Raw genomic sequence first — 57,333 nt, forward strand, 5'->3', positions numbered from 1 at the left:
TAAGAAGTTTTCAAAGTTTCCTGATCAACTTCAACCACTTGCGCTTCGTTCGACTTGGCATCTCACGTCAGCGGGAGGCGAATTCTACAGCGTTACAATCTGCTGTCAACTGCCTTTTTCACCGCTGTTGATTCAAGCATCTGAACCGAAGCATTCCTCGCTACTTACTTCGTCCAACTCCTTGATTATCAAGGAGTTTTCCGTTTCGTCTGCGCCGGAAGTGGGGCGAATTATAGACAGATCCAGGGGGGCGTCAACCCCTAATTTAATGAAACTGTCATATCGATCAAAAATAGCTGACGGGGTGGCCAAGTTTGGGGACTTGCCCACCCAAAGCTTTAAAGACTAGGGAATGCGAACTGCGATGCCTCGTGACTGGCGCGCTGCGGCCACCGCTGTGTGATGGCTTTGCGGCGGGTATAGAAACGAACGCCATCCGGGCCATAGGCATGCAAGTCACCAAACAGTGAACGTTTCCATCCACCAAAGCTGTGATAAGCGACAGGCACAGGCAGCGGAACGTTCACCCCAACCATACCCACCTCGATCTCATCGCAGAACAAGCGGGCCGCCTCACCATCGCGAGTGAAAATGCAGGTGCCATTGCCGTATTCATGGTCGTTAATCAACTGCATCGCATGTTCAAGACTGTTCACACGCACAATGCACAGCACCGGCCCGAATATCTCTTCTTTATAGATACGCATCTCGGCCGTGACATGGTCGAACAGGCAGCCACCCAGAAAGAATCCATCTTCATGTCCGGGGACCGTGAGCCCACGACCATCTACCACAAGCTTCGCACCTGCACCCACGCCGTCTTCTATATAGCTGCTGACCTTGTCACGATGCTGCCCCGTGACCAGGGGGCCCATATCAAGGCCGTTGGAAGTCCCGGCGCCGATCTTCAATCCATTGATTTGCGGCACTAGCTTGGCAACCAATGCGTCGGCTACCTGGTCACCCACGCACACTGCAACCGAAATCGCCATGCAGCGCTCTCCGCACGAGCCATAGGCCGCGCCCATCAAAGCGCTCACGGCGTTATCCAGGTCTGCGTCGGGCATCAGCACGGCGTGGTTCTTCGCGCCGCCCAGTGCTTGAACCCGCTTGCCGCGTGCGGTGGCTTCTTTATAGATGTACTCGGCAATCGGTGTAGACCCCACAAAGCTCAGCGCTTTGACTTCAGGGGCTTCGATCAGCGCATCAACCGCCACCTTGTCGCCGTGCACGACATTGAGTACACCCTTCGGCAATCCGGCCTCATGCAGCAACTCAGCGATCAGCAACGTTGAGCTCGGATCGCGCTCGGACGGTTTGAGGATGAAACAGTTGCCGCAGGCGATCGCCAACGGGTACATCCAAAGCGGAACCATCGCGGGGAAGTTGAACGGAGTGATGCCCGCCACTACGCCAAGCGGCTGAAAGTCAGACCATGCATCAATGTTCGGGCCGACGTTGCGGCTGTACTCGCCCTTGAGGATCTCAGGCGCCGCACTCGCGTATTCGACATTCTCGATACCGCGTTTGAGTTCTCCCGCCGCGTCTTCGAGGGTCTTGCCGTGCTCTTCGCTGATAAGTCGGGCAATACGTTCCTCGTTCTGTTCCAACAGCTGCTTGAAGCGGAACATCACCTGCGCGCGTTTGGCAGGAGGGGTGTTGCGCCATGCAGGGAAGGCCGCTTTGGCCGAGTCGATCGCCTGTTGCACGGTTTCGCGACTGGCGAGTGGCACCGTGCGAATGGCCTGGCCAGTCGACGGGTTGAACACATCGGCGCTGCGGCCGTTTTCGCTGATCAGCTCGCCATGTATCAGGTGTTGAATGGTGCTCATGCATAACTCCGGAAAATATCAGCCCGCAGGCGCTACCGAAGTGGCGCCTGTGAGCCTGCAAAGGGGATCAGTCGATTTGATTCAGGGCCTGACCAACTGCGTCAAACATGCGGTCGAGGTCGTCCGGCTTGCTGTTGAAAGTCGGGCCAAATTGCAGGGTGTCACCGCCGAAGCGCACGTAGAAACCGGCCTTCCACAGCTTCATCGCGGTCTCGAAGGGACGCACAATGGCATCGCCGTCGCGCGGTGCAATCTGAATAGCGCCTGCAAGCCCATAGTTACGGATGTCGACGACGTTTTTGCTGCCCTTGAGGCCGTGCAACGAGTTTTCGAAATGGGGTGCGGTTTCGGCTACTTGCTGCACCAGGCTCTCGCGCTGAATGATCTCCAGGGCGGCAAGCCCGGCAGCGCAGGCAACCGGATGAGCTGAATAGGTATAGCCATGGGGAAACTCTACGGCGTACTCGGGCGTCGGCTGGTTCATGAATGTCTGGTAGATCTCGGTGCTCGCAATGACTGCTCCCATGGGGATCGCACCGTTGGTGATCTGCTTGGCGATACACATCAAGTCCGGCGTCACGCCGAAGCTGTCGGCGCCGAACATCGAACCGGTGCGCCCGAAGCCAGTAATCACCTCGTCGAAAATCAGCAGAATATTGTGCTGATCACAGATTTCACGCAGACGCTTGAGATACCCCTGCGGCGGAACAATCACGCCCGCAGAGCCCGTCATGGGCTCAACGATCACCGCTGCAATGTTCGAAGCGTCGTGCAGCTCGATCAGCTTGAGCATCTCATCCGCCAGCGCAACGCCGCCCTGCTCCGGCATGCCACGTGAATAGGCGTTGCTGGCAAGCAGTGTATGAGGCAGATGATCGACGTCCATCAATTGCCCGAACATCTTGCGGTTGCCGTTGACGCCACCCAGGCTGGTGCCCGCGATGTTCACGCCGTGATAGCCACGGGCACGGCCGATCATCTTGGTTTTGGTCGCCTGGCCTTTCAAGCGCCAGTAAGCGCGCACCATCTTGACGGCAGTGTCAGCGCACTCCGATCCGGAGTCGGTATAGAAGACGTGATTCAGCTTGCCGGGTGTCAGATCGGTGATCTTTTCAGCCAGCTGGAAGGACAGCGGGTGTCCGAATTGGAATCCCGGCGAGTAGTCCAGCGTACCTAGCTGCCGGGAAACCGCTTCCTGAATCTCCTTGCGGGTGTGCCCTGCCCCACAGGTCCACAGCCCCGACAGACCGTCATAAATTTTGCGGCCTTTGTCGTCCGTGAGATAGCTCCCCTCGGCGGCGACGATCAGACGTGGATCGCGATGGAAGTTTCGGTTCGCCGTGTAGGGCATCCAGTGGGCGTCAAGTTTGAGTTGGCTCGCCAGAGACATGTCGGACGATTCGGGCATATTCATCGGAATTAACCTCACTGGTCGTGGGGGCCTGACTTCCCCATTGAAGTGCGGGCAGGTGCAAGCCGGTTGCAGCTAAAGTGTCACGGGCATAAAGTCTGGAAAACCCTGCTTTTGCGATCCTCAGTTCACCGGCCACTAAACTATGAGCACCCGCCGCAACGACCCGCTGGCGCAAGTCAGCGATTTTGACATCCGTCTGCTGCGCATCTTTCGCAGCGTAGTAGAGTCCGGCGGCTTCTCGGCAGCGGAAAGCGCGCTGGGTATTGGTCGATCTGCCATCAGTCAGCAGATGAGTGATCTCGAACAGCGCCTGGGATTACGCCTTTGCCAACGAGGCCGTGCCGGGTTTTCCCTGACGGAGGAAGGCCGAGAGGTTTATCAGTCATCACTGCAGCTATTGAGCGCACTTGAGAGTTTTCGTACGGAGGTGAACGGTCTTCACCGACATCTGCGCGGCGAATTGAACATCGGGCTAACGGACAATCTGGTCACACTCCCCCACATGCGCATTACCCACGCGCTTTCTCAGCTGAAAGAACGTGGCCCGGACGTGCACATCAATATCCGCATGATCGCGCCCAACGAAGTCGAGCAAGGGGTGCTCGACGGCAGCTTGCATGTTGGCGTCGTACCCCAGGCCAGCGCCTTGTCAGGCCTGGAATATCAGCCGCTGTATAGCGAACGTTCGCTGCTGTATTGCGCGGTCGGGCATCCCTTGTTTTACGTAGACGATGCGCTGCTTGACGACGATCGACTGTCCGCACAGGAAACCATTGCGCCGACGTTTCGTCTGCCGAGTGAAATCCAGGCCCACTATCAGGCGCTGAAGTGCACCGCGAGCGCGTCGGATCGGGAAGGCATGGCGTTTCTGATTCTGACCGGGCGTTACATCGGTTATCTACCCGACCACTACGCCAGCCTTTGGGTGCAACAAGGTCGGCTGCGTGCGCTGAAGCCCAAAGCGCGGTTTTACGACCTCAGCCTTGTGACCGTCACACGCAAAGGCCGCCGCCCCCATTTGGTGCTGGAAAGTTTTCTGGAGAGTCTGGCTGCCACACGATGAAGCCGGCTCAGTACGTCGGCGCCTCAATAACACGCCGTCAACCGGCTGCCATATTCGTCCAGCCCTTGAGACACGGGCATGTACAGCGAATCGGTGAACAGGTAATTGATCAATTGGACAGGTTTTTGCAGTAACGCTGGATGTCGAAGCCCCACACAAACATCGAGAGCCAGCATGCAGCCTGAAGCGCCAGACAATAACGACCTCATCTATGGCCTCAACGACCGGCCGCACCCCGGACCCGCGGTCCTGGCTGCAATCCAGCATGTCCTCGCCGCATTCGTGGGCATTATCACGCCACCACTGATTATCGGATCGGCACTCGGGCTTGGTGCTTACATGCCGTATCTGATCAGCATGGCGCTGATGGTCTCGGGGGTGGGCACGTTCATTCAGGCGCGCCGACCGTTCGGTATCGGCGCCGGCATGATTTGCCTGCAAGGCACCAGCTTCGCATTTCTCGGTGCGGTGCTGTCGGCAGGTTTCATGGTCAAGCAGCGCGGTGGCAGCCCGGAAGACATCATGGCCATGGTGTTCGGGGTATGTTTCTTCGGCGCCGTCGTGCAGATTGTGCTGAGCCGTTTCATCGGCCAATTGCGTCGGGTGATCACACCGCTGGTCACCGGTATCGTCATCACGCTGATCGGCGTCAGTCTGATCAAGGTCGGCGTGACTGATCTGGGAGGCGGCTTCAACGCTCCGGACTTCGGCGAGCCGGTGAATCTGGCCCTTGGCGTTTTTGTGCTGGCAGTGATCGTCGTGCTCAACCGTTCAAGCGCGCCCTGGTTGCGGCTGTCCGCCATTATTATCGGGCTCGCGGTCGGCAGCATTGCAGCGCGGTTCAGCGGCAAGCTCTTACCTCACTCCATCGCCGATGTTGCGCTGGTCAGCATTCCCGTGCCCTTTCGGTTCGGATTCAGCTTCGACTGGGCCGCGTTCCTACCGGTGGCGCTTATTTATCTGATCAGCAGTATCGAAACCGTCGGCGACCTCACCGCCAACTGCATGCTCTCCCGCGAACCCATCAAGGGCCAAAGCTACATTGCCCGACTGAAGGGCGGTGTATTGGGCGACGGTGTCAGTTGCATGATCGCGGCGACTTTCAGCGCATTCCCGAATACCACCTTTGCGCAGAATAACGGGGTGATTCAGCTCACCGGCGTGGCCAGCCGCTATGTCGGCCTCTATATAGGAGCGATCCTTTTTCTGCTTGGACTGTTTCCGGTGATCGGTGCGATTCTTCAGCAGATTCCGAAACCGGTGCTTGGCGGCGCAACATTGGTGATGTTCGGCAGCGTCGCGGCGGCGGGCGTCCGGATCCTTGCTCAAGCGCCGCTGGATCGCCGCAGCATGTTGATCATCGCCACCTCGTTCGGTGTAGGGCTGGGTATCGCGGCGCAGCCGACGCTGCTGCATCATTTGCCGCAATGGGTGCAGAGCCTGTTTGACTCGGCAATCACCAGCGGCGGTCTGACGGCCATCGTGATGTGCCTGTTACTTCCGGAGGCCAAGACCTCGAGCGAAGCCAACAACCAGGCAACGGAATCCTTTGAGCACTGATTTACAAGGTCACGCTTGTCGGATGATCGCGGGTGCGCTATGTGTTCACCGCGTCGCACCCAAATGATCCGTCTGGAACCGCACATGACCCTCGAAGTCCCCGCTCACAGCCCCAGCGCCACCAAACCGGCCAGCCGCATTCGGCAGAAGAACGAAGAAGCGATCCTCAAGGCTGCCGAGGACGAGTTCGCTCGGCATGGCTTCAAGGGCACCAGCATGAACACCATCGCGCAGAATGCCGGTTTGCCCAAAGCCAACTTGCACTATTACTTCACCAACAAGCTGGGTCTGTATATCGCGGTGCTGAGCAACATCATCGAGTTGTGGGACAGTACCTTTAACAACTTGAGCGCAGACGACGATCCGGCACAGGCGCTGACGCACTACATACGCGCCAAGATGGAGTTCTCACGACGCCAGCCACAAGCTTCGCGCATATTCGCGATGGAGATCATCAGTGGCGGCGAGTGCCTGAGCCAGTATTTCAGCCAAGACTACCGCGAATGGTTCCAGGGGCGTGCCGCCGTTTTCCAGGCCTGGATCGACGACGGGAAGATGGATCCGGTCGATCCGGTGCATCTGATTTTCCTGCTGTGGGGCAGCACTCAGCATTACGCTGACTTCGCCACGCAGATTTGCCAGGTCACCGGCCGTTCGAAGCTGACCAAGCAAGACATGGAGGCCGCTGGGGATAACTTGATCCGCATTATCCTCAAAGGCTGCGGACTCACGCCTGCTTTATAACCCTGAAAACCCAAGCGCAGTCTGGAACTACAATGCCTTTTACGCTCACCGGCCCCTGCGAGTTTCGCGAAGAGATTCGCAAGAGCCGATTCATTACCCTCGCCGCCCCCATCGACACGGCTGCCGATGCTCAAGCGTTCATCGAGGAGCACAGTGATCTCGACGCCACGCACAATTGCTGGGCCTGGAAGCTGGGCGCGCAGTACCGCAGCAACGACGATGGAGAACCGGGCGGCACGGCTGGGCGGCCGATACTCGCGGCCATTGATGCTCAGGATTTCGATCAGGTCGTAGTGCTGGTCATCCGCTGGTACGGCGGGATTCAACTGGGCACCGGCGGGCTCGCGAGGGCCTACGGTGGAGGCGCCAATAAATGCCTGCAGCAGGCTGATCGGGTGCCGTTGATCAACCGAGTGTCGTTGCAATTCGATTGCAGCTTCAGTGAACTGGTGCTGATAAAGCTGCGAGTGGCTGAACTCAACGGGCTTGTGGAGGATGAGCGCTTCAACGCAAACGGCGTCACGCTCTCAATCGCCCTGGGGCCCGAGCAGATCGAAACCCTTCAACGCCAGTTGTCCGACATCAGTCGCGGGCGGATTGTCTTGCAGCCGCCGCAGTAATCGATCCGCAGACATATCGACGCCCTCCCGGCTAAAGCCGTCCTACAAGGAAACGCGACGGCTGTAATCGCCAGTGGCATTTGCCCACATCTACTGTGCATCCGGCTGTGGACAAGCTGAGCACATATCGCCGTAGGCCACGACCCATAAGGCTTTGCGCAGCTTGATCACTTTTTAGCCAAAACAGTGCCCTGTGAGTAAAACCTGTCGTAAAACAGGATGTTAACGCCAGTTATGCCGATGCAACCCCCGATTCGAGCGGACTGTATCGCTACTCCACAGTTGCTCACATTACCTGTGGAGCAAACTGTGGATAACCCGTGCAAGCCTTCGCCGACGGCCGGGTACAGCACGCATTGGCGGAATTGGATATTTTTTATACAGACATACCGCCAGCAGGCACGAGCGTGCGCCATCCTGCCCCTGAGCTTCCCGTGGGAAACGTCCACTCACATGTGTCGCAAGCCTCTGTCATCCTCTGGCGCTAACGTGGGCGCCTCGCGGCAACACGGCGCTTCAAGAAACAAAATTCCCGTCGCGCCGTGCTGTCCATGGATTGAGCTAAATTTTTTGTTTGCCTGTAAAGGAGTCATTTCAATGTCCACCCCTAAAACAGCCCTGATCATCGGAGCGTCACGCGGCCTCGGCCTCGGACTGGTGAAACGTCTGACGGAACTGGGCTGGGAAGTCACTGCCACCGTCCGCGACGCTCAAAAGGCCGACGAGATCAAGGCACTGCCGAATGTTCAGTTGCAGACACTGGACATCGACGAGCCGTCTTCCCTCGAAGTGCTGACTCATAACCTCAAGGGCCAGACGTATGACCTGCTGTTCGTCAACGCCGGCGTGATGGGTCCGATGCATCCCAACCCCACCGACGCCACTGCCGGCGAACTGGGTCAGCTGTTTCTCACCAACGCCGTCGCGCCCATCCGCCTCGCCAAACGCTTCGTCGACCAGATCCGTCCCGAGACCGGCGTGATTGCGTTCATGAGCTCGGTGCTCGGCAGCGTCATCATGCCGGACGCGCCAGAGATGGCGCTGTACAAAGCAAGCAAAGCCGCGCTGAACTCAATGACCCACACGTTCGTGACGCAATTGGCCGATAACAAGCCCACCGTGGTATCGATGCACCCGGGCTGGGTCCGTACGGCGATGGGTGGCGAAGGCGCGGATATCGACGTCGAGACCAGCGTGCGTGGGATTGTCGAGCAGCTTGAGCGGTTTGCAGGGAAAGGCGGTCATCACTTCGTGAACTATAAGGGTGAGACGATTCCCTGGTGATTGCGATGCAAGTCGCGGCAGCATGAGCTGACGTGACTTGCCCGCGCCCGCCACACCATTCTAGAATCCGCCCTCGCCTCGCAGCACGTTCGATGCTGCGGCGACCCTGGATCAGCAGACAGGGCAACACTGAGCTGGCGACCTGAACCCACTTTCAGAGGAGCCGGCCAATGCCCGCGATCCGTACCTGGTTGAAAAACCCCCTCGCCGTTTTCACGGCCAATGAACTCGATGCTCGCGGCGGCCTGGTGGTCGAAGGCGGGGTTATCGCTGAGATGCTCCCGCTCGGGCAACAGCCTGCACAGCCTTGCGATCACGTATTCGATGCACGGGAGCATGTGCTGCTGCCCGGCCTGATCAACACTCACCACCACTTTTATCAAACGCTGACTCGCGCCTGGGGCCCGGTGGTCAATCAGCCGTTATTCCCCTGGCTGAAAACCCTGTACCCGGTGTGGGCGCGATTAACGCCGGAAAAGCTCGCACTGGCCAGCAAGGTCGCCCTGACCGAGTTGCTGCTGTCGGGCTGCACCACCGCCGCCGACCACCATTATTTGTTTCCGCAGGGTCTGGAAGACGCCATCGATGTCCAGGTAGAAAGCGTCCGCGAACTGGGGATGCGCGCGATGCTGACGCGGGGTTCGATGACCCTGGGCGAGGCAGACGGAGGCCTGCCACCCCAACAAACCGTCCAGCAGGGCCAGGTGATTCTCGATGACAGCGTGCGGTTGATCGAGACCTACCACGAGCGGGGTGACGGCGCGCAAGTCCAGATTGCGTTAGCACCGTGTTCGCCGTTTTCCGTCACAACCGAGATCATGGTTGAAAGCGCGGCGCTGGCGGAGAAGCACGACGTGCGCCTGCACACGCATCTGGCCGAAACCCTGGATGAAGAGGATTTCTGCCTGCAGCGCTTCGGCCTGCGCACAGTGGACTACCTGGACAGCGTCGGGTGGCTTGGCCCTCGTACCTGGCTGGCGCACGGGATTCACTTCAACAGTGAAGAGATCACGCGCCTCGGCCAGGCGGGCACCGGGGTCTGTCATTGCCCGAGTTCGAACATGCGCCTTGCATCAGGCATCTGCCCCACGCTGGACCTGCTTGCGGCGGGCGCGACAATCGGTCTGGGCGTCGATGGATCTGCGTCAAACGACGCCTCGAACATGATGCTGGAAGCCAAGCAGGCGCTTTACCTGCAGCGGTTGCGTTACGGGGCAGAAAAGATCACGCCGGAACTGGCATTGGGCTGGGCGACCAAGGGCTCGGCGCAATTGTTGGGCCGGCAGGACATTGGCGAGTTGGCCGTGGGCAAACAGGCTGATCTGGCGCTGTTCAAGCTGGACGAGTTGCGCTTCTCTGGCAGCCACGATCCGCTCTCGGCGCTGTTGCTGTGCGGGGCTGATCGCGCAGATCGGGTGATGATCGGCGGCAAATGGCGAGTGATTGACGGTGAGGTAGAAGGGCTGGATCTGAAGGGATTGGTCGCAGACCATCGGCAGGCCGCTGCGGAATTGATCAGAGGGTGATGCGTTGCCGCAGCGGTGGGGAAGTGAAACTGCTGACTCCCCACTGCTGCCCTCAAGCCGAAACCGGTCTACAGCCCCATCAAAGACAGCATGATGAAGGTGGCAAACAGCACAAAATGCGTCATGCCTTCGATGGCGTTGGTTTCGCCGTCGTTGAGGTTGATGGCGCAGACCAGCAAGGTGACGAAGATCATCACTGTCTGCACCGGCGTCATCGCCATCTGGAACGCCTGACCGCTGTAGAGCGCCATGCCTTCCATGACCGGAACGGTCAGGATCACCGTCGACAGCGAGGCCCCCAGCGCAATGTTGACCACTGACTGCATGCGGTTGGCCAGCGCGGCTCGCAAGGCGGTCAGGATTTCCGGCGCTGCCGAGATCGCCGCCACCAGAATCGCCGTCATGACAGGCGGCGCGCCGCTGCCTTCCAGACCCAGATCGACGGTTTTCGACATGACCTCGGCCAACGCGCCAATCACCACCACGCCGAAAACCAGCGTGGCGATCGAACGCGTCAGGTTGACTGGCTCGTGCGCTTCTTCGGCCTCACCTTTGCGGCGCTTCTTGTCCGGGTAGTTGTAGCTGAAGAAGTAACTGTGCGGCCCAACCTGCATACGCAGGAACAGCGCATAAAGCAGAATCATTGCGCCGATGGTGAAGGCCGAGTAAAGCTTCCACTTCCCTTCGGGAATGAATTCCGGCACCACCATCGACACCGCCATGGCCGTCAGAATCATCACGCTGTAAGACCGCGCGGAGTCATCGTTGTAAGACTGTTCGCCGTGCTTGAGCCCGCCCATCAACGCGGCCAGACCCAGAATCCCGTTGATGTCGAGCATTACGGCCGAGTAGATGGTGTCCCGCACCAGCGTGGGTGAAGGTTCGTTACTCATCATGATCGCCAGAATCACGACCTCAACCAGCACCGCCGACAAGGTCAGGATCATCGTGCCGTAGGGATCACCCACCTTTTCCGCCAGCAACTCGGCATGGTGAGCCACGCGCAGCGAGGCGCATATGATGAATCCCACCAGGGCGATGCCCGCGATCAGCGCGATGGTGTGCCCATTGCTGAGCAACTGATGTTCGTAGAAGTACGCGAAAAAGGTCGCAATGACCGCCAGTAGAAGAAACTTTTCCTGCTTTAGAATCGTGCCCATCGCTGCCTTTTAGCCCCTTGCGACCCTGGCCGCACATCCATGAAGTGAAGTTTACTGAAGCGCTTGAGAGTGTGGATGTAAACAAAGGTTTCAAGACAGGTTAGCAGCGGGTCGCGACACATCGTCGCGCCGCCCCATCAAATTGCCTTCAATCTGACGGTGTTCAGGACCGGCAGTCGCCGAGAAACGCCGGCAAATGCGACGTATCATTGCCTGAACCGTTGGCGATGCAAGCCAAAGTACCGTGTGAACCGTCCGGTCAGGTTTTATTCAGCCCACGCGCCTGACTCTGTAGAATGCCCGCCATTGCACCTTAAGAGACAACGCCCATGTACGACTGGTTGAACGCCCTGCCCAAGGCAGAACTGCACCTGCATCTGGAGGGCTCGCTGGAGCCGGAACTGTTGTTCGCTCTGGCTGAGCGCAACAAGATCGCCCTGCCCTGGGCAGACGTCGAAACCCTGCGCAAGGCCTATGCCTTCAATAATCTGCAGGAGTTTCTCGACCTGTATTACCGCGGCGCCGACGTGCTGCGCACCGAGCAGGATTTCTACGACCTGACCTGGGCCTACCTGGAGCGCTGCAAGGCGCAGAACGTCATTCACACCGAACCGTTCTTCGATCCTCAGACCCACACCGATCGCGGCATTCCCTTTGAAGTCGTGCTTAACGGCATTGCCGGCGCCTTGAAAGACGGCAAGGAAAAACTCGGCATCGGCAGTGGCCTGATCCTCAGCTTCCTGCGCCATTTGAGCGAAGACGAAGCGCAGAAAACCCTCGATATGGCCCTGCCCTATCGCGATACCTTCGTCGCCGTCGGCCTGGACAGCTCGGAAATGGGCCATCCGCCGAGCAAGTTCAAGCGCGTCTTTGATCGCGCTCGCGGTGAAGGCTTCCTGACTGTTGCCCACGCCGGTGAAGAAGGTCCGCCGGAGTACATCTGGGAAGCACTGGATTTGCTGAAGATCCAGCGTATCGATCACGGCGTGCGCGCCATCGAAGACGAGCGCCTGATGCAGCGCATCATCGATGAGCAAATCCCCCTGACGGTCTGCCCGTTGTCCAACACCAAGCTCTGCGTTTTCGATCACATGGGTCAGCACAACATTCTGGACATGCTCGAGCGCGGCGTGAAAGTGACCGTCAACTCCGATGATCCGGCGTACTTCGGGGGCTACGTGACCGAGAACTTCCACGCGCTGCACACCCATCTGGGCATGACCCAGGATCAGGCCAAGCGCCTGGCGCAAAACAGCCTCGACGCCCGCCTGATCAAGCCCTGATCAGTCACCTCCTTTGATGAGCAAAAGCGTGTGGACGTTCTGCGCCACACGCCGCGCTTCCTCCGAGGGCGTCACGCCGCCGAAGCGATCTTGCTGATTTCTCGCTGCCCATTGGAAGAGACCTGCAACGTAGAGGCCTCTTCCGTCGTCCGCAGCCAACCCAGCTGCATGAACAACTGCAACAGCCCTGCCCCCAAGGCGCCGCCCAGGTGCGGCCTGCTTTCATGGCAGTCAACACAGGCACACACGGCTTCGCGTCGTCTGTGGGCCAGCGCGGGAATAAAAATCCCCCGTTCGGCAAAGCGGGAAATACCGACACTGGTGACTTCGAGACGGTGCTCGGATTGTTCGATCCAGCCCGCTCCCAGCATCCTCAAATACAGCTCGGCCCCCATTTCGCCACCCAGGTGATCCGCGCAGACACTGGCGCGACAAAGCGGCAGTGGTGGCAACGGTTGCGCCATGCTGCGGCTGATCAGATCCGCGCTGACCATTGATGCACTGACCAGCGCCTGGACGGCGGTGCGGACTTCCGGGGCAGCGAGCCTGAAGTAGCGCTTGCGGGCACGCACTTCGTGGCGCAGCAATCCCCCGGCGGCAAGGCGCGCCAGATGCGCACCGGCGGAGGAAGTGGAAAGACCCACCAGCGAAGCTACTTCATTGGCCGCCCGCGATGTTCCGTCCATTAATGCCCACACGATCGCACTGCGTTTGGGGTCGGCGAGCAACGCAGCGATCTGGCTGATGCAAGGTACATATTCCATGTCTTCACTCCCTGTTGAACATTATCTAAGCGGACCGGCGCCGGTGCGCAGGTCGAGGCGTGCATTGGCGCGGGATCACGGGCGTAATCAGTCGAAAGCGCCGGGCCGCTGCTGTGGTGGACCATCATCGGTGTTTAAGGCGAAAACGAACCTTGATTTAAATCACCTCATACGAACTCTGATCGCTTGAACTTGCAGGCCATACAGACAGCTGCGCCATCGCAATACAGTTAGAAAAATGAGAATTAAATCGGATCCATGACGGCGCTTAGTATAAGACCTGCAGCCGATCGGCGGATCAACTTGTCCATGGGCTTGCCCTTTGTTTGTGGGCCGTTTTGGCGAATGTTCAGCATAATCCGGCATATCATTTTATGGACAGACTCAGCTGGATAGCCGCCCTCCCCCCTTAAAGGTCGGGCATTTGCGGGAATGACGGCAGTTCGCGAATTTAGCGCCAGGGCGATTGCCTACAACGGAAACTCCTGAGCCCTTCAAGAAAATAATCTGCTGACGGGGGATATCAGAAGTGAACTTCTCTGGATAAATCACGCGACTCCGTTAAGAGTTTTGATTCCCTGTAAGAAGTTTCCAATTCGAAAGTAGTAAACAACCTCATGTAACCCACTCTTTTTCAACAGGCTGAACATGCTTGTACAGGCACACATTAAACCCGGTGAAAATCGGCAACGCGTTAACGTTGCCGACGTCGGTTAAATACGCACATCCGTGTGGGGAGTCTGCGCGTCTCGCTTCTGCTGCGACCGGCGAGTGATCATGGCAAGCGTCACAGCCAGCACACCACACAAGGTAATGACGGTCGCCATCGGCACGGCTGTTCCGTCATGCAGTACGCCAACCAGTGCCGCAGCGCCCGCTGCGACACTGAATTGCAAACACCCCAACAAGGCCGACGCGCTGCCCGCGCGTTTGCCCTGCCCGCTCATCGCGCACGCTGAAGCGTTAGGGATGATGCAGCCCAGGCTGGCGATATAGATGAACAGCGGGATCAGCAGCGGCCACAGCTTTTCGGTGTGCAGGGAGGCGATGGTCAGCAGCACGAGAGCGGCAGCGAGATAGATCCAGACAGTCCGCGACAGCAACCACGCCGGACCATAGCGGCCAACGAGTCGGGCGTTCACCTGGGCGATGAGGATGAAGCCGGCAGCGTTGATGCCGAACAACCAGCCGTAGTGTTCCGCCGGGACGCCGTAGAGCTTGATGAAAACGAAAGGCGAGCCAGCAATGTAGGAGAACATCCCGGCCATCGCGATGCCGCCGGTGAGCGCGTGGCCCAGAAAGATCCGGTCGCCCAGCAGGTTCCAGTAAGAACCCAGCGCGCCCGAGAGCGGCAGTCGCGGGTGGCCGGCCGGCATGCTTTCCGGCAAGCCCCTGAATACCGCCACTGCGGTGAGTGCGCTGAATCCCGTCAAGGTCAGGAAGATGGCCTGCCAACCCACGACGTTGACCAACAACCCGCCCAGCATGGGGGCCAGAATCGGCGCCAGGCCCATGACCAGCATCAATTGCGAGAACACCTTGGCCGAGTCGACGGGTGAGCATTTGTCGCTGACGATCGCCCGCGACAGCACCATGCCGGCACATCCGCCCAACGCTTGTACGAAGCGGGCAGCAATCAGCCACTCCAGTGAAGGCGCCAGGGCGCACGCCAGGGATGCGAGGGTGAACAAGCCGACGCCAAACAACAGCGGGATCCGACGGCCGAAACGATCGGCGATCGGGCCATAGGCAAGCTGGCCGATGCTCAGGCCGAGGAAATAAGAGGCCAGGGTCAGCTGAACGTGTTTCTCGTCGGTGCCGAACGCCAACGCGATGGCGGGGAAACCTGGCAGGTAAAAGTCGATGGCCAACGGGCCAAAAGCGCTGAGTGCGCCGAGGATCAGAATCGTTCTGAGGTTCATCAATCTTCCTAAACGGTTTTGCGCAGCGCGACAGTTTAACAACCTTGAATCTGCACGGCCCGCTCAGAGGAAAATTACCGGACGTTTTTCAAGCTATCGTCGCCAAGCAAAGAAGGCGGAACTTAATGCGCGTGACCGGGCATCGGTTAATGGATTTCCTACAGCGTTTTTACCAATAACTCACAGAAGCGCTTCTAAACTTCTCTCAAGCAGTGAGGAAATCAAAATGAATGCGCGATGGGCTGTGCTGTGGTGCGTTGTAGTCATCGCCGGATGTCAGTCTACCCACGACCAGTTAGTGGCCGAAGGTTACCCACCGGCATTCGCTGACGGTTTTCAGGATGGCTGCGGGAGCGGGCGGCAATCCATCGATCTCATGAAAGGGCAATTCAAAAAGGACGTGCCGCGCTATTTGCGTGACACGCTGTATGCGCAAGGCTGGTCGGACGGATTCCGCCAGTGCCAGGCGCAACTTGCCAACAGCAATGTCCAGGATCAGGGCCGCGACAGCATCTGGAATGACCGGGACCGCGATTGGGACCGTCAGCGAACTCAGGACGCCGCCAAAGCCTACCGCTCTCATTGAAAGCCTGCCGCGGCGGACAGCGCGTGAAACTATCGGGGACTCACTATGGCCCAATGTGATCAAGCCATGAACAGGAGCCCGCCATGAGTCGCGCCTTCGTCAACGAAGACAACGCCGCCGCGCAAATCGACCCGCCGGTTGAACGGCAGATCAGCGCCCAGATCAACTACGTCACCCAGCGCGGCTTTGATCAATTGCACGTTCAGGTTGAGCAGCTGCAAGCGCAATACAGCGAACAGAACGCCCAAGGTGATGACGCCGACAAACAGCGCATGGCCGAAATCGAACGCGACCTGCGTTATTTCAACCAGCGCCTGCAGAGCGCCCAAGTGGTCAGCAGCGCGTCAGAGGACAAGGTTCAGATTGGCAGTTGGGTGACCTTTGCCGACGAGGACAGTGTCGAGCAGCGCGTGCAACTGGTCGGAGAGGATCAGGCCGATGCTGGCAGTCAGTTGATCAATTGGGCGTCGCCGCTGGGCAAGGCGTTGCTCGGCGCCAGTGTCGGTGACGAAGTCACTTGGCAGCGGCCGGTTGGCGATGCAGTCATCGAGGTCATGCGGATTGAGGCCGGCGACTGACTCAATTGACCGGCAATAGGCCAGACAAAAAAACGGAGCCCGAAGGCTCCGTTTTTTTATGACACCAACCCGAATCAGGCCAGTTTTTTGTGACGCACGCGGTGCGGCTGAGCGGCTGCGTCGCCGAGGCGTTTCTTGCGATCGGCTTCGTACTCGGTGTAGTTGCCTTCGAAGAACACAGCTTGCGAGTCATCTTCGTACGCGAGGATGTGAGTTGCAACGCGGTCAAGGAACCACCGATCGTGAGAGATCACAATGGCAGCACCCGGGAAGTCCAGCAGGGCTTCTTCGAGGGAACGCAGGGTTTCAACGTCGAGGTCGTTTGACGGTTCGTCGAGGAGCAGGACGTTGCCGCCCTCCTTCAACGTCAGCGCCAGGTGCAGACGACCGCGCTCACCGCCAGACAGGTCCTTCACGAACTTCTGCTGATCACCGCCTTTGAAGTTGAAACGGCCGACATAGGTGCGCGACGGGATTTCGTAGTTGCCGATCTTGATCTGATCGGAGCCGTCGGAAATCTGCGCGAACACGGTTTTGCTGCCGTCCAGGTCGTCGCGGCTTTGATCGACGCATGCCAGCTGCACGGTTTCGCCGACTTCGATGGAGCCGGAATCCGGTTGCTCCTTGCCCATCAGCATGCGGAACAGCGTTGACTTACCGGCACCGTTACCGCCGATCACGCCGACGATGGCGCCTTTAGGCATGGAGAACGACAGGTTGTCGATCAGCACGCGATCGCCATAGCCCTTGGTGACGTTCTTGAACTCGATGACCTTGTCGCCCAGGCGCGGACCAGCCGGGATGTAGATCTCGTTGGTTTCGCTGCGCTTCTGGAATTCCTGGGACTGGAGCTCTTCGAAGCGCTGCAGGCGGGCCTTGGATTTCGACTGGCGCGCCTTGGCGCCTTTACGGACCCACTCGAGTTCTTCTTTCATGGCCTTTTCATGGGCCGACTGCTGCTTCGATTCGGCCGCCAGACGATCGGACTTGGCTTCAAGCCAGCCGGAGTAGTTGCCTTCGTACGGAATGCCCGCACCGCGGTCGAGTTCCAGAATCCAGCCGGCGACGTTGTCGAGGAAGTACCGGTCGTGGGTGATCGCCACGACGGTGCCCGGGAAATCGTGCAGGAAATGCTCGAGCCAGGCGACAGAGTCGGCGTCCAGGTGGTTGGTCGGTTCGTCGAGCAGCAGCATGTCCGGGGCGGACAGCAACAGGCGGCACAGCGCGACGCGACGTTTCTCACCACCAGAGAGGTGTTCGACCTTGGCATCCCAGGCCGGCAGACGCAGCGCATCGGCGGCGACTTCCAGCTGGCGCTCCAGGTTGTGGCCGTCGCTGGCTTGCAGGATGGACTCCAGCTTGGCCTGCTCGGCCGCCAGCTTGTCGAAATCAGCGTCCGGCTCCGCGTAGGCGGCATAGACTTCGTCCAGGCGCGCTTGAGCGTCCTTGATCACGCTGACCGCTTCCTCGACCACTTCCCGTACGGTCTTGGTCGGGTCGAGCTGCGGCTCTTGGGGCAGATAGCCGATGTTCAGCTCGGGCATCGGGCGCGCTTCACCATCAAACTCGGTGTCGACACCGGCCATGATTTTCAGCAGCGTGGATTTACCCGAACCGTTGAGGCCGAGGACGCCGATCTTGGCGCCGGGGAAAAACGAGAGGGAGATGTTTTTCAGGATTTCCCGCTTCGGCGGAACAACTTTGCTCAGCCGATGCATGGTAAAGACGTATTGAGCCATGGAATGAAAACCTGGAATGAGACGGTGAATAAAGGAGCGAGCTTGGTGCTGCGTCGCAAAAAATGCGTTTATCTTCGCGCCGCAGCTTGCCGTAGCGCGATTCCGGGCCTTGAATTGATCAGGCCGAAGCGGCGCGGCGGGGACAAACTTCCGAGCACCGGTATTGAAGCTGGAGCAATGCTTGCAGTCTTTTGAAGCATGCAAGCACGCCGTGCAGAAACCGGCGCGTCGCGCGTGGCGCAAAGCTACCCGAATGCACGCAGCAGGGCAAACCGTCCGGCCCAATAGCGCTGGCACTTTGCCACAGCTCGGTGGCATGCTAGCCGCCTTTTGCGCACCGGGCTTATAGTGCGTATCGCACATGCTGATTCAGTCCAGTAGTCAGGATCACAGTTTGTTCAAACCGACACCCATCTCACCCCTGCGCCCATCCGATAGCGCAACGAATGTGCCTTTCAGAGGCGTACTCAGAGGTGCGCTCGCGGTCCTGGTCCTGATGATGTTGATGCTGTTGTTATGGCAGATGATCGAGCAGTTCCAGCAGTCTCAGGAGCGTCAGCACAAGCGCAGCATCGATTACAGCGTGCAGCTCGCCGACCGGTTGGGGCTGAACATGGCCCTCAACGCGCAGGTGGCACTGAACGTGCTCGACGAGGCGCACGACGCTTCGCAATCTGCAGACGAATCAGTGTCAGTGCTGGCCAGTCTGCGTCAGTCCATGCCGGCGCTGAAAAGCCTGGTCTGGCTCGACAGCGACGGGAATGTCACGGTTGACAGCGACGGCGATACCCGTGACGTCGGCTTTTTGACCCAGATGCATTCGGTCGTCCAGGGTCACCCATACTTTTATGCCAACGACTCGAGCGCCTCGACGCTCTACCTGTTCATCCGGCAGCCGGGCACCGGCACCGGCAATGAGCGCTACTGGGCGCTACGGCTCAAGCCCGACATGCTGAAATCCCTGTCCCACCAGAGCGACTTGGATTTCCAGCCCGCTTGGCGGCTGGAAGATATCAGCAGTCACCGCCCCCTTTACAAAAGCCTGCCTGACGCCGATGAGTCCGCTGACAGTGAGCTGCAGACCGTCCTTTTGCAGCCGCTGTCCCACAGCGACTGGCAACTGCGTGGCCTGTTCGACCCGCAGAAAGCTCGCCAGACCCTTCTGCTCCCGCTGATCGGCAAATGCCTGCTCGCCCTGCTCTGTTCAATCATCCCGTTGTTCGCGTTGCGCAGCCTGCGCCGCCGCCAACTCCAGTTGCATCAAAGCCGTCGCCGCTACAAAGACATTTTTGAAGGCTCTGGCGTCGCGCTCTGTGTGCTGGACCTCTCAGGTCTGCCGGCCTGTCTGAAGCATCTGCACGTGAACAGTGGCGAAGACCTGAACGCGCGCCTGACCCGCCAGCCTGAGCAAATCAGCGATCTGCTTCAGCAGTTGCGCATCACCGAAGTCAATCAGGTCGCCGCTCAACTGTTGCACGCAGAGTCGGCCCAGCATGTCTGGCAACAGCTCATCGAAGGTTGCCCCCGCCTCAAAAACGGCATCGGTCTGCAGATCCTTCAGGCCGTCCTCGACGGGCAACGTCAACTGGAGCTGGAAATCCTGCTACCCGGCGCTCAGGGCAGTGACCAGCATCTCTGGCTGGTCATGCGTTTGCCCGAGCAGCCCGAAGACTTCAACGCCGTCATCCTCAGCATCAGTGATTTTACTAACCGCAAGCAGGCCGAGTTGTCGCTGCAGGAGCGGGAGCGGTTCTGGTCGGATGTGGTGCGAACCGTTCCCGACCATTTGTACGTACAGGATGTGGTCACGCGCAGAATGATCTACAGCAACCACCACTTGGGCCAGACGCTGGGTTACAGCCGGCCCGAGCTGGAGGAGATGGGCGAATACTTCTGGGAGCTCTTGCTGCACCCGGATGATCTCAGCGCCTACGAGCAGTTACGCAGGACCCATGGCGAGCCTTGCAGCGGCGAGACGATTCATCGTCAGCTGCGCTTTCGTGACCGGCATGACGGCTGGCGCTTGCTCGACATCCGCGAACAGGCGCTGGCGGCGGATGACGACGGTCAGGTGCGGCGCATTGTGGGCGTCGCCAAAGACATCACCGAGCAAGTGGAGGCCAGTCAGTCCCTGCGCGAGAGCGAACAGCGTTACCGCATGCTGGCGGAGAGCATCAGCGACGTCATCTTCTCCACCGACCCATTATTGCGGGCCAACTACATCAGCCCTTCTGTCCACACCGTGCTGGGTTACACCGCCGAGTGGATCCTGCAGAACGGCTGGAAAGCGATCATCGCCAACCCTCAGCAGCTCAGCGGCTTCAATGGGCTGCTGCAGCGGATCAGTAAGGCGTTGAAAAAGCCCGAGACCCTGGCAGACCTGCGCAGCGAGGTCACCACTCAATTGTTCCTGTTCGATTGCATGCGCGCTGATGGTCGCAAGATTCCCGTGGAACTGCGTCTGGTTCTGGTGTGGGATGAATCCGGGACCTTCGAAGGCGTTCTCGGTGTGGGACGTGATGTCAGTCAGCAGCGGCGCGCTGAAAAAGACCTGCGGATGGCAGCCACGGTATTCGAGCACTCGACCTCGGCGATTCTGATCACCGACCCTGCGGGCTACATCGTGCAGGCCAACGACGCCTTCACCCGGGTCAGTGGCTACGCCGTGTCGCAAGTGCTGGATCAGATGCCGATGATGCTGACCGTCGAGAACCAGCACGCAGCGCACTTGGGCTACATCCTCAAACAGCTGAGCCAGCGCGGTAGCTGGGAGGGTGAGCTGTGGCTCAAACGGCGCGACGGCGAGCACTACCCGGCGTGGGTCGGAATTACTGCGGTGCTCGACGATGAAGGCGATCTGGCCAGCTACGTGTGCTTCTTCAGCGACATCAGCGAGCGCAAGGCCAGCGAGCAGCGTATTCATCGGCTGGCTTATTACGACGCACTGACCCATCTGCCCAACCGCACGCTGTTTCAGGATCGCCTGCACAGCGCGTTGCTGCACGCCGAACGTCAGCAAACGTGGGTGGTGTTGATGTTCCTCGACCTCGATCGCTTCAAGCCGATCAACGATTCGTTGGGCCATGCTGCCGGCGACCGGATGCTCAAGGAAATGGCTTTGCGCCTGCTCGGATGCGTCGACGAGGACGACACCGTAGCACGCATGGGCGGCGATGAGTTCACGCTGCTGCTGCAACCTCGCCCCACTCAACAGGCGGCGCTGAACCGTGCGATTCATGTGGCCGAACAGATTCTTGCCAGTCTGGTGAAACCCTTCGTGCTGGAAGGGCGCGAGTTTTTCGTCACGGCCAGTATCGGCGTCGCGCTCAGCCCTCAGGACGGTAACGAACTGAGTCAGCTGATGAAGAACGCCGACACGGCGATGTACCACGCCAAGGAACGCGGCAAGAACAACTTTCAGTTTTACCAAGCCGACATGAACGCCAGTGCCCTTGAGCGTCTGGAGCTGGAGAGCGACCTGCGCCATGCCCTGGAGCAGGGCGAGTTCACGCTGTATTACCAGCCGCAGTTCAGTGGCGACGGCAAGCGTCTGACCGGCGCCGAAGCGCTGCTGCGCTGGCGTCACCCGCGCCGCGGTTTGGTACCGCCAGTGGAATTCATCCCGGTGCTCGAAGAGCTCGGGCTGGTGGTCGAAGTCGGCGAGTGGGTGCTCAAGGAGGCCTGCCGCCAGTTGCGCGAGTGGCACCTGGCGCGGGTTCGCGTGCCCAAGGTGTCGGTGAACATTTCCGCACGGCAGTTTTCGGACGGTCAGCTGGGCACGCGCATTGCCGGCATCCTTCAGGAAATCGGTCTGCCGCCCGCCTGCCTCGAGCTGGAACTGACCGAAAGCATCCTGATGCGTGAGGTGAGCGAAGCCATGCAAATTCTGGCCGGGCTCAAGCGACTGGGCCTGAGCATTGCGGTCGATGACTTCGGCACCGGCTACTCGTCGCTGAATTACCTCAAGCAGTTCCCCATCGACGTGCTGAAGATCGACCGCACCTTCGTTGATGGCCTGCCGTCCGGCGAACAGGACGCGCAAATCGCCCGGGCGATCATCGCCATGGCTCACAGCCTCAATCTGTCAGTGATCGCCGAAGGCGTGGAAACCCACGAGCAGCTGGAGTTTTTGCGCGAACACGGCTGCGACGAAGTGCAGGGCTATCTGTTCGGGCGTCCCATGCCGGCGACGCGGTTCGAGGCGCAGTTCAGCAACGATGCGCTGTTCATGCTGGATTGAAGGAGCACCGGTCCTGTAGGAGCGTGGCTTGTCCCGCGATCGGCGGGGCACCCGTCGTCACCCCGGCAAATTCGGTGTCTCAGCTCCAACGAGGGTCACGGATCCAGTGCCGGTTCCCGGCACATCGCGGGACAAGCCACGCTCCTACAGACGCTGCGTCAGCCTGGATGAAAACCACTTGTCCCGCACATGACCCGCTTTCATATGCCAGATAAAACCCGATGGGTTAGAATGCCCCCCTTTTCTACTGCCCGATCCTCGAGGACCGCCATGTTCAGCCGCAATTTGACCATCGCCAAGTACGACTCCGACCTGTACGCCGCCATGGAACAGGAAGCCAAGCGTCAGGAAGATCACATCGAGCTGATCGCCTCGGAGAACTACACCAGCCCGGCCGTCATGGAAGCCCAGGGCTCGGTCCTCACCAACAAGTACGCTGAAGGCTACCCCGGCAAGCGTTACTACGGCGGCTGCGAATACGTCGACATCGTCGAGCAACTGGCCATCGACCGCGCCAAGCAACTGTTCGGCGCCGATTACGCCAACGTCCAGCCACACGCGGGTTCCCAGGCCAACAGCGCGGTGTACCTGGCGCTGCTCAATGCTGGCGACACCATCCTGGGCATGAGCCTGGCACACGGCGGTCACCTTACCCACGGCGCCAGCGTTTCTTCCTCGGGCAAGCTGTACAACGCCGTTCAGTACGGCATCGACGGCAACGGCCTGATCGACTACGACGAAGTCGAGCGTCTGGCTGTTGAGCACAAACCAAAGATGATCGTTGCCGGTTTCTCGGCCTACTCGCAGATCCTCGACTTCCCGCGTTTCCGCGCCATCGCAGACAAGGTCGGCGCTTACCTGTTCGTCGACATGGCGCACGTAGCCGGTCTTGTCGCTGCAGGCGTTTACCCGAACCCTGTTCCCTTCGCTGACGTCGTCACCACCACCACCCACAAAACCCTGCGCGGCCCTCGTGGCGGCCTGATCCTGGCGCGCGCCAATGCCGAGATCGAGAAGAAGCTGAACTCTGCTGTCTTCCCGGGCGGTCAGGGCGGTCCTCTGGAGCACGTCATCGCGGCCAAGGCGATCTGCTTCAAGGAAGCGCTGCAGCCTGAGTTCAAAACCTACCAGGAACAGGTCGTGAAGAACGCCAAGGCCATGGCCGGCGTGTTCATCGAGCGTGGTTTCGACGTGGTGTCCGGCGGTACTGAAAACCACCTGTTCCTGCTGTCGCTGATCAAGCAGGACATCTCCGGTAAAGACGCCGACGCCGCACTGGGCAAAGCGTTCATCACCGTGAACAAGAACTCGGTGCCAAACGATCCACGCTCCCCGTTCGTCACCTCCGGCCTGCGCTTCGGCACCCCGGCCGTGACCACTCGCGGCTTCAAGGAAGCAGAGTGCAAAGAGCTGGCCGGCTGGATCTGCGACATCCTGGCCGACCTGAACAACGAAGCGGTGATCAACGCCGTTCGCGAGAAGGTCCAGGCCATCTGCGCCAAGCTGCCGGTTTACGGCGCTTGATAGCGGTTGTTTGATGTGAAAAAGCCCGGTTTGTTAGCCGGGCTTTTTTGTGGCAGCGTCCCCGTCTTCGTTGAACATGCGTACAATACGCTGCATATGCGACGCTTCTGAACTCGCGCATAGCATGCTGCCCCGGGCTTCAAAGAACAAAATCTGCTATCAATTTCATTTTTACTTCAAAGTACGCCTTAAACTGTCAAAACTGACAGCAGACACACCCACCTTCCCGTGTAATAGTTATCACTCCTAACAAAGCAACTTCATGGAGAAACACTATGAGTACGGATATTGAAAAATCTTTCGTGGCTACATTGACATACAATGATGGTTCTACTAATAAATACGGCGCGGCAAATGTTGTAGATTTTGACTTTTCATATAACGCGATGGAAGCAGTGAGCTCGTCGAATCTAAACGACAATTTGGTTGCAAAAAATAAGGATACTGCATATTTGTGCGCAAACACCAACGCAAGCAGCGCAGCTCAGCTTTACTTCCGATGGGAGACTGTTGGCAGCGGAGGTCGCTATAGAATATGGGTGAGGAGTGGCCCCAACACCGGAAAACTCCTGTCCATGTCTAACAATGGCTATCTGTACGCAAATGAACACTCTGGTCGCCCCCATCTATTCTGGCTAGCGACGCAGTCCGCTAAAGATCAACCTTGGAAGCATGTAACAGGGGATAGTCTAAGCGGGGGCCGGCTGCTAATTCAACAAGCGGACTCCGAAACTAACCTTAAGGTCCATTCAAAAAATTTTCCCGATTCAAGTGATAAAACAATGTGGTGGTCATACATCACTGCCGAAGTAGGCTCAGAGGAACGATACATCAGCCTAAATATTAAAGACACCAATGTTGATTATGCACCCTCTGACGTTTGGGGCAAGGGTAAAGCGTGAGTTGTTTGGCCATCATATTATTTGATGGCCAAACTTAGCCTATTCTGAGACCATTTCAAACCCCGCCCGGATTTTTTCTTCTGGCAGTTCGTCGGCAATGAACACGATCACGCTTTCGCGCTTTTCGCCTTCTGCCCACTCTACGTCGAAATCAAATCCGTAGAGCTTCAGCACCCCCTGAAACACCAGTTTGCGATCCTCACCGGCGATGTTCAGCACGCCTTTGTAGCGCAGCAGTTGTTTGCCGTGCTCTTCCAGCAACTCGTTCATGAAGGTGCTGAGCCTGTCGATATCCAGCGGCTGGTCACTGCGCAGGACCAGGCTGCTGATCCGGTCGATGGAGCGGCCTGCAGGGGCTGCCGGTCGCAAGGTCATCCCGCCGATGTCAGCGTTGAGGTTGAAGCCGCGCACGTCCAGCAGTTCGGCCAGATCGATCTTGCCGTGCTCGACCACACGGATCGGCGCACGTCGGTTGATGCGGGTCAAGCGCTCGCTCAATGCATTGAAAGCTGCTTCGTCCACCAGATCGGTCTTGCTCACCAGCAGACGATCCGCGAAGCCGATCTGCGCCTGGGCAATGGTCTGCTCCAGGTGCGTGTCGGCATGGGCGGCGTCGACCAGCGTAATGATGCCGTCGAGGATGTAGCGCTCACGCAGCTCCTCGTCGATGAAGAAGGTTTGCGCCACCGGTGCGGGGTCTGCCAGACCGGTGCACTCAATGACCAGCCGATCGAAAGCTATTTCGCCGCTGTCGAGCCGCTCCAGCAAAAGGAATAGCGCTTTGGTCAGGTCGGTGTGAATGGTGCAGCAGACGCAACCGTTGGACAGGGTCATGACCTGCACGGGCTCATCGCCCAGTAATTGGGTATCAACGCCGGCGTCACTGAATTCGTTCTCGATCACGGCGATCTTCAGGCCGTGCTCCTCCTTGAGCAGATGGCGCAGCAAGGTGGTTTTGCCGGCGCCGAGAAAGCCGCTGAGGATCGTGACGGGGATAGGTGTGAACAAAAAAAAGACCTCGATTCGCTGAAAAAAAACAGGAGTGAGATTGCTGGCGATTCGAAATGTCAGTCAGTACAGCGGCGACTGAATTAACGCATCGCGAGCAAGCTCACTCCTGCATGACCAGGGGTCACTTCATTAGCAACACTTGGGCCCGCCCTTCCCGCCGTAACGGGCGTCCTGGCGTTCCCGGAAGAACGCTTCGTAGGACATCACCGGCTTGTCCGGGTGAGTCTTCTGCATATGCTCAACGTAGTTGTCGTAATCCGGCATGCCCACCATGAGGCGGGCGGCCTGACCGAGATACTTACCCAGGCGACTCAGATCGTTGAACATAGGCAGCTCCTCGCGTTACAGCGCACTCAATGGGTTTCCGGGAACGCCTGGAATGGCGATTCCTTGTCGGTACGCTCCTTCTTGATCCACGCCGCACGCCCCACTTTCAGTGCATAGAACAGAATGCTCAGGACCACGAACAGGAACAGCGTGGTCAGGGTGGCGTTGGTGTAGGCGTTGAAGATCACATGCTGCATCTGGTCCATGGTCTTGGCAGGGGCCAGCACCTGACCGGCATCTGCCGCTGCGCTGTATTTCTTCGCCAGCGCCAGGAAGCCCACCGCAGGGCTCGGGTCGAAGAGCTTGATGAAGCCTGCGGTCACGGTGCAGATCAGTAGCCACGAAGCCGGCAGAATAGTGACCCACACGTACTGTTGGCGCTTCATTTTGATCAGCACGACCGTCGCCAGCATCAGCGCAATACCCGCCAGCATCTGGTTGGAGATACCGAACAATGGCCACAACGTGTTGATCCCGCCCAGCGGATCGATCACGCCCTGATACAGCAGATACCCCCACAGCGCGACACAACCACCGGTGCCGATGGCGTTGGCGGTCCAGGACTCGGTGCGTTTCAGTGCTGGGACAAAACTGCCCAGCAAATCCTGCAGCATGAAGCGGCCGGCACGGGTACCGGCATCGACTGCGGTCAGGATGAACAGCGCTTCAAACAGAATCGCGAAGTGGTACCAGAACGCCATGGTGTTCTGACCCGGGAACGCCTGGTGCAGGATCTGAGCGATCCCCACGGCCAGGGTCGGTGCACCACCGGCACGTGCCAGCACAGTGTTTTCGCCGATGTCCTTCGCCACCGCGGTCAATTGATCCGGCGTGATGAGGAAGCCCCAACTGCTGACCATCTGCGCGACCGAATTGACGTCGGAGCCGACGATAGCCGCCGGGCTGTTCATCGCGAAGTACACGCCTGGCTCGATGACCGAAGCCGCGACCATCGCCATGATCGCCACGAACGACTCCATCAGCATGCCGCCGTAACCGATGTAACGGGCGTTGACTTCGTTATCCAGCAGCTTAGGCGTGGTGCCCGAAGAAATCAGCGCGTGGAAACCGGATACCGCGCCACAGGCGATGGTGATGAACAGGAACGGAAACAGGGTGCCTTTCCAGACCGGACCGGTGCCGTCGGTGAACTGCGTCAGCGCAGGCATTTTAAGCTCAGGCGCGAGAATCAGGATGCCGATCGCCAGGGCGATGATGGTGCCGATTTTCAGGAACGTGGACAGGTAGTCGCGAGGCGCCAGTACCAGCCAGACCGGGAGCATGGCGGCGACAAAGCCGTAGCCGACCAGCATCCAGGTGATCTGAACGCCAGTGAACGTGAACATCGGCGCCCACTCAGGACTCGCTGCCACCAGACCACCAACCCAGATCGACAGCAGCAACAGCACGACGCCCACCACCGAGATCTCGCCGATACGGCCCGGACGTATGAAGCGCATGTAGATGCCCATAAACATCGCGATCGGAATCGTTGCCATGACCGTGAACATGCCCCATGGGCTCTCGGCCAGTGCCTTGACGACGATCAGCGCCAGCACCGCAAGGATGATGATCATGATCAGGAAGCAGCCGAACAACGCAATGGTGCCGGGAATGCGGCCCATTTCTTCGCGGACCATGTCGCCCAGAGAGCGCCCGTTACGGCGCGTGGAAAGGAACAGGATCATGAAGTCCTGAACCGCACCGGCCAGCACGACACCGGCAATCAGCCACAGCGTACCGGGCAGATACCCCATCTGCGCGGCGAGCACCGGACCGACAAGAGGGCCGGCGCCGGCAATGGCAGCGAAGTGGTGACCGAAGAGGATGTGTTTATTGGTGGGAACGTAGTCGAGCCCGTCATTTTTCAGCACTGCGGGGGTGGCCCGGGTCGGGTCGAGTTGCATGACCTTAGTTGCGATGAACAGGCTGTAGTAACGATAAGCGACCAGATAAATGGCCACTGCGGCGACCACAATCCAGAGTGCGTTGATCGCCTCCCCGCGACGCAACGCAACCACTCCCAGCGCCCAGGCCCCAAGGATGGCAACCATCAGCCAGGGCACGTGGCGCAGCAGACCATTATTGTTTTTCATTTTTTTTGATTCCAACTGAGTGGACTTATTTTTATTCAGCAAGCGGAGTTTAGCGCCGCCGGAGCGAAAGGCTACCCCCACGATGGTCTAGCGCGATATTTGTCCTATAGTCAACGCAGTGGGCGCTTGAGGCGCAGAAGGAGTAGTAGCGTAATGACCGAGAATCACAATGAACGTCGTCGCTTCAAACGCGTTGCATTCGACGCGAAAACCAAACTCAGCCAGGGCGAGCAGACCTGGACGGTTCAGCTGATCGACCTGTCGCTCAAGGGGCTGCTGATCGAAAAACCCTCGCCTTGGGAGGGTGATGCCAACCAGCGCTTCATGGTCGACATCGAGTTGCAGGACGGTATAGACGTCGTGATGGAGGTGCAGCTGACCCACGATGATCACAATCACCTGGGATTTGTCTGCAAGCACATCGAGCTCGATTCAGTGACGCACCTGCGCCGACTGATCGAACTCAACATTGCCGATCACGATGAACTGGAGCGCGAGCTGGGTGCGCTGATACATCTATAGGGCGCGCCGCCTTATTCGAACAACGCGTCCAGCGCTTGATCAAGGCGAGTCACGCCGATCACCGTCAGGCCGGGCGGCGACTCTTTCGGGGCGTTGCCCTTGGGCACGATGGCGCGCTTGAAGCCGTGCTTGGCCGCCTCTTTGAGTCGCTCCTGCCCACTGGGCACGGGGCGCACTTCTCCCGACAAGCCCACTTCACCGAACACCAGCAAGTCGCCCGGCAGCGCCCGGTTACGCAGGCTGGACATCACGGCGGCCATCAAGGCCAGGTCGGAAGCGGTTTCCAGCACTTTCACCCCGCCCACGACGTTGAGAAACACATCCTGGTCATGGGTGGGAATGCCGCCGTGGCGGTGCAGTACGGCCAGCAACATGGCGAGCCGGTTTTGATCCAGCCCCAACGTCACACGACGCGGGTTGGACAGGTGGCTGTCATCGACCAGCGCCTGCACTTCGACCAGCATCGGCCGGGTGCCTTCCCACGTGGCCATGACCACGCTGCCCGCGACTTCTTCCTGCGCGCGGGTGAGAAAGATCGCCGAGGGATTCGAGACTTCTTTCAAACCTTTGTCGGTCATGCCGAAAACGCCCAGTTCGTTGACGGCACCAAAGCGGTTCTTCACGGCGCGCAGCAAGCGCAGGCGGCCATCGGACTCACCTTCGAAATACAACACGGTGTCGACCATGTGCTCCAGGACGCGAGGCCCGGCCAGCGCGCCTTCTTTGGTCACGTGGCCGACCAGGAAGATCGCGGTACCGCTCTGCTTGGCGTATCGCACCAGCAACGCGGCGCTCTCGCGCACCTGGGATACGCCGCCGGGCGCAGATTGCAGCTGTTCGGTGAAGATGGTCTGGATCGAATCGATCACCATGACCTTCGGCTGCTCGATGCGCGCCGTGGCAATGATGGTTTCGATGCAGGTCTCGGTCATGACCCGCAGCTTGTCCTGGGGCAGGCCAAGCCTGCGGGCACGCATCGCGACCTGCTGCTGCGACTCTTCGCCGGTGACGTACAGCGCCGGCATGCGCTCGGCAATGGCGCAGAGGGTCTGCAACAGAATGGTCGACTTGCCAATGCCGGGGTCACCGCCGATCAGCACGACCGAGCCATCTACCAGGCCGCCGCCAAGGACGCGATCCAGTTCAGTGGAGTTGGTGGAAAAACGCGGGATTTCTTCGACACTGACTTCGGCCAGGGTTTTGATCTGTGCCTGTTGGCCGGTCCAGCCGGAACGACCGCTGGGCGCAGCCGCTGTGCTGTTGTCGATTACGGTTTCAACAAGGGTGTTCCATGCGCCGCATTCGCTGCACTGGCCGGCCCATTTGGGAAACGTCGAACCGCACTCGGTGCAGCCGTACATGCGTTTGGCCTTGGCCATGACACCCCCGATGTAAAAAAGGGGCAATCATACCCGATGCGTCAAACCGTCGGGCGCAGCGCTACCGGGCATGCATGCTTTTGGAGGATTAAATAAAACTTACCGGGTCGTACCCGGTCGATTGCATGGTTTAAGCGGGATGCAGCTTGCTGACTTACACTACATTTACCCCTCACATCTGTAACAAAGGAATACACCCATGAGCGTACTAAGCGAGTTCAAAGCCTTTGCCGTAAAAGGAAACGTCGTCGACATGGCCGTCGGTATCATCATCGGCGCGGCATTCGGCAAGATCGTTTCGTCGTTCGTAGGCGATGTAATCATGCCGCCCCTCGGGTTGCTGATCGGCGGCGTGGACTTCAGTGATCTGTCGGTCGTGCTGCGACCTGCGGAAGGTGCCGCGCCAGCGGTGGTGCTGGCTTACGGCAAGTTCATTCAGACCGTGATCGACTTCATCATCGTGGCATTCGCCATCTTCATGGGCGTCAAGGCAATCAACCGCCTGAAACGCGAAGAAGCCAAAGCCCCGACCCTGCCGCCAACGCCGTCCAAAGAAGAACTGCTGCTGGGCGAAATCCGCGATCTGCTGAAAGAGCAGAACAGCAAACCGGCTGCGCCACTGCCAGTGACGCCCGACCGGTTCGTTTAAGGGCTGAGGGCTGCGAGCATCCGGCTGTTTGCTCTGCATACTGAACGCGAGCTTCGCGAGCAAGCTCGCTCCCACAGGATCGGGGGATGGCTCGGAATCACCGCTCGCTGCTGGACGTGTGGGAGCGAGCTTGCTCGCGAAGACGGCATACCGGCCGCTGGAAACTCAGCGGATGCACCCCCATCTAATCGAGCAAGCCCGCTTCTGTGCGGGTCTTGCGATTGCAACGCTGTATGAACCTACCAGTAATTCTCCACCGCAATCTGTCCCGGCTTGCGCGTCAGCGCCAGGCGCATGTCGCGGGTCTTCAGTATCGCGCGGGTGTCTTCGATCATCTGCGGATTGCCGCAAATCATCACCCGTGAGTGCTCGGGTGTCAGCTCCACACCGGCCGCCTTCTCCAACTCACCGGTTTCGATCAGCGTGGTAATCCGTCCGCTGAGCGCCCCCGGATGCGACTCCCTCGTTACCGTCGCGATAAACGTGAACTTGTGAGCGTACTCAGCCAGGTATTCGCGCTGGGTCAGCTCGGCAATCAGCTGCTGGTAGGCCAACTCCCGGGACTCGCGAGCGCTGTACACCAGAATGATGCGCTCGAATTTTTCCCAGACCTCAAAGTCCTGCAGAATCGACAGAAACGGCGCCACGCCAGTGCCCGTGGATAACATCCAGAGGTCGCGACCATCGGTGAAGCGATCCAGGGTCAGGTAACCCACCGCCTGTTTTTCCACCATCAGCGTGTCGCCCTGACGAAGCCGGCTCAACTCGCTGGTGAATTCGCCGTTGGGCACCACGATCGAGAAAAATTCGAGGAATTCATCGAAGGGTGAGGACACCACCGAGTACGCCCGCCACACCGTCGTGCCATCGGGTTTGGTGACGCCCAGACGTGCGAATTGTCCCGCCGTGAAGCGGAAACCGGGATCGCGGGTGGTGCGAAAGGTAAAGAGACTGGGAGTCAGCGGCGTAACGTCCAGCAGCGTTTGCCGGGTGAATTTCTCTGCACTGGCAGTCATGGGGCGCTCCTGGCTCCTGTCTCGCAAAAAAGGGTGATCAGTGTCCCGCAAACCCGCCGCGATAAACACCGTCGGTTTGTAGTGATATCCGCAGCGGACTGAGCGATTTTTAGAGTATTTCGCTATCGGTGTAATCGCGAAGCGGCTCGCAACGGCGCATAACGCTGCCCTAACCTTTTGATTTTATGGCCGTTCAAAGATGCCGCTGGTAGCTCATCAGTCACCACTCCGGCTTGTTCCCCAGGCGCGACGCTTTTGAGGCCGTGATTGTTTCCTAGACTTCGATCAGGACGATCAAGACTGAGCATGGAGGCACGCGATGGACATCGGCAAGAGGGGGGACGGCTGCACGACGAGCGCGGAGACGCTCACCTACAAGGGCCTGACGATTAGGGAGGTAGAGGTATTGAAGTGGTGCGCTACGGGCAAAACGGCGGCAGAAGTCGCGTTGATCCTTGATGTCACAGCGCGCACCGTTAATTTCCACGTGGGCAAAGCCATTCAGAAGATCGGCGCCTGCAACAAGATGTCGGCAGTGGTTCAGGCAACGAAAGACGGGGTGATCTAGGCATAAGGCGACGCTGGGGCGAAGCCAGGACGAAAAGCCCGGTGCGTGTGGGCAAAAAACACGTAAAATCGCCGGCTTCGCGAACCTCGTGATGCCGGCACAGGTGCAACTCCCGCCAGCACGCCGATCACGCCATCAACGACTGGAAACGCTCCGCCCATGCCCCTGCTTACCACCCCGCTTGCCCAGCTCGATCTGATCCGCCAGCCGGAACAGTCGGATGAGCCCTTGCAGGCCTTCGATGCCGCTGACGAGTACCTGCTCAACCACGTCGCTGAACAGGGCGTGACGCTGCAAACACGGGTACTGGTGCTCAACGACAGTTTCGGCGCGCTCGCAGCCAGTCTCGCGCCCCATGCCACAGTGGTCAGCAGCACGGATTCGTACCTCGGCGCCCAGGCTCTGGAAAAGAATCTGGTGCGCAACGGCCTGACCTATGACGCTGTGCCGGTGATCCCAGCCAGCGCGCCGTTGACCGGCCCCTTCGACTGGGTGCTGATTCGCGTGCCGAAGACACTCGCCTTGCTGGAAGAACAGCTGATTCGTTTGCAGGACCAACTGGCCCCGAACGCCAAAGTCGTCGCCGCCGGGATGATCAAGCACCTGCCCCGCTCGGCTGGCGAGCTGATGGAAGAGTACATCGGCCCCGTGCAAGCATCCCTCGCCGTGAAAAAAGCGCGGCTGCTGTTCTGCACCCCTGAGGTCAAAACCGTTCAGCCTTCGCCCTACCCCACCCGTTACACGCTGGACGAGCCGAAGATCGAACTGATCAACCACGCCAACGTGTTTTGCCGTGACGGTCTGGACATCGGCACGCGGGCCTTCCTGCCGTACTTGCCCAAAGGCCTGGGCTCGGCGCGGGTCGCGGATCTGGGCTGCGGCAATGGCGTGCTCGCCATCGCCAGTGCGCTGGACAACCCCGACGCGCATTACACGCTGGTGGACGAGTCGTTCATGGCGGTGCAGTCGGCGCAGGAGAACTGGAGACTTGCCCTCGGCGAGCGGCCGGCGGTGATTCACGCAGGTGACGGGCTGGCGTCGCAGGAACCCGATTCGCTGGACGTCGTCCTGTGTAATCCGCCGTTTCACCAGCAACAAGTGGTCGGCGACTTCCTCGCCTGGCGAATGTTCCAGCAGGCGCGCTCGGCACTGGTCACCGGCGGCGCGCTGTACATCGTCGGCAACCGGCATCTGGGCTATCACAGCAAACTGGCGCGACTGTTCCGGGGCGTGGAGCAAGTGGCGGCGACGCCGAAGTTCGTGATCCTCAAGGCGCGTAAATAGCTCACCGCGCTCGTCGTCCTGACTTCAGATGTGCAGCCAAAAAAAACCCGCCGAGGCGGGTTTTTTATCGAGCGGGAATAACTCAATGCGACTTCATGCCTGCCGCTGTCATGAACATGCGCAGCAGCATGGCGACCACGAACAGCGCCAGCACGCTGCCGGTCCAGATGATCAACAGCCAGCCGATGCGCTGCCACAGTGGCTTGCCTTGCGCTGGATCAACCTCGCGCTTGTGCTCGTTTTGATTCCGACCTTCGTACTGAACAGATTCTTTAACCGACATCGCTAAACCCTCCTCTCCCGCAGTCAGGCCCCGGCAATAACCCGGGGCCACTGGCTGCTAGTGATAGCCGTGTTCGTGGGTGACTTTGCCGCGGAATACGTAATAGCTCCAGAACGTGTAACCCAGGATCAGCGGAATGATGAACAGCGTACCGACCAGCATGAAACCCTGGCTCTGTGGCGGCGAGGCAGCGGCCCAGATGGACACGGTTGGCGGAATGATGTTCGGCCACAAGCTGATGCCCAGACCGCTGTAGCCCAGGAAGATCAGCACCAGTGTCAACAGGAACGGCGCGTAGTTGGCGTTGCGCGCCACCGCTTTGAACAGGCCGTACATCGTTACCATGACCAGCGCCGGCACCGGCATGAACCACAACAGGTTTGGCAGGCTGAACCAGCGATCGGCGATGGCCTGATGGGCCAGTGGCGTCCACAGGCTGACGATCGCCATGACCACCAGCGTGGCCAGGGCCAAAGGTCGTGCCAGATCGTGCATGGCTTTCTGCAACGCCCCTTCGGTCTTCATGATCAGCCAAGTGCAGCCGAGCAATGCGTAGGCCACGATCAGCGCCAGGCCGCAGAAGATCGAGAACGGCGTCAGCCAGTCCAGGCCACCGCCGGCATAGGCTCGGTCGACCACGGGAATGCCGTCGATGTACGCGCCCAGTGCCACGCCCTGGAAGAATGTCGCCACCAGCGAACCGCCGATGAACGCCTTGTCCCACAGGTGGCGCTTGATATCAGTGGCTTTGAAGCGAAACTCGAACGCTACGCCGCGAAAGATCAGCCCGAACAGCATGAAGATCAACGGCAGGTACAGCGCTTCGAGCACGACCGAGTAGGCCAGCGGGAAGGCGCCGAACAAGCCGGCCCCGCCCAGTACCAGCCAGGTTTCATTGCCGTCCCAGACCGGTGCGACGGTGTTCATCATCACGTCGCGGTCCGTCTTGTCCTTCATGAACGGGAACAGTATCCCGATGCCCAGATCGAAGCCGTCCATGATGACGTACATCATGACGCCGAAGATGATGATCACGGCCCAGATCAGTGGAAGATCGATACCCATGGCTCAGTTCCCCTCAGTCAGGCTGTCTTTACGGTGGTCCGTGCTGCTTTCATCAGCAGCAGAGAGAGGACGCGCCGGGGTGCGTTTCTGCCCTGGTCCGCCATGTGCCGGCGTGTCGCCTTCATGGGTTTTTGGCCCTTTGCGCACCAGACGCATCATGTAGCCGAAGCCTGTGCCGAACAGCAGGAAATACACCACCACGAACAGCACCAGAGTGATGCTCAACTGTTCAACGCTGTGTCTGGACACGGCATTCGCCGTGCGCATGATCCCGTAGACCACCCAGGGCTGACGCCCGATTTCGGTGGTAAACCAGCCCGCCAGCATCGCAATCAGACCGGCCGGCCCCATGCACATGACCAGCCGCAGGAACCAGCGATTGGTGTACAGCCCGCCGCGCCAGCGCAACCAGGCACTCCACAGACCGACCGCGATCATCAGCATGCCCAGCGCCACCATGACGCGGAACGACCAGAACACGATCAGCGCATTCGGACGGTCTTCCGGCGGGAAGGACTTCAGCGCCGGGATCTGCTTGTCCAGGCTGTGGGTCAGGATCAGGCTGCCCAGATACGGAATCTCGACCGCGTATTTGGTGCGCTCTTCTTTCATGTCCGGGATGCCGAACAGGATCAGCGGGGTCGGCTCGTCACCGACGTTCTCCCAGTGACCTTCGATCGCTGCGATCTTGGCCGGTTGATGCTCAAGGGTGTTCAGGCCGTGAGCGTCGCCCACCATGGCCTGAATTGGCGCAACGATCAGCGCCATCCACATGGCCATGGACAGCATCCTGCGAATCGCCGGATTGTCACGACCACGCAGCAGATGCCAGGCGGCGGAGGCGCCGACGAAGAACGCCGTGGAGACGAAGGCGGCGATTGCCATGTGCATCAGGCGGTACGGGAACGACGGGTTGAAGATCACCGCGAACCAGTCCACCGGGATGATGCGGCCATCAATGATCTCGAAGCCCTGCGGGGTCTGCATCCAGCTGTTGGAGGCCAGAATCCAGAAGGTCGAAATCAGCGTGCCAACCGCGACCATGGACGTGGCGAAGAAGTGCAGGCCGCGACCGACACGGTTCCAGCCGAACAGCATGACGCCGAGGAAGCCCGCTTCGAGGAAGAACGCCGTGAGCACCTCGTAGGTCAGCAAGGGCCCGGTCACAGCACCGGCGAAATCGGAGAAGCGACTCCAGTTAGTGCCGAACTCGTAGGCCATGACCAACCCGGAAACCACACCCATGCCGAAGTTGACGGCAAAGATTTTCGACCAGAAGTGATAGAGGTCGCGATAAGTGTTGTCATGGGTTTTCAGCCACAAGCCTTCGAGCACCGCGAGGAAGCTCGCCAGACCAATGGTGATGGCAGGGAAAAGAATGTGAAATGAAACAGTGAACGCAAACTGGATTCGGGCGAGATCGAGCGCCTCTAAGCCGAACATAGGTCTTCCTCTATCAGGTGGAACTGGCTTCAGACTTGGGGCCTGCAGCGACTGCCCCCACGGTGTATTGAGTACGAGGTGTGGCCGTTGTTCTCGTGGTTTCGTACTCAGGTCGGCGACCGGGGAGATGCGTCAGGCGGCCAGTTCGACCAATACACGCCAAGGTATTGATCCAGGTCAGCTGACATGGAAAGAGTAGTCCCATTTCGGCACTTGCTCTGCGTGGTCTTTTGTCGCGTGGCGAGTTGACTCACCTTTCAGGGCAGTGCAGTTGACGGGAAGCAGAGCAGAGCGGCGAATCTGCAGCACGGCAGTTAAAACCTCCAGGTGCAAGGCCCTACAAAGGATCGCGAATAAAGCCCAACAGCGCGCAAACCAGCCGCTGATAAAGCGCGTCCACTTCCGGCACCTGGCCTTTGCCCCTGAGACTGCCGTGAAGCAGCCCGAGCCCGGGATCGAACTCGGTGCGCACACCCGCTTCGCGCAATGCACGCTCGTAGCAGACGCCGTCATCACGCAAGGGGTCGAACTGCGCGACAGCAATGAACGCAGGCGCCAGATCATTGAAATTTCCGGCGTCGAGTGGCCGGGCATAGGCCGATTGTTCGTCCGCCGTCATGTAGAGCTGCCGGTAATACGCCAGCTCAGCGGTAGAAAGAAGCGGCGCGTCGGCGCATTCATGGCGCGACGGCAGATCGTTGGCGCCGCCCAGTTCCGGGTAAATCAGCGCCTGCCCCACCGGCTGGCGCTCACCGGAATCGCGCAATGCCAGGCACACTGCAGCGGCAAGATTGCCGCCGGCGCTATCCCCGGCGATGGCGATACGGCGTGGGTCGATGTCCAGCCGCTGTGCGTGTATCTGCAAGGCGTGCCAGACCGCCAGACAGTCGCCGAACCCTGCGGGAAATGGATGTTCGGGCGCCAGCCGGTAATCCACGGCGATGACCACGGCATTGAGGTCGGCCGCCAGTGCCGCGGTCAGAAAGTCGTGGGAATCGAGATCGCCCACCACCCAGCCGCCGCCGTGGAGGTACATCACGCACGGCGCCGGGCGTTCGAGGGACAATCGCTGAGGCCGGTAACTGCGCACCGCCACGCCGCCGAGGGCGAAGTCCCTTACATCGAGCTGCCCCGGACGGGCGGGCGTGAACGCTTCACTCATCCGGGAATACGCGCGGCGCTGCTCGTTGATGTCCTCGGACGTGCTGCTGAAACTCAGGGTATGGGTCACGAACGCCGACATTTCGGGGGACAGCGGGTAAGACGTGGGCATTGGCTGCTCCAGCCCGAGCCCTTGGCCAGGCGTGCTTGGTTACTTGTTCACCGCCACTTGCACGGCGGACGCTGCGTCTTTGCCATCGAAGGTTGTCACGCCATCCAGCCAGCGCTTCATGTCTTCAGGATGATCCTTGAGCCACTGGCGAGCAACGTCGGTTGGCGCCTTGCGGTCCATGATCGGCACCATCATCTGGCTTTCCTGAGCGGCCGTGAACTTCAGGTTGCTCATCAGCTTGCTGACGTTCGGGCAGCGCGATGCGTAATCCGGCGCCGTGACCACGGAAACGGTCGCAGCCCCTTCACCCGGCCCGAACACATCTTCGCTGCCGGTCAGGTAGGCGATCTTCATGTTGATGTTCATTGGGTGCGGGGTCCAGCCAACGAATACCACCCATTCATTACGCTTGATCGCACGCTGCACCGCCGCGAGCATGCCCGCCTCTCCGGACTCGACCAACTGGAAACCGCCGAGCCCGAACTGGTTCTTCTCGATCATGCCCTTGATGTTGGCGTTGGCGCCGGTGCCGGGCTCGATGCCATAGATCTTGCCACCCAGTTTGTCCTTGAATTTGGCGATATCGCCGAATGTTTTTAATCCGCCTGACGCCACGTAATCCGGCACCGCCAGGGTTGCCTGGGCATCACTCATGCTCGGCACGTCGAGGACTTTGACCTGATTGGCGGCCACAAAGGGCGCAATGTTTTTGTCCATCGCCGGCTTCCAGTAACCCATGAACACGTCGAGTCGATCGTCACGCAAACCGCCGAAGACGATTTGCTGAGCGGCGCTGGTCTGTTTGACCTCGTAGCCCATGTTCTGAAGCAGCACTTCGGCAACAGCGCTGGTGGCGACGACGTCCGTCCAGTTGACCACACCCATGCGCACGTTTTGGCATTTGGCGGCTTCTGCAGCCATCAGGGCGTTGCTGCTCAGCATCAACACAGCGCAACTGATATGACGAATAAATGAGTTCATGGGTGCTCCTCGGGTCGGCTCGTTATTTTATTCAGCTCTTTTCGGCAGTTTTTCAAGGCTTGAAGACCCACGGCAATTCGGTGGCTGCCGCGTTGGTGCAAGGTACGCAGCAGGCCTGAGCAACAAGCGCACCAGCGCGACCTGTGCTTGCACTGGGGCGACATTGAATGAGGGGGATTCGAGGGCGCAGCAGAGAAAATCATCGTTCCCACGCAGAGCGTGAGAACGATCAGGGCACAAGGTACGGCGTTGGTTACAGCACTTTATCCAGCGTGATCGGGAATTCCCGAACCCGCTTGCCCGTGGCGTGGTAGATGGCATTGGCAATGGCCGAGGCCACGCCGACGATGCCGATCTCGCCCACACCCTTGGAGCCCAGGTCATTGACGATGCTGTCGTTCTCTTCCACGAACAGCACCTCGATCTCGCCGATGTCCGCGTTCACCGGAATGTGATACTCGGCCAGGCTGTGGTTCATGAAGCGCCCGAGGGTGTGGTCGGTCTGGCTTTCTTCCTGCAACGCCTGACCGATACCCCAGACCACGCCGCCGAGAATCTGGCTGCGCGCGGTTTTCGGATTGACCACACGGCCCGCCGCAACGGCGTCGACCACCCGATTGACGCGGACAGTGCCCAGGTCTTCGTCCACCAGCACTTCGACGAATACCGCCGAGTGCGTTGCCGTCGAATAGCCTTCGCGCTTGTCGTCAGGCTTGGCGTCGATCTGCACTTCAAGCGTCTCGTGGGACGACTCGCGGACGATGTCGGCGTAAGCAAAACGCTCATCGTCGATGAGCAAGTAGCCGTCGCCACAGACAACATCGGCCATGTCCACCACCGCGTGTTGCGGATGCGCCATGCGCACGGCGTCGAGCAACTTGGCGCGCAAGGCACGACAGGCCTGCTGCACCGCCGTGCCCACGGACGACACCGTGAACGAGCCACCCTGCAATGGCGACGTCGGCAGCGACGAATCACCCAGTACGAAGGTGACGTCCTCAGGCTTCACGCCAGCGGCCTCAGCGGCGATCTGGGTCATGACCGTGTAAGTGCCAGTGCCGATGTCGGTGGTGGCGCTGCTGACGGTGATCTTGCCGCTGCTATCGATACTGGCCTTGGCGCTGGCGGGCATCTGCATGGCTTCCCATACACCTCCGGCCATGCCCCAACCCACCAGTTGCCGGCCCTGACGCATGCTGCGCGGCTCTGGGTTGCGCTTGCTCCAGCCGAAACGCTCGGCGCCTTGTTCGTAACACGCCAGCAGTTCTTTACTGGAGTAAGGCTTGCCTTCGTTGCCGTTGCTGTCGGCAAAGTTGACCACTCGCAGCTGCACGGGGTCGATACCGGCCGCAATGGCCAGCTCGTCCATCGCACATTCCAGCGCGACCATGCCGGAAGCAGCGCCCGGTGCGCGCATGTCCAGCGGCGTGTAAACGTCCAGCGGCGCGAGCTTGTAGCTCAATGCCACGTTGTCGCACTGATAGAGCATGCCGCTCCATTCAACGACGTGCTCGGCAAAGTCTTCAAAGCGCGAGGTCTGACCGATGGCGTCGTGGGCCACCGCCATCAGCTTGCCGTCTTTGGACGCCCCGAGCCGCATGTGCTGCAAGGTTTGCGGACGATAGCCGAAGGTAAACATCTGCTGGCGGGTCAGGGTCAGACGCACCGAACGCTGGAGCTTCAATGCCGCCATGACGGCCAGGGGCAGCTGGTATTGCGGACGCAGGCCGGAACCGAAGGCGCCACCGACGAAGGCGGCGAGGATGCGGATCTTCTCTTTCTCCAGACCGAACACACTGTGCAGGTAGTCCTGGCAGTTCTGCGTGCCTTGGGTTTTATCGTGGATCTCCAGGCTGCCGTCAGCCTTGAAGAACACCGTGGAGGCGTGCGGCTCCATCGGGTTGTGGTGTTCGTTGGGCGTGCTGTAGTGGCTGTCGACCGTGACCGCCGCCTGGGCGAATGCGCCCGAAAAATCCCCACGCGGTTTCGGCGTTTCGGCCGGCGCGGTGTGGGCGTCACTCTGACCCACACTGAGGTCGGTCTGGTGCGGCTTGGTTTCGTACTCGATGCGCACGAGGGAGCCGGCATGCCGCGCCAGTTCAAGGGTGTCTGCCACCACCAGCGCCAGAGGCTGGCCGCTGTAAAGCACGTGGTCGTTGTAGAACGGGCGGAACGGCGAGCCTTCGGCGGCGTCGGCGTCCTGATAGTCCTCGTCATAGCTGGCGATGTGCGGGCGATTGGTGTGATCGATAACCGCGATCACGCCAGGAACTGCCAGCGCTTGCGAGGCATCGATACGCACGACGCGACCCAAGGCGATAGTGCTGGAGACCACGCTGGCATGCAGCAAGCCTGCCTCCGGGTACTCGCCGGCGTAGCGGGCCTGGCCGGTGACTTTCAGGCGTCCATCGACGCGGTCCATCGGTTGGCCCAGCGCGGAGGCCGTTCCCGGGGTGGGTGTATTGGCGTTCATTAAACAGTTCCTCCCAAGGTGGCATCGCTCAAGGCGCGAACGATCGCGCGGCGGGCCAGCTTGATCTTGAAAGCGTTGTGCGCCAGCGGCTGAGCGTCGCGCAGCATCGCGTCGGCGGCGGCAACAAAGTTTTCCCGCGAGACCGGCTGACCTTTGAGCGACTGCTCGACGGCCGTGTCGCGCCAAGGTTTGTGCGCCACGCCACCCAGGGCTATGCGCACGTCACGGATGACGTCGCCATCAAGCTCGACAGCAGCGGCCACTGAAATCAGGGCAAAGGCGTAAGACGCGCGGTCACGGATTTTCAGGTAGTGGCTGTGCTGCTGAAAACGTGGCGCTGGCAGCTCGACAGCGGTGATCAGTTCATCGTCGGCGAGCTGGTTGTCGCGCTGCGGCGCATCTCCCGGCAAGCGATGGAAGTCAGCGAACTCGATCACCCGGGCACCGGCGCGCCCCTGGACGTGGACGCGGGCTTCGAGCGCAGCCAGGGCCACGCACATGTCCGAGGGGTGAGTCGCGACGCAGGCATCGCTGGCGCCCAGGATCGCGTGGATGCGGTTCAGGCCCTCTTTCGCCGGGCAACCCGTGCCAGGCTCGCGCTTGTTGCACGGCACGGTTGAGTCGTAGAAGTAGTAGCAGCGGGTGCGCTGCAGCAGGTTGCCACCGGTGCTCGCCATGTTGCGCAACTGCGGCGAGGCGCCCGCCAGAATGGCTTGGGACAGCAGCGGATAATCGCGCTCGATCAGCGGATGCCAGGCCAGGTCGGCGTTACTCACCAGCGCGCCGATCATCAGGCCGCCACTGACGGTTGCTCGGACGTCTTTGAGCGGCAGCCCGGTGATGTCGATCAGGTGCTCGGGGCGGGCGACGTTTTCTTTCATCAAATCCAGCAGGTTCGTACCGCCTGCGATGAACCGGCTGGCAGGACCTGCAAGATTGACCGCCTGAGCAATGTCGGAAGGCTTGCTGTAGCTGAAGGGATTCATTGGCCGCGCCCTCCCTGATCCGGTGCGGCATTCATTGATGGCAAGACTTCCACCACCGCCGCGCGGATATTGCTGTAGGCGCCGCACCGGCACAGGTTACCGCTCATCAGTTCTTTCACTTCGTCGTCGGTGCTGGCGCGGCCTTCATTGGCCAGGCCGACTGCCGAGCAGATCTGCCCGGGCGTGCAGTAGCCGCACTGGAAGGCGTCATGTTTGATGAACGCTTGCTGCATCGGGTGCAGCGTGTCGCCTTCGGCAAGCCCTTCGATCGTGGTCAGCTCGGCGCCGTCACACATGATCGCCAGGGTCAGGCACGCATTGATGCGTTTGCCATCGCGCAGCACGGTGCATGCACCGCATTGGCCGTGGTCACAGCCCTTTTTGGTGCCGAACAGATCGAGCTGCTCGCGCAGCAGATCCAGCAGCGTGGTCCAGGGCTGCACGTCCACTTGTCGGGTCTGGCCGTTCAACGTCAGGGCGATGGAATGCCCTGCGAACGCCTGTTCATTGGTTGCACTCATGGGAAGCCTCACGGTAGGTACTCGATCAGCGCAGTGATCTGCGTCTTAAGGGGTACGACTTGTGCGGTTTCGGAAACGTTCAGGGTTTGTGATGAGCGTTTTGACGCAGCGGGGCGCCCGGATGAGGCAAGCCGATCCGGACATTTGCAATCCGACGACACGCGCCAGGCCCCATCGCCCGGAGCTGCTGGTATGATGCGCGGCTTTTTGCAACTGGCAGAATTTGTGCAAGCCGTTTCGGTGAGCTGTGCTTTGCTGTTTCAGTCGACTACATAAATGACGCGGAGCGTCACCGGGGAGCCTTAAATGCTGGAGCGGTTGTTTCAACTCAGGGCACATAACACCAATGTGCGCACCGAAATTCTGGCCGGGGTCACCACCTTCCTGGCCATGGCCTACATCCTGTTCGTAAACCCGAGCATTCTTCGCGAGACCGGCATGGACAAGGGCGCGATCTTTGTCGCTACCTGCCTGGCGGCGGCCATCGGCTCCACCGTCATGGGGCTGATCGCCAACTACCCGATCGCGCTGGCGCCGGGCATGGGCCTGAACGCCTTCTTCACCTACACCGTCGTGCTGCACATGGGCCACACCTGGCAAGTGGCGCTGGGCGCGGTGTTCATTTCGGCAGTGATGTTTTTCCTGCTGTCGATCTTCCGCATCCGCGAATGGATCATCAACAGCATCCCGCTGCCGCTGCGCTCGGCCATTGCTGCCGGTATCGGGCTGTTCCTGGCGCTGATTGCGCTGCACAACGCCGGCATCGTGGTGACTAACCCGGCCACCATGGTTGGCCTGGGCGATCTGGCCAAACCGGCACCGATCCTCGCGGCTCTAGGGTTCGCGCTGATCGTGGCCCTGGAAGCTTTGAAAGTGCGCGGCGCCGTGCTGATCGGCATTCTGGCCGTGACCATCATTTCGATTGTGATGGGCTTCTCGCCGTTCGGCGGTGTGGTGTCGATGCCGCCTTCACTGGCGCCGACCTTCCTGCAGCTGGACATTCCCGGCGCACTGAACATCGGTCTGGTCAGCGTGATTTTCTCCTTCCTGTTCGTCGACCTGTTCGACAACTCCGGCACCCTGATCGGCGTCGCCAAGCGTGCGGGCCTGATGGGCAAGGACGGCCACATGCCGAAGATGGGCCGTGCGCTGATCGCCGACAGCACCGCCGCAATGGCCGGCTCTCTGCTGGGCACCTCGACCACCACCAGTTACATCGAATCCGCGGCGGGCGTGAGTGCCGGCGGCCGGACCGGTCTGACGGCTATCGTGGTTGCGGTGTTGTTTCTGCTGGCGTTGTTTTTCGCGCCGCTGGCTGGCAGCGTTCCAGCATTCGCCACCGCCCCTGCCCTGCTGTTCGTGGCTGTGTTGATGACGTCGGGCCTTGCCGAAATCAACTGGGACGACATCACTGAAGCAGCACCTGTGGTGATCACCGCCCTGGCCATGCCATTCACGTATTCGATCGCCAACGGCATCGCCTTTGGCTTCATTTCCTGGACCCTGATCAAGCTGTTGTCGGGCCGGGGCCGCGAGCTGAATTCGGCGCTGGTCGTGCTGTCGATTCTGTTCGTGATCAAGCTGGGCTTTTATCCATGAGTTCTACGTTCGACCCTGCAAACTACGCCGTTCAGCTCGATGAGAAGGCCACGCGCCTGCGCGAGCTACTGGCGCCTTTCGAGGCGCCCGAGCCTCAGGTCTTCGATTCGCCACGCGAGCACTACCGCCTGCGCGCCGAGTTCCGCCTGTGGCGCGACGACGGCAAGCGTCACTATGCGATGTTCGCGCCGGGGGACAAGCACACGCCGATCCTGATCAACGACTTCCCTATTGCCAGCCAGCAGATCAACGCGCTGATGCCGGTGCTGCGGGATCGCTGGGAGGTGAGCAAGACGCTCAATCACAAGCTGTTTCAGGTGGACTTTCTGACCACGCTGGCCGGCGACGGCATGATCACCCTGTGCTATCACCGCCCGCTGGATGAGGCCTGGCAAGTCGAGGCGGAGCAATTGGCGGCTGATCTGAAGGTCAGTGTGATTGGCCGCTCGAAAGGGCAGCGACTGGTGATTGGCCGCGATTACGTGACCGAGCAGCTGGACGTCGCTGGCCGGACTTTCAGTTATCGCCAGCCGGAGGGCGCGTTCACCCAGCCGAACGGCACGGTGAACCAGAAAATGCTGAGCTGGGCGTATGACGCGCTGGGCGACCGCGACGATGATTTGCTGGAGCTGTATTGCGGCAATGGCAACTTCACGCTGCCGTTGGCGACCCGCGTGCGCAAGGTGCTGGCGACCGAGATCAGCAAGACGTCGGTCAACGCGGCGCTGAGTAACCTGGCGGACAACGCTGTGGATAACGTGTCGCTGGTGCGACTGTCGGCTGAGGAGCTGACAGAAGCCCTGAATGAGGTGCGCCCGTTCCGTCGTCTGGCCGGTGTCGACCTGAAAAGCTACGACTTCGGCAGCGTGTTCGTCGACCCGCCCCGCGCCGGCATGGACCCAGACACGTGCGAGCTGACGCGACGTTTTGAGCGCATCCTGTACATCTCGTGCAACCCGGAAACCCTGGCCGCCAACATCGCACAACTGCACGACACCCACCGGGTCGAGCGGTGCGCGCTGTTTGATCAGTTTCCGTATACCCATCACATGGAGTCGGGGGTTTTGCTGGTTCGCCGCTGACAGCGCGATTCGGTCGTTCCCGGCTGAAGCCGGTCCTACTATCATCAGTAGAACCGGCTTCAGCCGGGAACAGGCCTTCTGATCTCCATGCGCCCGCAGCATATCCCGCACCATCCATCATTAAATTCCTGACAGCTAGCGGCGAACCGCGCCAGACCGGTGTATAACTCTCGGCCGTCTTTCGCTTCGATGGATGCCTTGCCTTGAGCTCCGAATCGCCCGCCTCATCGTCTGAATCTTCCGCCAAAAGCGCCCTGCGGCTGCCCGGCTTTTTCGCCTTCCTGACCGCGCGCCTTGCTGCCGTTTTCGCCATGCAGATTCAGGCAGTGGTTGTCGCCTGGCAGGTCTACGACATGACCCGCAGCCCGATCTCCCTGGCCTATGTCGGCCTGGCGCAGTTCATTCCAATGTTGCTGCTGTTGATGCCGGCCGGCGACTTGATCGACCGCTATGATCGCAAGATGATCCTGACCATCAGTTGGTCGGTGCAAGCCGTATGCAGCCTGATGCTGATGCTGTTCTCTGTGACCCATCATCAAGACACACGGCTGATTTACGCCACCCTCGCCTTGTTCGGTTGCGCGAGGGCGTTCACCGGGCCGGCGTTGCAGAGCCTGCTGCCACAAGTCGTCCCGCGTGAAAAACTCGCGTCGGCCATCGCCACCAACAGCATGATCATGCGCATTGCAACCATCGCCGGGCCGCTGGTCGGCGGCGGTCTGTATGCAGCAGGCGGCGGCGGGCTGACCTATTCCGTGTGCATGGCCAGCTTCATCGCTGGCGTGCTGTTGCTGATCCGCGTGCCGGTGCTGTACGCCGGCAAAAAGCAGATTCTCGAATCCACGGCCTGGAAGCGTTTCACCGCCGGCATCGCCTTCATCCGCTCGCGGCCGATTATCCTCGGCACCATCTCACTGGATCTATTCGCGGTGCTACTCGGCGGCGTGGTGGCGCTGCTGCCGATTTATGCCCATGAAGTGCTGCACCTGGGCCCCGAAGGGCTGGGCGCGCTGCGCAGCGCGATGAGTCTGGGTGAGGTCAGCACGGGTCTGTATTTGAGTTTCCGGCCTTTTGATCGACACGTCGGTCTGGTCATGTTCATCGCCGTCGCGGTGTTCGGCGTCGCCAATCTGGTGTTCGCCCTGTCGACGCTGTTCTGGCTGTCGCTGCTGGCTTTGATGATCGCCGGTGCGGCGGACATGGTCAGCGTCTATATCCGCTCCACACTGGTGCAATTCTCGACGCCGGACGACATGCGCGGGCGGGTCAATGCGGTGAATATGTTGTTTATCGGTTCGTCCAACGAGCTGGGCGAATTCCGCGCCGGCAGCAGCGCGGCGCTCTGGGGGGCCGTGCCCGCCGCGATCATCGGCGGCGTGTGCACACTGGGTGTCGTTGGCGCCTGGATGGTTGGCTTCAAGGCCCTGCGCCAGGTGAACCGCTTCGCCGACGCCTCGCCGGTCGAGACCATCGAGAAGCAGACGGCGCGGGTTTGATGTAAGCCCTCTCGGGTATTTACTGTTGGCGCGCACCCTCTGCGCGCCACGCGAATCCGGCAGTTTCCGGCCCTTTTGAACGACTACTGCGGCGAACATCACCCGTTACGGAATCTTCCGTAAGACGTGCCAAGGGACCAGTGTAGGACCGTTCTGAAAATCACTTTCAGCCCCCCTCGCCGCGCTTCAAAGCCCAATGCCCTCTCCCTATCCTTGCTGGATCTGACCTCAGCAAGGACACGCAGCATGGCATTTGACGGATTCATCAAGGTGAACGGGATCGACGGCGAGTCGCTGGATGAGCGCAACAAGGGCTGGATCGAAATCGTGGCCTACGACTTCGGCGTTAGCCAGAGTACTTCGGCCACCGCCAGCTCGAACGGCGGCGCGGGCTCGGGTCGGGCCAGCCTCAGCGACTTCAGCTTCAGCAAACGCCTGGATCAATCCAGCGCTGCGTTGTTTGAAGCCAGTTGCGCGGGCACGCACATCAAGGACCTGACGTTGTGCCTGTACCGCGCGGGAGGCGACAAGCTCAAGTACTACGAAGTACGCCTCGAAGAAGTGATCATCTCTGACTTCAGCCAAAGCGGTGAGAGCGGCGAGCCGCTGGAACACGTGCAAATCAACTTCGGCCGCGTCCGCATTCTGTACACCCAGCAAAAACGCAGCGATGGCGCGGCGGCCGGCAATGTAGTTGGCGGCTGGGACCGCATCGCCAACAAGCGCTTTAGCTGAGGACTGCGAATGTCCAAGCCATATGTGTTTATCAATGACCGCATACAGACCTACTTCACACTCAAGAACCGGGTGGGCGGGGGTGCGAAGTTCGATGTGCTCAACGCGCATATCCGAAACGTTGTGGTGATGCCGGGCCAGCTGGTGATTGTCAGCGACGGTTCAAACGGCACTCTCACAGCCGAAGAAACCGAGCTGATGAACCTGGCGCGTAACGTCCATCGTCAGGTGAAAGGCGCGGGCAGCCAGCTCATCGAGAACTATGACCTGCTGCAGAACATGCTCAGTTATGGATCGCTGGGTACTGGCGCTGCCACCGGGAGTTGGGGCAAGCACCTTGGAGGTGTGAAGAAAACCCTGGAAGAGATCGAGCGGCTTTACAAATTATCGCTGGCGCGCGGAACACCCATTGCTCGGCAGGAGTTCATCAACCAGCGGCGAGCTCTGTTTGCCACGCTTGATAAGCAACTGGAAGGCATTGCCCGCTGGGGGACCGGGTTGCGGAAAAAAGGTCCGCTTAAGAAGATGCTGGGGTTGTCGACCAAGAGTTATCTGCACACAGGTGAAATCCAGGGATATGCGGCGCGGGTGGGGCGAATCGCTAGAGTGGCGAAGTTGCTGAAATTCGGGACGCCTGTTGGGATTGGGCTGAATGCAATTTCAGCAGGCCTTGAAATCAAGGAGGCATGTTCGACGGGGCGGGAGGAGTTTTGTCGGAAGGCGCAACACATCGAAGGTGGCAAATTTGTCCTCAGCACAATGTTTGGTCACGTCGGCGGTGGAGTGGGCGCGTCAGCAGGAGCCTCGATTTGTGCAGTTGTTTTGGGAGTTCCTACCTATGGAGTCGGCGTAATTGGCTGTGGAATCGTCGGCGGCGTGGTTGGCGGATACAGCGGAGGTCTAGTTGGTGGGTTTGTCGGCGAATTGACCGGCGAGTACATCTATGAGTGGGGCCAATAATGGCAGATATCCCCACCGGACTCTTGGCACTGATATTGACAGTGATCACGACCTTACATCTCGCCGGCTACTACATCTTCTTCTACATCAATTTGGAAAAGATCGAAAACCATCTATGCGATATTGAAATGTTTTCCTTGAACAGAGAGTTCTACGGAGACAGTTTTCTCGGACGAAGGATGAGGGAAACCTTCGTAATGCTGGTTGCAGTGGCCCCAGAGATCTTCTGGAGACAGGAACGCATCCCCAGGCAAAAGCTTCTCAAATTACCTCCCCGATTGCTGTGGGGAGTGCGGATAGTTTATGGCTCTATGATTTTCATAAGCGTTTATGGGGGATTGCTCTATTATTTTCGTGCGCCACACGGCTAAACAGCGACAAAGTGCGGCCAACTCAAATGATAGTTTTAGTCGGCGGTTTCGAAATCTCAATCACAGAGTTAGCTTTCTGATTTCTTGAATATTGAGCAGTCACGGGTCGCGCCAACTCGACGGATAGGGGGGAGGGAATCCTTGAGATAGTAAAAAATTCTGCCCGATCGTGAATTACTATAAGGTTAAACACCTGACTTGCCCTACGACTACTGGCCTGCTCGGACTGACTTTAATAATATCAATGTGGATCAATAACCTCCTCATGGCATGGTTCACCTATCGAAACATTAACCATCTTGAAAACCGACTATCTAACTGCACGTGCATCAGTGACACCAAAGCCCTTTGGCAAGGAGGATTAATAGCCAGGCAAATGCGGTTAAACATGGTAGTTACAGTCATTACGCTGCCCAAAGCAATGTATCGGCGAGGCCACATCACAAAAAATGCTCACCACTCTGTGCCTCTCCAGCTTAAATTGAGGATCTGGGGAATATACAGCTGGCTTTTCGTTAACTGTACCTGCTTGGCTATATTGGCCTGGCTAACAAAATGATTATGCTCGAGAAGGCCTGGTGGGTGATGGCGGTATTTGGAAGCATATTCGCCAATATCATCATAATGATTTACTTCCAGCTCGGTAAGTTAGCCACTATGGAGGAACTGCTATCAGATGTGAAACTAGTCCATCTAAATGACTGCAGATGCATATCTGATGCTCGAAGGATGTGGGACGACGGCATTATCGGAAGACAGATGCGCATGAACATGGTGACTGTCCTCCTTACTTTTCCGAATTTGATGTACCTCCGTGGAGATATTTCAAAAGACGCAAACTTAAGAGTCCCACCACATTTAAGGGCCTGGATACTCTGGCTCCACATCATTCTAAATACAGTATTTGTATGCATGATCGGGCGTTATGCCTTTATCACAGCACAGTGAGAGAAGTGACAAAAATGACCGAAAAGTATCTCTATGAATGGACATCGTGATGGATGACATCCCGACTGGACTACTCTCACTCATCATACTATTGCTCACCGCCGCCCACATTGTGTGGCCCATATATTCTTCTACATATATCTGGAAAAGATCGAAGACTACCTGTGTGATATCGAGATGTTTTCATTGAACAGAGCGGTCTGCGGAGACAGCCTTTTCGGACGAAGAATGAGGGAAACATTCGTGATGCTGGTTGCAGTCGCACCTGAGATCTTCTGGAGGCAGGAACGTATCCCCAGGCAAAAGCTGCTCAAATTGCCTCCCCGACTGCTGTGGGGAGTGCGGATAATTTATGGCTCGATGATTCTCATCGGCGTGAGTAGCGGACTGCTCTACTATTTTTGCGCGCCTCATTAACGCATTCAAAGGGCGCTGCCTTGGCATGGGTCTACTTCTCCGCAGGTTGAAAAACACAAATAAGGTTTCAAGCTGCCAACCCCCACCAAGCAGCTCTGCAGGTGAGCAATACCTCTGAGGAACCGATTCGCGAACTATTCCCCCTCCTCTCCTCTCTTAGTCCAGCAGACCAGACGTCGCACGCCCGCCGTCTACACTTCCCACACGACCAAAAGAGGATTCCCCCATGCTATGGAAAAAAGGACGTCGCAGTGACAACGTCGTGGACGCACGTGGCGATTCCGGGGGCGGCGGTGGCGGCGGGATGCGCATTGGCGGCAAAGGGTTGGGGCTTGGCGGGATCGTGATCATCGTCGCGATTGGTCTGCTGACCGGCCAGGACCCGATGCGGATTCTGGGTGAGATCACCGGCCAGATGGGTTCGGATCAAACCGCCGCGGTCAATCCGCAAACGCGCCAGGCGCCGCCGGCCAATGACGAGCAGGCTGATTTCGTGCGCGCTGTCTTGGGCGACACCGAAGACACGTGGCAGCAGGTTTTCCAGCAAATGGGGAGCCAGTACAAGGCGCCGACGCTGATCCTGTTCAGCGGTCGGGTGCAATCGGCCTGTGGCTCGGCATCTTCGGCGAGCGGTCCGTTCTATTGCCCGGCTGACCAGCGCGTTTATCTGGACATGGAGTTTTTCCGTGAGATGAGTCAGCGCTTCAAGGCGGCGGGAGATTTCGCTCAGGCGTACGTGATTGCGCACGAAGTTGGCCATCATGTGCAGACCTTGCTGGGGGTTTCGGCTAAAGTTGACGCCGCCCGCCAACGCGGCATGAAAATGGAAGGTGACAACGGTTTGCTGGTGCGTCAGGAGCTGCAAGCTGACTGCCTGGCAGGCGTTTGGGCCAACAACGCACAAAAGCGTTTGAACTGGCTGGAGCCGGGTGATATTGAAGAGGCGCTAAACGCCGCCAATGCCATTGGCGACGACCGCTTGCAGCAACAGGGTCAGGGCCGGGTCGTGCCAGACTCGTTTACCCACGGCACTTCTGCTCAGCGCGTGCGCTGGTTCAAGACAGGTTTTGCCGCAGGACAAATCAACCAATGCGATACATTCGCCGCCAAGAGCCTCTGATCACATGATGAAACCGCTTTCGATCCTGTTGTTGGGCACCCTGATGAGCCTCAATGCTCATGCGGCGGATCAGGCGGTTAAATCCATCAGCCCCGACCGGCTTCAGATCAACGGGACCACCCAGGCCACGCTCGGCCTGAGTCAGAGCTGGGTTCGTCCAAGCCCGCAGGTCCAGCGGGTTGTCATTGTCTTTCACGGTCGGCTGCGCAACGCGCAAACCTACCTGCGCAGCGTCGAGCGCGCGGCCAACCAGTCGCATCAGCGCTCGAAAACGCTGTTGATCGCGCCGCAATTTCTCGATGAGAAAGACATTTCACAGCACCGCCTGCCAGAATCGGTGTTGCGCTGGCACGCCAATGACTGGATGGCAGGCGAAAAGTCGTTGGGCCCCAAGCCAGTCAGCTCGTTTGTGGTCATCGATCACATCCTCAAGCGTCTGAGCGACAGCAAGCTGTTCCCGAATCTGAAGGAGATTGTGATCGCTGGGCATTCCGGCGGTGCTCAGGTGGTGCAGCGTTACGCGATGATCGGCGGCAAGGAGGATGCGTTGCTGAAGAAGGAAGGCATCAAGCTGCGCTATGTGATCGCTAATCCGTCTTCTTATGCGTATTTCGACGCGACCCGGCCGCTGCCGGTCGATGCGGCGAGCTGCCCGACTTTCGACACCTGGAAGTACGGTCTTAACAAGCTGCCAGCCTATGCCGGCAAGGAAACACCGGCCGAGCTTGAGGCTGCTTACGTGAAGCGCGACATTACTTACCTGCTGGGCGAACTGGACACCGATCCAGAGCACCCGGCGCTGGACAAGGATTGTGGCGCCGAAGCCCAGGGGCCGCAGCGTCTGGCCCGTGGTCACAACTACTTCGATTACCTGACCAAGCGTCATCCGGAAGGCTTGAATCAGCGCCTGGTGGAAGTGAAAAACGTCGGGCATAACGGCGAAGCGATGTTCACTTCACCTGAAGGTCAGACGGCGTTGTTCAAGGCGAATTGAGAGCACTGCGCTAGCAGGACCTGCTTTAAGCGGGAAGAGGCCGGTGCGTACACCACTCATTTTGTAGTGAATTGCCTGCCGCTTTCCCGGCTAAAGTCGGTCCTACTATTTGAATGCGCGTCCTATTTCACTTCAATCATCTTTCTTAACGCCACGCAATCCGCCGCATGCCAATCGGTCAACTCGGGCCACGGGTTTTCCGGCAGATTGACCAGCACGGTCTGACTCCCAGCTGCGCGACCGCAAGCCAGGTCGAACTGATAGTCACCCACCATCACCATGTCCGACGGCTTCACATTCCACGCTTGGGCCAGCTTCAGCAGGCCTCCCGGATCGGGTTTCGGCGCCGCTTCGTCGCGACCGAGCACGTCGTCCACCGCAAAGCAGTCCGCGATGCCGATGGCTTCCAGTGTCACGTGAGCAAGCTCCCGGGCATTACGGGTCAGGATGCCCAGACGATAACCCCGCCCTGCCAGCTCCCTCACCAACTCGACAGCCCCCGTCGCGGGTTTGGACTCAATCGCCACCGCGCGCTCGTGCTCCAGCAGCCAGGCATGTTTGGCCGCTGCGACGTCGGCCGGCAACGCAGCAAGATGCCCGAGGATGTCGTCTTCCTGCGGGATATCCAGCGCCCGTTTAATGGCCGGAAAATCATGGGCGGCGACAGTTAGCGTGCCGTCCATGTCGAATACCCAGTGGCGTACCTGTTTAAGGCTCATGACCAATCCTTGCGGTGGCGAATCAAACCTTCCTGAGTGACGGAAGCCACGAGCTTGCCCGCGCGGTTGAACACGCTTCCGCGGGAAAATCCGCGCGCGTTGCCGGCCCATGGACTGTCCATGGCATAGAGCAGCCAGTCGTCGGCGCGCAGTTCGCCGTGGAACCACAGCGAGTGATCAAGGCTGGCGATCTGCATGTCCTTCTGCCAGACCGTCCTGCCGTGGGGCAGCAGCGACGTGGTCAACAGATTGAAATCCGAGGCGTAGGCGAGCATGTAGCGGTGCAACGCGGGGATGTCGGGCAACGTGCCGTCTGCGCGAAACCACACATACTTCACTGGGTCTGCAGGCTTGGGATTGTAGGGATCAGACTCGGTGACCGGGCGAAATTCGATGGGCTTGGGGCACAGCAGCTTGTCCTTCATGTGCTCGGGGATCAGGTGCTCGCGCTGACGCATCAGTTCAAGCTCCGACGGCAGGCTCTCGGGGCCGACCACCTGTGGCATCTGAGTCTGGTGCTCGAAGCCCTCTTCGTCGTACTGGAACGACGCGCTGCAGGTGAAGATCGGCTGCCCCTTCTGAATCGCCGTCACCCGGCGCGTGCTGAAACTGCCGCCGTCACGGACCCGGTCGACCTGGTACACCACCGGCAGGTGCGCGTCGCCGGGGCGCAAAAAATAGCCATGCAATGAATGCACATGGCGCGCGTCTTCGACCGTCTTGCTCGCCGCCGACAGCGACTGCCCCAGCACCTGACCGCCAAACAGCTGGGGAAAGCCAAGGTCCTGGCTGCGCCCGCGAAAGAGGTTTTCTTCGATCGGCTCCAGGCTCAACAGCGACACCAGATCATCCAGCACGTGACTCATTCAGGGTTCCTCACACGGTCGTCTCGCCGACCGTCATCGCATCAATCAGGCCATGGGCGCCGAAGGTCGGCGCAGATGGAAGTGGGACGAAATGATACAGAGGTTTGTAGCCCGATTCCCGCAGCGAATCACAGGGTCGCCAGCCAGCCTGGCCGGTTGATGCGATACAGCACGTGGGGCCTGAGGGGATGACCCTCGGGCAATTTGGGATGATTGAAGTTGTCGGCCGGATCGTTGCGCATGCCGATGGCCTGCATGACCTTTTGCGAGGGCAGGTTGTTGACCGCCGCGAACGCCACGATTTCATCCAGATCCAGGTGCTCGAAACCGCAGCCGAGCACCGTCCACGCGGCTTCGCTGGCGTAACCCAGGCCCCAATGCTCGCGAGCCAGGCGCCAGCCGATTTCCACCGCAGGCGTGAACGCCGCTTCAAAGCCCACCACGCTCAAACCGGTGAAACCGATGAATTCGCCGGTGTCCTTGCGCTCAAGGGCCCAGAACCCAAAACCGTATTCGGCAAAATGCCCGCGCACGCGGCCAATCAGCTTGGCGCTCTCCATGCGGCTCAAGGGCTGCGGGAAATGGCGCATCACTTGGGGATCGGCGCACATCTGCGCGAAAGCCGGCAAATCATCATCTCGCCATTGACGCATCAACAAGCGTGCGCTGTTGAGCTCAAGAATCGGCTCCATCGATCGTCTCCCTGTGCCTCGCCTTTCAAATTACCCGCCGGCTGGCGATTCTCCCGCTCAGGCAAATCGCTGTGCGGTGGTCGTCAGAACTGGCAAGATTCCCCTTCGAACCAGACGCGTGCACACCATGCCCCTGCCCCTCATTTACCACGAAGACTACAGCCCGGACTTTCCGCCGGACCATCGCTTCCCGATGGACAAGTTCAGACTTCTGCGCGACCACCTTATCGACAGCGGCCTGACAACAGATGCTCAATTGTTTCGCCCGCAGGTCTGCCCAACGGACATCCTGGCGCTGGCCCATGACCCCGGCTACATCAGCCGTTATATGGAAGGCGCGCTGTCGCGCGAGGATCAACGTCGTCTTGGCCTGCCCTGGACCGAGGATCTGGCCCGACGTACGGTGCGGGCGGTAGGTGGTTCTTTGCTGACAGCGGAACTGGCGCTGCAACACGGGCTGGCCTGTCACCTCGCCGGCGGCACCCATCATGCCCATTACGATTACCCGGCCGGGTTCTGCATCTTCAATGACCTGGCGATCATCAGTCAGTACCTGCTGCACAGCGGACGCGTCGACCGGGTGCTGATTTTCGACTGCGACGTGCATCAGGGCGACGGCACCGCGCGGATCCTCGAACACACCGATGATGCGATCACCGTGTCGCTGCACTGCGAGAAGAACTTTCCCGCGCGCAAGGCCCAAAGTGACTGGGACATTCCGCTGCCAATGGGCATGGGGGATGACGATTACCTGAAGGTGGTCGACGACACGCTGAATTACCTGCTGCCGCTGTATCGGCCAGATCTGGTGCTGTACGACGCCGGCGTGGATGTGCACAAGGACGATGCGTTGGGTTACCTACAGCTGACGGACGCAGGTGTTGCCCGCCGTGACGAGGCGGTGATGCGTCATTGTCTGGGCCGCGACATTCCGGTGATGGGCGTGATTGGCGGTGGTTACAGCAAGGACCGCGAAGCACTCGCCCGGCGGCACGGCATTCTGCACCACAGTGCGCAGCGGGTGTGGGTGGAGCGCGGGCTTTGATTGACCACAGAACTTACCCACATCCGCTGTGGAACCGCCTGTGGATAACCTGAGCGCAAGGCCACGATCCCCTGATAACACTGGGTCTGGAGAATACTGTACGTTTTTTGATCGATTAGTTTTCCACAGGGTGGCTGCGTTTCACGAAGCTCGCGTAGAATGCGCGCCCCTCACTCAACCAATGTCCGCTTAGCCATGACGCTACCCGCCACTTCACGCACCCAGACAGTCGCCATCATCGGCGGCGGCCCTGCCGGCCTGATGGCCGCTGAAGTGCTGAGCCAGGCGGGGCTCAAGGTGGATCTTTATGACGCCATGCCCTCGGTCGGGCGCAAGTTCCTGCTGGCCGGCGTGGGCGGCATGAACATCACCCACTCCGAGCCGCCACCTGCGTTCGTGTCCCGCTACGCCGAACGCGCCCCGCTGATCGCGCCCATGCTGCGCAGCTTCGGCGCCGAAGCGCTGTGCGAGTGGATTCACGGCTTGGGCATTCAGACCTTCGTCGGCAGTTCGGGCCGCGTGTTCCCCACCGACATGAAAGCCGCGCCACTGCTGCGCGCCTGGCTCAAGCGGCTGCGGGAGTCCGGCGTAGTTATCCACACCCGTCACCGATGGATGGGCTGGAATGCCGACAATACGCTGCGGATCGCCGGCCCTGAAGGTGAACTTGCCCTGCGCCCTGCCGCCACGTTGCTGGCATTGGGCGGGGCAAGCTGGTCGCGGCTGGGCTCGGACGGCGCGTGGGTACCGCTGCTTGAACACCGCGGGGTCAGGATCGCGCCGCTGCAGGCTGCCAATTGCGGGTTTGAGGTCTCGGCCTGGAGCGAACTGCTGCTCAGCAAGTTCGCCGGCGCGCCGCTGAAAAACATCGCGATGGGCCTGGAGGGGCACACCCTTCGACTGGGCGAATGCGTAATCACCCAGACAGGCGTGGAGGGCAGCCTCGTTTACGCGCTGTCCGCGCAGATCCGCGAGGCGATCAATCGATCAGGCTCGGCCACGGTCGAGATTGATTTGCTGCCCGGCAAGACCATCGCCGAGGTGCAAAAGGCCCTGAGCAAACCGCGCGGTTCACGTTCGATGTCCAAGCATCTGCACAGTCAGTTAGGGCTCGACGGCGTGAAGGCGGCGCTGTTGCGTGAGCTCACCCCCGCGACGACATTCGCTGATCCGGCCCTGCTCGCGATGGCGATCAAGACCTTGCCGCTGCCACTGATCAAGCCGCGCCCGCTGGATGAGGCCATCAGCACGGCGGGCGGGGTGAGGTTCGAAGCGCTGAACGAGCAATTGATGATCCCGTCGCTGCCCGGCGTGTTCTGCGCCGGCGAGATGCTCGACTGGGAGGCGCCCACCGGCGGCTATTTGCTCACCGCCTGTTTCGCCAGCGGCCGCGCGGCAGGGCTGGGAATGGTTGACTGGTTGCGCCGCGAGTAAGGCTCAGCGCAACCCTTACGGATTCACGCCGCGCGATCGACCTGCGGCTTCAAGCTACCACCAAGCCCCTGATTGACCGGCGCCTTGCCCTGCGAAGGCCCGACCATCCGTTTGCCCAACGCGACGCCCTTCAGTTCGATGTACGTGTGAGCCAAGGCAGCCAGGCCGATCGCCACGAGGGTGACGGCGACCACCAGCGCGTTGTTTCCCAGCTCTGACCCGGTGTCCATGAAACGC

At 59.7% G+C, this 57,333-nt stretch carries 51 protein-coding genes and 1 pseudogene (1 of these 52 only partly in view); 29 read left to right on the forward strand and 23 right to left on the reverse strand.

Annotation, left to right across the window (positions count from 1 at the left end):
• Positions 1-349, forward strand: a pseudogene (locus IFT99_RS26095) (hypothetical protein); the annotation flags it as partial.
• Here IFT99_RS26095 and IFT99_RS13630 read toward each other — a convergent pair.
• Positions 339-1,832, reverse strand: coding sequence for a CoA-acylating methylmalonate-semialdehyde dehydrogenase (locus IFT99_RS13630; protein WP_192132855.1), 1,494 nt, complete (start codon positions 1,830-1,832; stop codon positions 339-341). The pseudogene IFT99_RS26095 and the gene IFT99_RS13630 sit on opposite strands and share 11 nt — an antisense overlap.
• 67 nt (positions 1,833-1,899) lie before the next feature.
• Positions 1,900-3,246, reverse strand: coding sequence for an aspartate aminotransferase family protein (locus IFT99_RS13635; protein WP_192132857.1), 1,347 nt, complete (start codon positions 3,244-3,246; stop codon positions 1,900-1,902).
• A 142-nt stretch (positions 3,247-3,388) separates the two neighbouring features.
• Here IFT99_RS13635 and IFT99_RS13640 point away from each other — a divergent pair, with 142 nt between their 5' ends.
• The 6 genes from IFT99_RS13640 (at position 3,389) to IFT99_RS13665 (ending at position 10,043) form a co-directional block, all read left to right on the forward strand.
• Positions 3,389-4,309, forward strand: a complete 921-nt coding sequence (locus tag IFT99_RS13640; RefSeq protein ID WP_065987527.1) for a LysR family transcriptional regulator — start codon at positions 3,389-3,391, stop codon at positions 4,307-4,309.
• A gap of 174 nt (positions 4,310-4,483) precedes the next feature.
• A complete protein-coding gene (locus IFT99_RS13645) occupies positions 4,484-5,869 on the forward strand; it encodes a uracil-xanthine permease family protein (RefSeq protein WP_192132859.1) in 1,386 nt (461 codons plus the stop codon).
• Between the two features lie 84 nt (positions 5,870-5,953).
• On the forward strand, positions 5,954-6,613 hold the full coding sequence (locus IFT99_RS13650; protein WP_192132861.1) for a TetR/AcrR family transcriptional regulator: 660 nt from the start codon (positions 5,954-5,956) through the stop codon (positions 6,611-6,613).
• A 32-nt stretch (positions 6,614-6,645) separates the two neighbouring features.
• Positions 6,646-7,233, forward strand: coding sequence for an IMPACT family protein (locus tag IFT99_RS13655; protein WP_192132863.1), 588 nt, complete (start codon positions 6,646-6,648; stop codon positions 7,231-7,233).
• 597 nt (positions 7,234-7,830) lie between these two features.
• The gene (locus IFT99_RS13660; protein ID WP_192132865.1) at positions 7,831-8,517 is read left to right on the forward strand and encodes an SDR family oxidoreductase; all 687 of its coding nucleotides are present in this window, start codon (positions 7,831-7,833) and stop codon (positions 8,515-8,517) included.
• Between the two features lie 170 nt (positions 8,518-8,687).
• Entirely contained in the window at positions 8,688-10,043 is a 1,356-nt protein-coding gene (locus tag IFT99_RS13665) for an 8-oxoguanine deaminase (protein ID WP_192132867.1), read from the forward strand.
• A gap of 68 nt (positions 10,044-10,111) precedes the next feature.
• On the opposite strand, the gene IFT99_RS13670 is transcribed toward IFT99_RS13665, so the two are convergent.
• On the reverse strand, positions 10,112-11,203 hold the full coding sequence (locus IFT99_RS13670; RefSeq protein ID WP_192132869.1) for a calcium:proton antiporter: 1,092 nt from the start codon (positions 11,201-11,203) through the stop codon (positions 10,112-10,114).
• A 329-nt stretch (positions 11,204-11,532) separates the two neighbouring features.
• On the opposite strand from IFT99_RS13670, the gene IFT99_RS13675 reads away from it, so the two are divergent.
• Complete coding sequence (locus IFT99_RS13675; RefSeq protein ID WP_065987534.1) at positions 11,533-12,486, forward strand: adenosine deaminase; 954 nt, start codon at positions 11,533-11,535, stop codon at positions 12,484-12,486.
• A 71-nt stretch (positions 12,487-12,557) separates the two neighbouring features.
• Here IFT99_RS13675 and IFT99_RS13680 read toward each other — a convergent pair whose 3' ends face one another.
• The gene (locus IFT99_RS13680) at positions 12,558-13,250 is read right to left on the reverse strand and encodes an ArsR/SmtB family transcription factor (RefSeq protein WP_065987535.1); all 693 of its coding nucleotides are present in this window, start codon (positions 13,248-13,250) and stop codon (positions 12,558-12,560) included.
• A gap of 713 nt (positions 13,251-13,963) precedes the next feature.
• Positions 13,964-15,172, reverse strand: coding sequence for a multidrug effflux MFS transporter (locus IFT99_RS13685; protein WP_065987536.1), 1,209 nt, complete (start codon positions 15,170-15,172; stop codon positions 13,964-13,966).
• 226 nt (positions 15,173-15,398) lie between these two features.
• On the opposite strand from IFT99_RS13685, the gene IFT99_RS13690 reads away from it, so the two are divergent.
• On the forward strand, positions 15,399-15,758 hold the full coding sequence (locus tag IFT99_RS13690) for a hypothetical protein (protein WP_192132871.1): 360 nt from the start codon (positions 15,399-15,401) through the stop codon (positions 15,756-15,758).
• A gap of 83 nt (positions 15,759-15,841) precedes the next feature.
• Positions 15,842-16,336: a GreA/GreB family elongation factor gene (locus IFT99_RS13695; RefSeq protein ID WP_192132873.1), complete on the forward strand. Its 495-nt coding sequence runs from the start codon at positions 15,842-15,844 to the stop codon at positions 16,334-16,336.
• A 74-nt stretch (positions 16,337-16,410) separates the two neighbouring features.
• Here the strand turns inward: IFT99_RS13695 and ettA are convergent, their stop codons facing one another.
• Complete coding sequence (gene ettA / locus IFT99_RS13700) at positions 16,411-18,075, reverse strand: energy-dependent translational throttle protein EttA (protein ID WP_065987538.1); 1,665 nt, start codon at positions 18,073-18,075, stop codon at positions 16,411-16,413.
• A gap of 3 nt (positions 18,076-18,078) precedes the next feature.
• Between ettA and IFT99_RS13705 the strand changes: the two genes are divergently transcribed.
• From IFT99_RS13705 to IFT99_RS13720, 4 genes are all read left to right on the forward strand, one after another.
• Positions 18,079-18,270: a hypothetical protein gene (locus tag IFT99_RS13705; RefSeq protein ID WP_192132875.1), complete on the forward strand. Its 192-nt coding sequence runs from the start codon at positions 18,079-18,081 to the stop codon at positions 18,268-18,270.
• Between the two features lie 217 nt (positions 18,271-18,487).
• A complete protein-coding gene (locus IFT99_RS13710) occupies positions 18,488-22,315 on the forward strand; it encodes a sensor domain-containing protein (protein ID WP_446731131.1) in 3,828 nt (1,275 codons plus the stop codon).
• Positions 22,316-22,585: 270 nt separating this feature from the next.
• Complete coding sequence (gene glyA / locus IFT99_RS13715; RefSeq protein WP_192132879.1) at positions 22,586-23,839, forward strand: serine hydroxymethyltransferase; 1,254 nt, start codon at positions 22,586-22,588, stop codon at positions 23,837-23,839.
• A gap of 275 nt (positions 23,840-24,114) precedes the next feature.
• Positions 24,115-24,741, forward strand: coding sequence for a hypothetical protein (locus IFT99_RS13720; RefSeq protein WP_192132881.1), 627 nt, complete (start codon positions 24,115-24,117; stop codon positions 24,739-24,741).
• Positions 24,742-24,780: 39 nt separating this feature from the next.
• Here the strand turns inward: IFT99_RS13720 and yjiA are convergent, their stop codons facing one another.
• From yjiA to IFT99_RS13735, 3 genes are all read right to left on the reverse strand, one after another.
• On the reverse strand, positions 24,781-25,749 hold the full coding sequence (yjiA, locus tag IFT99_RS13725) for a GTPase (RefSeq protein ID WP_192132883.1): 969 nt from the start codon (positions 25,747-25,749) through the stop codon (positions 24,781-24,783).
• Positions 25,750-25,881: 132 nt separating this feature from the next.
• Positions 25,882-26,079, reverse strand: coding sequence for a YbdD/YjiX family protein (locus IFT99_RS13730; RefSeq protein WP_065987541.1), 198 nt, complete (start codon positions 26,077-26,079; stop codon positions 25,882-25,884).
• A 26-nt stretch (positions 26,080-26,105) separates the two neighbouring features.
• A complete protein-coding gene (locus IFT99_RS13735; RefSeq protein ID WP_192132885.1) occupies positions 26,106-28,175 on the reverse strand; it encodes a carbon starvation CstA family protein in 2,070 nt (689 codons plus the stop codon).
• A 153-nt stretch (positions 28,176-28,328) separates the two neighbouring features.
• Between IFT99_RS13735 and IFT99_RS13740 the strand changes: the two genes are divergently transcribed.
• A complete protein-coding gene (locus IFT99_RS13740; RefSeq protein ID WP_192132887.1) occupies positions 28,329-28,697 on the forward strand; it encodes a PilZ domain-containing protein in 369 nt (122 codons plus the stop codon).
• A gap of 11 nt (positions 28,698-28,708) precedes the next feature.
• On the opposite strand, the gene radA is transcribed toward IFT99_RS13740, so the two are convergent.
• A complete protein-coding gene (radA, locus tag IFT99_RS13745; protein ID WP_074888638.1) occupies positions 28,709-30,076 on the reverse strand; it encodes a DNA repair protein RadA in 1,368 nt (455 codons plus the stop codon).
• Positions 30,077-30,275: 199 nt separating this feature from the next.
• On the opposite strand from radA, the gene mscL reads away from it, so the two are divergent.
• Positions 30,276-30,725 (forward strand): large-conductance mechanosensitive channel protein MscL, encoded by a 450-nt coding sequence (mscL, locus tag IFT99_RS13750; RefSeq protein WP_065987544.1) that lies wholly within the window; start codon positions 30,276-30,278, stop codon positions 30,723-30,725.
• Positions 30,726-30,964: 239 nt separating this feature from the next.
• Here the strand turns inward: mscL and IFT99_RS13755 are convergent, their stop codons facing one another.
• Entirely contained in the window at positions 30,965-31,741 is a 777-nt protein-coding gene (locus IFT99_RS13755; protein ID WP_192132889.1) for a ferredoxin--NADP reductase, read from the reverse strand.
• A gap of 319 nt (positions 31,742-32,060) precedes the next feature.
• Here IFT99_RS13755 and IFT99_RS13760 point away from each other — a divergent pair, with 319 nt between their 5' ends.
• Entirely contained in the window at positions 32,061-32,309 is a 249-nt protein-coding gene (locus IFT99_RS13760) for a helix-turn-helix transcriptional regulator (RefSeq protein ID WP_065987546.1), read from the forward strand.
• Positions 32,310-32,468: 159 nt separating this feature from the next.
• Positions 32,469-33,593, forward strand: coding sequence for a methyltransferase (locus IFT99_RS13765; RefSeq protein ID WP_065987547.1), 1,125 nt, complete (start codon positions 32,469-32,471; stop codon positions 33,591-33,593).
• 82 nt (positions 33,594-33,675) lie between these two features.
• Here the strand turns inward: IFT99_RS13765 and IFT99_RS13770 are convergent, their stop codons facing one another.
• The 8 genes from IFT99_RS13770 to IFT99_RS13805 all read right to left on the reverse strand — a co-directional run bounded on the left by IFT99_RS13770 (position 33,676) and on the right by IFT99_RS13805 (position 42,618).
• A complete protein-coding gene (locus IFT99_RS13770; RefSeq protein ID WP_065987548.1) occupies positions 33,676-33,876 on the reverse strand; it encodes a DUF2474 domain-containing protein in 201 nt (66 codons plus the stop codon).
• A 57-nt stretch (positions 33,877-33,933) separates the two neighbouring features.
• Entirely contained in the window at positions 33,934-34,941 is a 1,008-nt protein-coding gene (gene cydB / locus IFT99_RS13775) for a cytochrome d ubiquinol oxidase subunit II (protein WP_065987549.1), read from the reverse strand.
• A gap of 3 nt (positions 34,942-34,944) precedes the next feature.
• Complete coding sequence (locus IFT99_RS13780; RefSeq protein ID WP_065987550.1) at positions 34,945-36,384, reverse strand: cytochrome ubiquinol oxidase subunit I; 1,440 nt, start codon at positions 36,382-36,384, stop codon at positions 34,945-34,947.
• A gap of 337 nt (positions 36,385-36,721) precedes the next feature.
• Positions 36,722-37,657 (reverse strand): alpha/beta hydrolase, encoded by a 936-nt coding sequence (locus IFT99_RS13785; protein WP_192132890.1) that lies wholly within the window; start codon positions 37,655-37,657, stop codon positions 36,722-36,724.
• 39 nt (positions 37,658-37,696) lie between these two features.
• Entirely contained in the window at positions 37,697-38,638 is a 942-nt protein-coding gene (choX, locus tag IFT99_RS13790) for a choline ABC transporter substrate-binding protein (RefSeq protein WP_065987552.1), read from the reverse strand.
• A 253-nt stretch (positions 38,639-38,891) separates the two neighbouring features.
• Complete coding sequence (locus tag IFT99_RS13795; protein WP_192132892.1) at positions 38,892-41,111, reverse strand: xanthine dehydrogenase family protein molybdopterin-binding subunit; 2,220 nt, start codon at positions 41,109-41,111, stop codon at positions 38,892-38,894.
• On the reverse strand, positions 41,111-42,097 hold the full coding sequence (locus IFT99_RS13800; protein ID WP_192132894.1) for an FAD binding domain-containing protein: 987 nt from the start codon (positions 42,095-42,097) through the stop codon (positions 41,111-41,113). Before IFT99_RS13800 ends, IFT99_RS13795 begins: the two co-directional genes overlap by 1 nt.
• On the reverse strand, positions 42,094-42,618 hold the full coding sequence (locus IFT99_RS13805) for a (2Fe-2S)-binding protein (protein WP_192132896.1): 525 nt from the start codon (positions 42,616-42,618) through the stop codon (positions 42,094-42,096). Before IFT99_RS13805 ends, IFT99_RS13800 begins: the two co-directional genes overlap by 4 nt.
• A gap of 306 nt (positions 42,619-42,924) precedes the next feature.
• On the opposite strand from IFT99_RS13805, the gene IFT99_RS13810 reads away from it, so the two are divergent.
• The 9 genes from IFT99_RS13810 (at position 42,925) to IFT99_RS13850 (ending at position 52,340) form a co-directional block, all read left to right on the forward strand.
• Positions 42,925-44,217, forward strand: coding sequence for an NCS2 family permease (locus tag IFT99_RS13810; RefSeq protein WP_192132898.1), 1,293 nt, complete (start codon positions 42,925-42,927; stop codon positions 44,215-44,217).
• Complete coding sequence (gene trmA / locus IFT99_RS13815) at positions 44,214-45,299, forward strand: tRNA (uridine(54)-C5)-methyltransferase TrmA (RefSeq protein ID WP_192132900.1); 1,086 nt, start codon at positions 44,214-44,216, stop codon at positions 45,297-45,299. The genes IFT99_RS13810 and trmA overlap by 4 nt, the downstream gene beginning before the upstream one ends.
• Positions 45,300-45,502: 203 nt before the next feature.
• The gene (locus tag IFT99_RS13820; RefSeq protein WP_192132902.1) at positions 45,503-46,795 is read left to right on the forward strand and encodes an MFS transporter; all 1,293 of its coding nucleotides are present in this window, start codon (positions 45,503-45,505) and stop codon (positions 46,793-46,795) included.
• Positions 46,796-47,041: 246 nt separating this feature from the next.
• Positions 47,042-47,530: an Hcp family type VI secretion system effector gene (locus IFT99_RS13825; protein WP_065987559.1), complete on the forward strand. Its 489-nt coding sequence runs from the start codon at positions 47,042-47,044 to the stop codon at positions 47,528-47,530.
• A 9-nt stretch (positions 47,531-47,539) separates the two neighbouring features.
• Positions 47,540-48,490, forward strand: coding sequence for a hypothetical protein (locus IFT99_RS13830; protein ID WP_192132904.1), 951 nt, complete (start codon positions 47,540-47,542; stop codon positions 48,488-48,490).
• Positions 48,490-48,861, forward strand: coding sequence for a hypothetical protein (locus tag IFT99_RS13835; RefSeq protein ID WP_065987561.1), 372 nt, complete (start codon positions 48,490-48,492; stop codon positions 48,859-48,861). The genes IFT99_RS13830 and IFT99_RS13835 overlap by 1 nt, the downstream gene beginning before the upstream one ends.
• 555 nt (positions 48,862-49,416) lie before the next feature.
• Positions 49,417-49,809 carry a hypothetical protein gene (locus IFT99_RS13840; RefSeq protein ID WP_192132906.1) on the forward strand — a complete coding sequence of 131 codons (393 nt, stop codon included), beginning with the start codon at positions 49,417-49,419 and terminating at the stop codon, positions 49,807-49,809.
• A 643-nt stretch (positions 49,810-50,452) separates the two neighbouring features.
• Positions 50,453-51,346, forward strand: coding sequence for a KPN_02809 family neutral zinc metallopeptidase (gene ypfJ / locus IFT99_RS13845; protein ID WP_192132908.1), 894 nt, complete (start codon positions 50,453-50,455; stop codon positions 51,344-51,346).
• A gap of 4 nt (positions 51,347-51,350) precedes the next feature.
• Positions 51,351-52,340: a hypothetical protein gene (locus IFT99_RS13850; RefSeq protein WP_065987565.1), complete on the forward strand. Its 990-nt coding sequence runs from the start codon at positions 51,351-51,353 to the stop codon at positions 52,338-52,340.
• Between the two features lie 122 nt (positions 52,341-52,462).
• Here the strand turns inward: IFT99_RS13850 and IFT99_RS13855 are convergent, their stop codons facing one another.
• The 3 genes from IFT99_RS13855 to IFT99_RS13865 all read right to left on the reverse strand — a co-directional run bounded on the left by IFT99_RS13855 (position 52,463) and on the right by IFT99_RS13865 (position 54,617).
• Positions 52,463-53,059 (reverse strand): HAD family hydrolase, encoded by a 597-nt coding sequence (locus IFT99_RS13855; protein ID WP_192132910.1) that lies wholly within the window; start codon positions 53,057-53,059, stop codon positions 52,463-52,465.
• The gene (tesB, locus tag IFT99_RS13860; protein WP_065987567.1) at positions 53,056-53,925 is read right to left on the reverse strand and encodes an acyl-CoA thioesterase II; all 870 of its coding nucleotides are present in this window, start codon (positions 53,923-53,925) and stop codon (positions 53,056-53,058) included. Before tesB ends, IFT99_RS13855 begins: the two co-directional genes overlap by 4 nt.
• Before the next feature lie 128 nt (positions 53,926-54,053).
• Complete coding sequence (locus IFT99_RS13865) at positions 54,054-54,617, reverse strand: GNAT family N-acetyltransferase (protein WP_065987568.1); 564 nt, start codon at positions 54,615-54,617, stop codon at positions 54,054-54,056.
• 127 nt (positions 54,618-54,744) lie between these two features.
• Between IFT99_RS13865 and IFT99_RS13870 the strand changes: the two genes are divergently transcribed.
• Together IFT99_RS13870 and IFT99_RS13875 are read left to right on the forward strand one after the other, a co-directional pair.
• The gene (locus IFT99_RS13870) at positions 54,745-55,662 is read left to right on the forward strand and encodes a histone deacetylase family protein (RefSeq protein ID WP_065987569.1); all 918 of its coding nucleotides are present in this window, start codon (positions 54,745-54,747) and stop codon (positions 55,660-55,662) included.
• Positions 55,663-55,857: 195 nt separating this feature from the next.
• Complete coding sequence (locus tag IFT99_RS13875; protein ID WP_192132912.1) at positions 55,858-57,096, forward strand: TIGR03862 family flavoprotein; 1,239 nt, start codon at positions 55,858-55,860, stop codon at positions 57,094-57,096.
• A gap of 23 nt (positions 57,097-57,119) precedes the next feature.
• Here the strand turns inward: IFT99_RS13875 and IFT99_RS13880 are convergent, their stop codons facing one another.
• Positions 57,120-57,333, reverse strand: the 3' portion of a protein-coding gene (locus tag IFT99_RS13880) for an acyltransferase family protein (protein WP_192132914.1). 962 nt of this gene lie beyond the right edge of the window; 214 of the gene's 1,176 nt are visible here — the last part of the coding sequence; its start codon lies beyond the right edge, outside the window; the stop codon is at positions 57,120-57,122.

This window comes from Pseudomonas sp. CFBP 8772 (assembly GCF_014841665.1).
GTDB lineage: Bacteria > Pseudomonadota > Gammaproteobacteria > Pseudomonadales > Pseudomonadaceae > Aquipseudomonas > Aquipseudomonas graminis_B.

What these genes read in the sequence shown, in the direction of transcription:
- IFT99_RS13730 (WP_065987541.1), bottom strand. Translation starts at nt 26,079, where the DNA reads ATGTTCAACGATCTGAGTCGCCTGGGTAAGTATCTCGGTCAGGCCGCC.
- IFT99_RS13835 (WP_065987561.1), top strand. Translation starts at nt 48,490, where the DNA reads ATGGCAGATATCCCCACCGGACTCTTGGCACTGATATTGACAGTGATC.
- IFT99_RS13670 (WP_192132869.1), bottom strand. Translation starts at nt 11,203, where the DNA reads ATGGGCACGATTCTAAAGCAGGAAAAGTTTCTTCTACTGGCGGTCATT.
- IFT99_RS13735 (WP_192132885.1), bottom strand. Translation starts at nt 28,175, where the DNA reads ATGAAAAACAATAATGGTCTGCTGCGCCACGTGCCCTGGCTGATGGTT.
- IFT99_RS13680 (WP_065987535.1), bottom strand. Translation starts at nt 13,250, where the DNA reads ATGGAATATGTACCTTGCATCAGCCAGATCGCTGCGTTGCTCGCCGAC.
- IFT99_RS13805 (WP_192132896.1), bottom strand. Translation starts at nt 42,618, where the DNA reads ATGAGTGCAACCAATGAACAGGCGTTCGCAGGGCATTCCATCGCCCTG.
- radA (WP_074888638.1), bottom strand. Translation starts at nt 30,076, where the DNA reads ATGGCCAAGGCCAAACGCATGTACGGCTGCACCGAGTGCGGTTCGACG.
- IFT99_RS13665 (WP_192132867.1), top strand. Translation starts at nt 8,688, where the DNA reads ATGCCCGCGATCCGTACCTGGTTGAAAAACCCCCTCGCCGTTTTCACG.
- IFT99_RS13830 (WP_192132904.1), top strand. Translation starts at nt 47,540, where the DNA reads ATGTCCAAGCCATATGTGTTTATCAATGACCGCATACAGACCTACTTC.
- ettA (WP_065987538.1), bottom strand. Translation starts at nt 18,075, where the DNA reads ATGGCTCAATACGTCTTTACCATGCATCGGCTGAGCAAAGTTGTTCCG.
- IFT99_RS13650 (WP_192132861.1), top strand. Translation starts at nt 5,954, where the DNA reads ATGACCCTCGAAGTCCCCGCTCACAGCCCCAGCGCCACCAAACCGGCC.
- IFT99_RS13870 (WP_065987569.1), top strand. Translation starts at nt 54,745, where the DNA reads ATGCCCCTGCCCCTCATTTACCACGAAGACTACAGCCCGGACTTTCCG.
- IFT99_RS13770 (WP_065987548.1), bottom strand. Translation starts at nt 33,876, where the DNA reads ATGTCGGTTAAAGAATCTGTTCAGTACGAAGGTCGGAATCAAAACGAG.
- cydB (WP_065987549.1), bottom strand. Translation starts at nt 34,941, where the DNA reads ATGGGTATCGATCTTCCACTGATCTGGGCCGTGATCATCATCTTCGGC.
- IFT99_RS13635 (WP_192132857.1), bottom strand. Translation starts at nt 3,246, where the DNA reads ATGAATATGCCCGAATCGTCCGACATGTCTCTGGCGAGCCAACTCAAA.
- IFT99_RS13640 (WP_065987527.1), top strand. Translation starts at nt 3,389, where the DNA reads ATGAGCACCCGCCGCAACGACCCGCTGGCGCAAGTCAGCGATTTTGAC.
- IFT99_RS13850 (WP_065987565.1), top strand. Translation starts at nt 51,351, where the DNA reads ATGATGAAACCGCTTTCGATCCTGTTGTTGGGCACCCTGATGAGCCTC.
- ypfJ (WP_192132908.1), top strand. Translation starts at nt 50,453, where the DNA reads ATGCTATGGAAAAAAGGACGTCGCAGTGACAACGTCGTGGACGCACGT.
- IFT99_RS13840 (WP_192132906.1), top strand. Translation starts at nt 49,417, where the DNA reads ATGATTATGCTCGAGAAGGCCTGGTGGGTGATGGCGGTATTTGGAAGC.
- IFT99_RS13785 (WP_192132890.1), bottom strand. Translation starts at nt 37,657, where the DNA reads ATGCCCACGTCTTACCCGCTGTCCCCCGAAATGTCGGCGTTCGTGACC.
- IFT99_RS13675 (WP_065987534.1), top strand. Translation starts at nt 11,533, where the DNA reads ATGTACGACTGGTTGAACGCCCTGCCCAAGGCAGAACTGCACCTGCAT.
- IFT99_RS13765 (WP_065987547.1), top strand. Translation starts at nt 32,469, where the DNA reads ATGCCCCTGCTTACCACCCCGCTTGCCCAGCTCGATCTGATCCGCCAG.
- IFT99_RS13630 (WP_192132855.1), bottom strand. Translation starts at nt 1,832, where the DNA reads ATGAGCACCATTCAACACCTGATACATGGCGAGCTGATCAGCGAAAAC.
- IFT99_RS13795 (WP_192132892.1), bottom strand. Translation starts at nt 41,111, where the DNA reads ATGAACGCCAATACACCCACCCCGGGAACGGCCTCCGCGCTGGGCCAA.
- tesB (WP_065987567.1), bottom strand. Translation starts at nt 53,925, where the DNA reads ATGAGTCACGTGCTGGATGATCTGGTGTCGCTGTTGAGCCTGGAGCCG.
- IFT99_RS13780 (WP_065987550.1), bottom strand. Translation starts at nt 36,384, where the DNA reads ATGTTCGGCTTAGAGGCGCTCGATCTCGCCCGAATCCAGTTTGCGTTC.
- IFT99_RS13755 (WP_192132889.1), bottom strand. Translation starts at nt 31,741, where the DNA reads ATGACTGCCAGTGCAGAGAAATTCACCCGGCAAACGCTGCTGGACGTT.
- IFT99_RS13645 (WP_192132859.1), top strand. Translation starts at nt 4,484, where the DNA reads ATGCAGCCTGAAGCGCCAGACAATAACGACCTCATCTATGGCCTCAAC.
- IFT99_RS13720 (WP_192132881.1), top strand. Translation starts at nt 24,115, where the DNA reads ATGAGTACGGATATTGAAAAATCTTTCGTGGCTACATTGACATACAAT.
- IFT99_RS13705 (WP_192132875.1), top strand. Translation starts at nt 18,079, where the DNA reads ATGAAAACCTGGAATGAGACGGTGAATAAAGGAGCGAGCTTGGTGCTG.
- IFT99_RS13655 (WP_192132863.1), top strand. Translation starts at nt 6,646, where the DNA reads ATGCCTTTTACGCTCACCGGCCCCTGCGAGTTTCGCGAAGAGATTCGC.
- mscL (WP_065987544.1), top strand. Translation starts at nt 30,276, where the DNA reads ATGAGCGTACTAAGCGAGTTCAAAGCCTTTGCCGTAAAAGGAAACGTC.
- IFT99_RS13690 (WP_192132871.1), top strand. Translation starts at nt 15,399, where the DNA reads ATGAATGCGCGATGGGCTGTGCTGTGGTGCGTTGTAGTCATCGCCGGA.
- IFT99_RS13825 (WP_065987559.1), top strand. Translation starts at nt 47,042, where the DNA reads ATGGCATTTGACGGATTCATCAAGGTGAACGGGATCGACGGCGAGTCG.
- glyA (WP_192132879.1), top strand. Translation starts at nt 22,586, where the DNA reads ATGTTCAGCCGCAATTTGACCATCGCCAAGTACGACTCCGACCTGTAC.
- IFT99_RS13660 (WP_192132865.1), top strand. Translation starts at nt 7,831, where the DNA reads ATGTCCACCCCTAAAACAGCCCTGATCATCGGAGCGTCACGCGGCCTC.
- IFT99_RS13695 (WP_192132873.1), top strand. Translation starts at nt 15,842, where the DNA reads ATGAGTCGCGCCTTCGTCAACGAAGACAACGCCGCCGCGCAAATCGAC.
- IFT99_RS13865 (WP_065987568.1), bottom strand. Translation starts at nt 54,617, where the DNA reads ATGGAGCCGATTCTTGAGCTCAACAGCGCACGCTTGTTGATGCGTCAA.
- IFT99_RS13760 (WP_065987546.1), top strand. Translation starts at nt 32,061, where the DNA reads ATGGACATCGGCAAGAGGGGGGACGGCTGCACGACGAGCGCGGAGACG.
- IFT99_RS13875 (WP_192132912.1), top strand. Translation starts at nt 55,858, where the DNA reads ATGACGCTACCCGCCACTTCACGCACCCAGACAGTCGCCATCATCGGC.
- choX (WP_065987552.1), bottom strand. Translation starts at nt 38,638, where the DNA reads ATGAACTCATTTATTCGTCATATCAGTTGCGCTGTGTTGATGCTGAGC.
- IFT99_RS13855 (WP_192132910.1), bottom strand. Translation starts at nt 53,059, where the DNA reads ATGAGCCTTAAACAGGTACGCCACTGGGTATTCGACATGGACGGCACG.
- IFT99_RS13810 (WP_192132898.1), top strand. Translation starts at nt 42,925, where the DNA reads ATGCTGGAGCGGTTGTTTCAACTCAGGGCACATAACACCAATGTGCGC.
- IFT99_RS13740 (WP_192132887.1), top strand. Translation starts at nt 28,329, where the DNA reads ATGACCGAGAATCACAATGAACGTCGTCGCTTCAAACGCGTTGCATTC.
- IFT99_RS13685 (WP_065987536.1), bottom strand. Translation starts at nt 15,172, where the DNA reads ATGAACCTCAGAACGATTCTGATCCTCGGCGCACTCAGCGCTTTTGGC.
- trmA (WP_192132900.1), top strand. Translation starts at nt 44,214, where the DNA reads ATGAGTTCTACGTTCGACCCTGCAAACTACGCCGTTCAGCTCGATGAG.
- IFT99_RS13800 (WP_192132894.1), bottom strand. Translation starts at nt 42,097, where the DNA reads ATGAATCCCTTCAGCTACAGCAAGCCTTCCGACATTGCTCAGGCGGTC.